A 55,326-nucleotide genomic window follows, 5' to 3' on the forward strand; every position below is an offset into this window, starting at 1 on the left:
TGTCGTTCTCCAGGTACATCACCTGGATCTCGCTCGCGAGGTCCGCCACGAAGAGCTCGCCCTGCCCGGTGCACTGCATCATGTCGACGCCCTCACCGGTGAGCTTCTGCTTCATCCACTTGTCCAGCCCGCCCGAGCCGGTGTTCTGGAAGCGGACGTCGCCCTGGTAGGCGACCATCGAGCCGGTCCGTGCCCAGACGGGGCCGTAGCCCATCTGGATCTTCAGCATCTTCTTGTTCTGCAGGGAGAACGGGTCCTGCGAGGTGTTCTCCTTGTGGTCCGCGAACAGCGAGCCGTGGATAGTCATGGCGACGGATCCCTTTGTCATTCCGCGCGGGCGCAGCGGGTTCGCTCGAACTCTAACGACGCAGGTCACCGCTTTGTAGGCTTTCCGTGCAGCCGGGACACGTCGCCCGTGACGCCCGGTGCACGCACCCGGGAGGAGCACGACGATGGGTCTTCTCGACAAGGCGAAGGCGGCCGCGTCCGACCTGGCCGCCAAGGCCGACTCGGCCATGAGCAACATGAGCAGCACGGCCACGGGCGGGCCCCGCCCGGCGGACCTGGACAAGTACTTCCGCGACCTGGGCGTGCTGACGTACCTCGAGGCGAGCGGCCGTCCCGCCGACGCCGCCGAGCGCGACCGCGTGCTGACGACCCTGCGGGACCTCGACGGCCAGGGCGCGATCCGGTCGTTCGCCCTGCAGACCACGCCTCCCCCGGCCCCGGGCATGGCCGGTGCGCCGGTGACGCCGCCCCCGCCGGGCATGGCCGGCGCCACCCCGCCGCCGCCCGCGCCCGGCATGGCCGGCGTGACGCCTCCGCCGCCGATGGGCGCCCCCGGCGGCATGACCCCGCCGCCGGCCCCGGCCGCGCCAGCGGAGGTGGTCCCGCCGACGCCCGAGCCCCCGACGGAGCCCCCGGCGCAGCCCGCGGCGCCGCCCCCGCCGCCCTCCTGGGCCTGACCGCCCCGGCACGACGACGAACGGCGGGCCCCCGCTCCTCATGGAGGTGGGGGCCCGCCGTTCGTCGTCGGGGTGCGTTCGCCGTCGGGGTGCGTTCGCCGTCGGGGTGCGTTCGCCGTCGGGATGCACCGCGCGCGGGTGTCGGGGGCCGTGGCTAGCGTGGGCCGCCTCGCGGCCGCGGCGGGTGCGGCCGGCAGACGGAGGAGCGGGACATGGCACACGGCGACATCACGCACATCGACATCCCGGTGAGCGACCTGGCCGCGGGGCGCGCGTTCTACGGCGGGCTGTTCGGCTGGCAGATCGACACGATGCCGGGCTTCGAGGACTACCCCATGTGGCGGGCCCCGAACGGCATCAGCGGGGGCGGGCTCGCGCCGCGCAGCGAGGGCTTCACGCAGCCCCGCAGCTACGTCGAGGTGGACTCGATCGACGACGCCCTGCGCCGCGCTGTCGAGCTCGGCGCCACCGTGGCGATGGAGCGGACGCCGATCGACGAGAACAGCGCCTGGGCGGTCTTCACCGACCCCGACGGCAACCAGGTCGGCCTGTACGAGTCCCGCGCCGCGGGCTGAGCCGACGCTCGGTCGACGTCGACTGAGGAGTCGACGTCGACGTCCTCAGTCGACGTCGAAGAAGGAGTGCTGGTCGTAGAAGTGCAGGACGTAGCGGCAGCGCTGGCAGATCATCAGCGTCATCCGGTGCGACGTCCAGCCCCACCGGGAGTCCTGCCGGGCCTCCTCGCGCTGGAAATGGACGCCGTCGCAGAGCGGGCAGCGCAGCTGCCGCGTCTCGGGCTGCGGCGCGGAGCCGGGGGGCACGGTCATCGCGGTTCCTCTCGACGCGCCTCAGCATGCCCGATCAGTTGCCCGCGCGTGGCCGGTCTGTCACGACATGAGCTTCCAGGCATACCTCGACACCATCGAAGAGCGCACCGGCCTGACCCCGCGCCAGGTCCTCGACGTCGCCCGCCAGAAGGGCTTCGACTCCCCCACCACCAAGGCGGCCGACGTCGTCGCGTGGTTCAAGGAGGACTACGACCTGGGCCGCGGCCACGCGATGGCGCTCTGGTACGTGCTCAAGAACGGGCCGGTCGCGCCCGGCAAGCACGTGCGCTCGGGCGGCACCCACTCCGACCCGTCCGAGACGCTGTGGCTGGACGGCAAGGCGACGATGCCCGCAGCCCGCTGACCCTCGCGGACGGTCCCACCCCTGCGCGGCGGATCGCCTGGCGTCGGTCGGGTTCGGTAGCCCGGCGCCGGCCTGTCACCACCGTCACCACCGCGAGCGGGGGAGTCACTTTCCAGAAGTCCTTGCCGCGGCAAGCATCTCCGAGAAGTGTCTCCGCCCCCGCGGGCCATCCCGCGGGCGATCCCGCCGGCACGCAGCGCCGGCCCGGGGCAGCCCGCTTCAGCGGGCGCGCTCGGCGGCGACGAGCTCGCGGACGGCCGGCGCCACCTCGCGGCCGAAGACCTCGTAGGCGTCGGGGTCGTCGCCCGGGAGCACGAACGCGGAGACGCCGTACCCGAGCGCGAGGTCGGCGAGCTGCTCGGCCCACTGCTCGGGAGGGCCCACGAGGAACCGGTCCGTGCGGGCAGCGGTGAGCTCGCCGTCGAGGTTGAGCAGCCGCCGGACGTCCGACGGCGAGCGGCCCGCCTCGGCGGCGGCGTCGTCGATCACGGCGTTGCCCTCCGCGAGCGGCCGCAGCCCGCCCAGGTAGCCGAGCGACGGGAGCCAGCCGTCCCCCGCGCGGCCGATCAGCCGCAGCATCCGCGGCCGCACCGCGCCGACCCAGATCGCGACGTCGTGCGCCGGCGCCGGTCCGCGCTTGGCACCGTCCACGGCGTGGAACCGCCCGGGCACCGCGAACCGCTCGCGGTTACCCGCGTCCCAGACCCCGCGGACGACCTCGAGCGCCTCCTCGAGCGCCTGCACCGCCTCGCCCGGCGCCAGGCGCGGGCCGCCGACCGCGGCGATCGCGTCCCAGAACGCGCCCGCACCCAGGCCCAGCTCGGCCCGGCCGCCGCTGAGCAGGTCGAGGCTCGCGACCGACCGGGCCAGCACCACCGGGTGCCGCAGCGGGAGGTTCGCGACGTTCGCCACCACGCGCAGCCGCTCCGTCCGGGCGGCCACCCAGGTCATCAGGGTCCACGCGTCCAGGAACCGCGGCTGGTACGGGTGGTCCTGGAACGTCGCGAGGTCGAGACCGGCGCGCTCCGTCGCCACGGCGAGGTCCACGGTGCGCCCGGGATCCGCGGCGAGCGGCGTGATGAACGTCCCGAACAGCATGTCGTGGCCGTAGTCCGTCATGCAGGCGACAACCCCCGGCGCCGACGCGCCTGTTCCACCCTCTTCACCCGCCGTTCACCCAGCGAGACACTCATCTGCGGACAGCGAGGTCCGATACCACCGGCGGAGGCCTCGATGCCGATGGGACGCACGCACCCTGCCGCCCGGCGGGCGGTCCCGCGGGCGACCCTCGGCGCAGCCGTCGGCCTCGCCGCGCTCACGCTCGTGCGCTGGCTGCTGGCCGACCGCGCGGTCGGCCTGGTCCTCGACGCCCTGCTCGCCGCGGCCGCGATCATCGGCACGCTCGATGCCGCGCACCGCGCCCGCGCGGGCCGGAGCCGGCTCGGCTGGCGGTGCGACACCGCCGGGCTGACGCTCTGGCTGCTGGCGCCTCTCGCCTGGCTCTCGCCGCTGCCCGAGGCGGCCGCGACGGCGGGCCGGACTGGCTTCGTGCTCTGCACCGGGGCCGCGTGCTGGTTCACCGCGAAGACCCCCGCCATGTCGTCGCGGGTGCGGCTGGTCGTGGACGGCGCGATCGCCGGCGCGGCGCTCTTCATCATCGGCTGGCACCCGCTGTTCGAGGGGACCGTCGACGCGGCCGAGGGCGGCCTCGCAGGCGCCGCGGCCGTGGCGCTGCCGCTCGGCGCCGTCGCCGCGCTCACGCTCTTCGGGACGGTGAGCATCACCGAGATCCCCCGGTGCCGGCGCGCGATGCCGAGGCTCTACATGGCCGGGCTCGCCACGGTGGCGCTGTCCGACGTGCTCTGGGTCCGGACCGGGCACCCGCTGTGGGCCGTGGGGTTCGCCTTCGTGCTCCTCGGGACCCGCGTCTACCGCGGAACGTCGGAGCGCCGGGAGGTCGTGAGCACCCACCCCGGGCTCGTGTACGCGCCCTACGCCGCGCTCGTCCCGGCGATCGCCGTGATCCTCGTGGACTACCTCGGCGACGGGGTGCCCGAGGCGGTCGCCGCGACCGCCGTCGTCACGGGCGTCCTGCTCATCGTGCGGCAGCAGGCGACGCTCGTGGAGAACCGCCACCTCGTCGAACGGCTCGAGGCGACCGAGCGCCGGCTCCGGCACCAGGCGATGCACGACTCCCTGACCGGCCTGGGCGGACGCGCGCTCCTGCACGACCGCCTCGAGACCGCCACGGCGGAGCACCGCGCCGACGGCACTCCGGTCGCGGTGATCTTCCTCGACCTCGACGACTTCAAGCAGATCAACGACGTGCACGGGCACGCCGTCGGCGACCACGTGCTCGTCGCCATCGCCCGCCGCCTCGGGGCGGCGCTCGAGCGCGGGACCCAGTACGCGAGGGCGTTCCGGATGAGCGGCGACGAGTTCGCGGTCCTCCTGCGCGGCGACGCCGCCCGGGACGCCGCGGCCACGGCTCGCACGCTGCTCGCCGAGATCACCGCCCCGGTGGAGGTCGACGGCACGTCCGTGTCGGTGGGCGGCAGCGCGGGCGTCGCCGTCCCCGGACCCGACGTGCCCGCCGAGCCGTCCGCCCTGCTCCGGGCCGCCGACGTCGCCATGTACGGCGTCAAGCACGGCGGCAAGGGCGGGGTCGCGCAGGCGCACGGGTAGGCGTCCGGGCGTCCCTCAGACGCCGAGGTCGCGCCGCAGCGCGGCCGGCCGGACGCCGTCGCCGGCACCGTCCCGGACGTACACCGGCACCAGGTCGCGCGGCACGCCGCGCTCGACGACGCAGCCGCCGTCGTGCGCCCGCCCCGACCACAGGTCGACCCAGCGCCCCTCCGGCAGGTAGGTACGCCACGTCGTCGCGCCGGGCTCGGTGACCGGGTGCACGAGCAGGTCGTCGCCGAGCAGGTACTCCGCGGGCCACGCCCACACCTGCGCGTCGTGGGGCCAGTCGAAGAACAGACCGCGCATGAGCGGGCGCGACGTCGCCACCGTGCGCGACGCCTGCTCGGACAGGTAGGGCACGAGCCGCTCGCGCAGGTGGGCCAGGCGCCGGAACTCCTCGACCACCGCCGCGTCGCCGGTCTGCTCGGCGACGTTCCACGGCGTCCGGTCCCGCAGCGGGGGCCGGTGGTGGTTGAACTCCGAGTGGTACTGCATGAGCGGCATGAAGACCGACGCCGCCGCAGCGCGGACGTAGAGCTCGGCGTCGGGCACGGGACCCGAGAATCCGCCCAGGTCCCAACCCCAGTAGACGATGCCGCACGACGCCGCGGAGATGCCCGCGTTGAGCGTCCAGCGGAACGCGTCCCAGGTGGAGTCCTCGTCGCCCGCCCAGAACAGGCCGTGCGCCTGCGAGCCCGTGAAGCCCGCGCGCGAGAACGTCACCGGCGCCTTGCCCGCCGAGCGCAGGAGGTCGCCGAACGCCCGCGCGTAGTGCACGGGGTTGAGGTTGTTGGCCTCGTCGCCACGCCGGCCGTCGGCGTAGCGCAGCTCGTCGCCCCAGGCGTGCTCACCGCCGTCGGTCTTGAAGCCGTCGACGCCGATCTCCTCCACGAGATAGCGGCGCCGGGCCGTCCACCAGTCGCGCGTGCGCTGCGCGGACAGGTCGGGCATGAGCGCCTTCGGGAACCACCAGCCGCGGTTGCGGTAGGGGGTCCCGTCGGCGTCGAGGACGGCGTGCCCGCCCTCGACCAGCGCCGCGCCGTCGAGCAGCACCTGGGCGTCGTCGGGGGTGTCGGCCGGCAGGTCCTCTCGCGTCTTGAGCAGCGGGATCTGCCAGAGGACCACCTTGACGCCGCGCGCGTGGAGCTCGTCGACCATGGCCTTCGGATCCGGCCACGCCTGCCCCCAGGTGAAGTCGGCCGCCGCGAAGGGGGCGCCGTCGCGGTGCGGCTCGTAGGCGGCGTCGCGCCAGATGACGATGCCGTGCTCGTCGCTCCACGCCTCGATCACCACCACGCCGACGGGGATGTCGAGCTCGGCGTGGGTGTCCATGCGCTCGGTGACGATCGCCTGGGTGTTCCACTCGTTCCCCGAGGCCCACAGGCGCAGCACCCAGTCGGGCAGCACCTCGGGCCGGCCGACCTCCGCGAGGAACGCGTCCAGCACCTCGTGCGGGGCGCCGTCGTACACCCCGACATCGAGCGCCTCGTCGCGCGTGCCGCCCAGGGCGACCTCCACGCGCACCTCGGTGGGCGCCGCTGCGCCGACGTCGTACCAGGAGCGGCGCGACGTGCGGACGTGGAAGCCCCACGGCTCCCCGCCGCTCGCGCCCGGGAGGACGTGCGCGAACGGCATCGGCAGGTAGGTCCGGCGGAAGCGGCCCTGGGACTTGTACTGCTCGAACACGACCGCGTCGAGGCTCAGCCCGCGCTGGTCCACGGCGTCGTACCGCTCGCCGAAGCCCACCACGTGCGCGTCCGCGGCGATCCGCAGCGCGAACCGCACGCGATGCACGCCGTCGGCGGTGGTCAGCCACGCGATCGACCCGGGGACGACGCGCGGGTGGGTCCCGGCGGGCGCGCCGTCGACGGTGAGGCGCCCGCCGTCGGGCCGCCAGGTCGCCGGCGCGACGTCGAACCAGTCGGTCGCGACGGGTGTCCCGTCGGGGCCCGTCCCGGTGAAGCGGTACCGGGCACGCTCGCCGTCCGCCAGGCCGCCGACGTCGACCGCGAGCGCGCCGGTGGCCGCGAGCTGGGCGGCCTGGGCCTCGGCGAGGTGACCCTCGCCACCGGCGAGCGCGGCGGCGTCGGTGCCGTCGGTCACCGCGGGCAGGGCGGGCACCTCGACCGAGCGCACGACGCCGTCCGGCCCGGTGACCTGCCAGGTCAGGCGCACGTCGGTGGCGTCGTCGGCCTCGACGCCGAGGCGGATCGGCTCGCCGACGAGCGGCAGCACGGGGGTCCGCTGGTCGGCGGAGGCGGCGTACGGGTGCCCGATGCCGGCCGGGCGGTGGCGCAGGCTCATCGTTCGTCCTTCGGGGGGAGCAGGCCGAGCTCGTCGGCGAGGACCAGGTACATGCCGTGCGACCAGAGCAGCGGCGTCGCGACGGTGCCCCAGCGCTCGAGCCACTCGGCCCGGGCCTCGGGGTGCAGCAGGTGGTCGGGGACCTGCTCGGGCAGGTGGCCCTCGGGCGTGGCGTGCGCGGCGACCCACTCGAGGCGCGCGCGGGCCGCGGCGACGTCGCCGGTCGCGGCCTCGTTCCAGCCGAGCAGGCAGGTGAGCAGCAGCCACTGGCCGCCGCCGTAGAACACGTCGGCGGCGAAGCGGTGGACGCCGGGGGTCGCGAGGTCGCGGCGGATGGCGTCGAGGGTCCCGACGGCGAGCGGCGACCCGGGGGCGACGAGCCCGTACGGGACCGCGCAGGCGGCGAGCGAGGCGTCGACGGCCGTCGAGCCGACCCACTTCGCGAGGTGACCGTCCGCGACGGCCTCCGCGAGCACCGTCGCGCGGATGCGTTCGGCGGCGGCCGCGGCGGCGTCGGCGCGGGCGGCGTCGAGGGCGCCGGAGCGGGCGGCCGCCGTCAGCCCCGCGAAGATCGCGCCGAACGTGGAGCCGTGGCGGTGGCCGACGTGCTCCTCCCACCAGTCGTAGCAGGGCCGGTCCCAGAACGCGGCGAGGTAGTCGGTGGCCACAGCGATGCCGTCGGCCCACCGCGCGAGGTCCAGGCCGTGCCGCTCGGCGTGCGTGACGACGGACCACAGCCACGTCCCGTAGCCGTCCGTCTGGAAGTCCCACCAGGGGTCGTTGCCGTCGGCGCCATCCAGCGTGAAGCGCGTCGGCAGCATCTCCTCGTTGCCGGGCTCGTCCCCCGCCGCGCGCCTGGCGACGAGCGAGCGCACGACGTCGGCCCGCGCCACGAGCACCCGCGTCGCCCAGTCGTGGAACGCGTCGACGGAGGCGACCGCGCCGTAGCGGGACATGCCCTCGGCCGTGAACGCACCGTCCCGGTACCAGGCGTAGCCGCGGTACGCGGAGAACGTCGGCGAGGCGGGGTACGCGCCCGACGGCGCCTGGTGCTCGGCGATGACGTCGTGGCTGCGGCGCGCGAGCGCCTGCAGGGCGTCGGTGCCGATCGGCTCGGCCGTGGTGGGGTGCATGCGTGGAGCTCCTGGTCGTGCTGGTGCGGTGGCGGCTCGCCGCCGGTGGTTGCTGATGCGGGTGGGGCCCGCCCGGTGATCAGGCGGGCGGGCCCCGGTCTGCAGGCCCTCGTGGGCGCGCCCGGGCAGGTCAGCCGAGGATCGCGTCCACCTGCTCGGCCATCTGGGCGGCGGCGTCGGCGGCGCTCAGGCGGCCGGCGGCCACCTCGGTGAGCATCGAGTTGACGACGTCCTGCACCTCGGCCGCGCGCTCGCCCAGGTCGGGCGTGAGGGCCACGTTCTCGAGCGAGTCGAAGACGGCCTGACGGTTGGCCGGCTTGCCCAGGGTCAGGTACTGCTCGAGGACGGCCTCGTCCGACGTCGGCGGGAGCTCCCAGCCGGCCTCGAGGCGGATCTGCGCGGTGGTGTCGGAGCCCGCGAGGAACTCGGCGAACTTCGTGGCCTCGGCGACGTGCTCCGAGCCCGCCGAGACGGCGACCGCGTTGGAGAACATGGCCGACGCCTGCTGGGTGTTGCCCGGCTCGACGGCGATGTCCCACCCGTCGGCCATGTCGGCGAAGGTGCCGAACATCCAGATGCCGCTGTGGAACATGGCGAGCTTGCCGTCGGCGAACAGGCCGGAGTCGAAGTCCGGGGTGCCCGCGCCCTGCTCCGGCGTCGGCATCACGGTGCCGGACTTGCCGGCCAGCCACTCGATGGCCTCGATGCCGCCGGGGGTGTTGAACGCGGCCTTGCCGTCCTCGCCCAGGAAGCTCTCACCGTTCTGCTCGAGCGCCTTGTAGAACTCGTAGTAGCTGATCGGCTGGTAGTCGCCGAAGACCCCGGCGGCCTGGTCGGTCAGCGCCTCGGCCGCGGCGCGCTCGTCCTCCCACGTCCAGTCGGCGGTCGGGTAGTCGAGACCCGCGGCGTCGAACAGGGCCGTGTTGTAGAAGAGGACGACGTTGCTGAACGACGTCGGGATGGCGAACTGCGCCCCGTCCGTCTGGTACGTCTCGAGCAGGGTCGGGTCGAACGCCGACGGGTCGGCGACCGTGAGCTCGGCGAGGACGCCGTTGGCCTGGTAGGCGTGGTACTGGCCGTACTCGATGTCGAAGACGTCGGCCACGGTGCCCGCGGCGAGGTCGGTCTGCAGCGCGGTGAAGTAGTCCGCGTACGCCATCGTCGTCACGTCGACGGTGATGCCGGGGTTGGCCTCCTCGAAGGCCGCCACGATCGCGTCGAGGTTCTCCTCGTTGCCGTTGTTCGAGATGAAGTTCGTGTAGGTGATGGTGACGGACTCCGGCTCCTCGGCCGGGGCGTCGTCGCCGGCGTCGGCGTCGCCGCCGGAGGAGCACGACGCGAGGGCGAGTGCTGCGGTGATCGCGGCGAGCGCCACGAGGGGTGACCTGCGGTTCATTTCGGGATCTCCTTCGATCGGTGGTGCGGAGAGGGGGCTCGGGCGGCGTGGGGGCGCCGCCCGACGACGGGAGGGCCTACTTCAGGCCCGAGGAGGCGACGCCCTGGACCACGTACTTCTGGGCGAAGACGTAGAGCGCGAGCATCGGCAGGATCGAGACGACCGAGCCGGCCATGACCACGTCCCACTGGGTCGTGTACTGGCCCTGGAGGGTCTGCAGGGCGACCGGGAGCGTCTGCAGCTCCGGGGAGCGCAGGATGATCAGCGGCCACAGGAACGCGTTCCAGCTCGACATGAAGCCGAAGACCGTGAGCGTGGCAATGGCGGGACGGATGTTCGGCAGCACCACCTGGGCGAAGATCCGCAGGTGCCCGGCGCCGTCGATGGTCGCGGCCTCGTCGAGCTCGCGCGGCACCTGGTTGACCGCCTGCCGCAGCAGGAAGACGCCGAACCCGGAGGCGATCGACGGCAGCAGCGCGCCGAGGTAGGTGTCGATCAGGCCGAGCCACTTCATCTCGACGAACAGCGGCACGATGAGCACCTGGAACGGGATCATCATCGTCACGAGGTAGAGCGCGAAGACGACGCCGGAGCCGCGGAACGGCAGCCTGCTGAAGCCGTAGGCGGCCATCGCGCTCGTGACCACCTGGGCCGCCGTCGCCGCGATCGCGAGCGCGAGGCTGTTGACGACCACGCGGCCGAACGGCAGGTCCGCGAAGAGCTGCGAGTACGCCGCGAGCGACGGGTCCTCGGGGATGAGCTGCGGCGTCGCCGAGAGGCCGCTGCCGGGGCTGATCGAGGTGACGACCGCCCAGACGAACGGGAAGAGCATGACCAGCGCGCCGAGCACGACGACGGCGTGCAGCGCGACCGAGCGCGGGGTCAGCAGTCGCTCACGCATAGGTGACCCACCTCTTCTGGCCGCGCACCTGGATCACCGTGACCGCGAGGATCACCGCGAACAGGAGCCAGGACAGAGCCGCCGCGCCGCCCGCCTCGCCGTACCGGAAGGCCAGCGCGTGCACGCGGAGCACGACCGTCTCGGTCGAGGCGTCCGGGCCGCCGCCGGTCATCGCGTAGACCTGGTCGAACACCTGGAACCCGTTGATCAGCGAGATGACGACGACGAAGAACGTCGACGGCGACAGCAGGGGCAGGACGATCGACCGCAGCCGCCGCCACCAGCCGGCGCCGTCCACGCGCGCGGCCTCGATGACGTCCGTCGGGATCGCCTGCAGGCCGGCGAGCAGGATGACCATGACGAATCCGAGGTCCTTCCAGGCCGACGCGAGCACGATCGACGGCATCGCCCATGCGGGGTCGGTCCACCAGCCGGGACCGTCGATCCCCACCAGCCCGAGCGCCCAGTTCACGACGCCGACGCTCGGGTTGAGCAGCCAGCGCCACACGAGCGCGACGACGATCCACGACGACACGACCGGCAGGAAGTAGATGCCGCGGAGGAGCGACCGGCCCTTGAGCCGGGCGTTCAGCGCGAGGGCGAGCGCGAGGCCGCCGACGTAGACGAGCGGCAGGTAGCCGAGGATGTACGCGAGCGTGTTGCCGAACGCGTTGCGCGTCGCCGGGTCGCCCAGCTGGTCGGCGAAGTTGTCCAGCCCCACCCACTGCATGGGCGAGAGCAGGTTCCACTCGTGGAGGCTGATCCACGCGGCGCCGAGCATCGGGCCGATCGTGAAGGCCAGCAGCGGGATCGCGCTGGGCAGCAGGAACAGGCAGATCCAGCCCGCCCGCTTGGCCCGCGCGCCGCGGCGGCCGGCGCCGGGGCGGCCGCTCCCGCGGAGGCGGCCCGGCGCGGCGGGCCGGGCGCCCGCCGTCGTCGGTGCGGTGGTGGCCGTGGTCACGACGCGTCGCCGTCCGTCACGTGCAGGCGGGCGCGCACGAGGTCGCCCTGCTCGCCGCTAACACCCTCGGCGTCTAGCGGGGACGCGAGGACGAGCGCCGCGGCGCCGAGCGCCCACCGGTCGTCGGCCCAGGGCTCGGTGACCACCGGGACGCTGCGGCGGCTCGGCATGAGGTGCGCGCGGAAGGACTCCTCGAACCCGCGGCGCCAGTGCGGCCACGCGTCGATGCCCTCGCCGAGCAGGACCACGATCTCCGGGTCCACCGTGTGCACGACGCCGGCGAGCGTGCGGCCGAGCAGGCGGCCGGCCCGCGTGAAGATGTCGCGCGCCCGGTCGTCGCCGGCGTCGGCGGCCGCGCGCAGGTCGCGCACACCCTGCCCGCCCGAGAGGATGCCCGCGTCACGGCCCTGGCGCAGCAGCGCCGCCTCGCCGACCAGCGCCTCGAGGCAGCCGCGCGAGCCGCAGCGGCAGACCGGACCGTCGTCGGGCTCGACCGGGATGTGCCCGATCTCGCCGGCGCCGCCCGCCGCGCCGCGGAAGACCGAGCCGTCGACGATGATCCCGCAGCCGATGCCGCGCCCGATCGTCACGACGACGTACGTCGAGTGCTCCCGGCCGGCGCCGTACAGGGCCTCGGCCACGGCCAGGGTGTTGACGTCGTTCTCGACGAGGACCGGCACGCCGAGCGCGGCGCGCAGGACGTCGCCGACGCGGGCCTCGGACCAGCCGAGCGTGGGCGCGGTGACGACGCCGGACGCCTGCGCGTCCACGGAGCCGGGGATGCCGACGCCGACGCCGAGCAGGTTGCCGCCGTGGTCCGCGACGGCCTTGCCGATGGCGCCGGCGAGCCGGTCGAGCGCGTCGGGGGCGTCCGGGTCGAACGGCCGGACGGAGGAGGTGGTGACGGTGCCGTCGAGCTTCGCGTCGACGATGGCGAGGTGGTCGGCCGTGACCTTCACGCCGATGGCGCCGCCCGCGGTGTGGACCAGGCCGAGCAGCCGGCCGGGGCGTCCGCCCTGGGACTTCGCCGTCTCGAGCTCGGCGACCAGCCCGCGGGCGATGAGCTCCTTGGTGACCTGCGTGATCGTCGCCGGGCTGACGCCGAGGGCGCGGGCGACGTCGGCGCGTGAGGTCGGGCCGCGCGTCCCGAGCAGGCCGAGGACCGCGGAGGGCACGAGGTCGCCGCGGGAGGCGGGTCGGGTGGCCGGGCGCATCGAGAACTCCTTCGTTCAGCGCTTTGTTCGGAACTAAATAAAGCACTGAACGCCGGGCTGGGCAAGGCCCGTGATCCAACCGTGACCCACACGAGAACGAGGGCTGGCGCCGGTGGTGGCGGGGTGGCGGGGTGGCGGGGTGGCGCCGCTGGTGCGGCCGTGGCCCGCTACAGCGCGCGCGGCTCCTGGGCCGCCGCGTGCCGACCGCCGATGTATCCGAAGGTCAGCGCCGGGCCGATGGTCGCCCCGGGGCCCGGGTACGTGTTCCCCATGACCGACGCCGACGTGTTCCCCGCGGCGTACAGACCCTCGATCACGGACCCGTCCTCGCGCAGTACGCGCGCGTGCTCGTCGGTGAGCAGGCCACCCTTGGTCCCGAGGTCGCCCGGCCAGATCCGCACCGCGTAGAACGGCGGCTTGTCGATGGCGCCCAGGTTCGGGTTGGGCTTCACGCGCGGGTCGGAGTAGACGCGGTCGTAGGCGCTGTCGCCGCGGCCGAAGTCCTCGTCCTTGCCCGCGCGTGCGAACGCCGAGAACCGCTGCGCCGTCGCGACGAGTCCGGCCGCGTCGATGCCCATCGTCGTCGCGAGCTCCTCGAGCGAGTCCGCCTTCGTCATGAAGCCGGACTCGAGCATCTTCTTCGGGGTGATGCCCGGGAGGGCGAACCCGATCGGGTACCAGCGGCGGTGCCGCGAGTCGAGGATGAGGAACGCCGGGATCGCGGGGACCGTGCGGTGCCGCGCGTACTGGTCGTGGCCTGCGTCGACGTACGACTCCGACTCGTTCATGAACCGCGCGCCGGAGGAGTCGACGATCATCCCGTGCGGCAACGACCGCTCGGCGAGGAGGAACCCGGCCGACCCGTCGGGGTTGATGACGGACGGCCCCCACCAGGCGTCGTCCATGAGCGCGACGGCGGCACCCACGGCCATCCCGGCCTGCAGCGGCCCGCCGAGGTCCCCCGGGTTCGCGTTGGTCCACGCCGTGGTGATCGGGTGCTCGTGGTACTGCTGCCGCATCGCGTCGTTCTTCGCGAAGCCGCCCGCGGCGAGCATGACGCCGTGCCGCGCGCCGATCCGCGTGCGCACCCCGTCACGCTCGGCCACCACGCCGACGACGGCGCCGCCGTCGTCCGTGATGAGCTCCACGAGCGGCGTCTGCAGCCGGATCTCGATGCCGCGCGTGCGGGCCGCGTGGAAGAGCTGGCCCATGAGGGCGTTGCCGAGGCCCGCCGGCCTCCGGCCGACGAGCATCGGCGCGATCGTGTGGAACCCGACGACCTTCGCGGCGGTGGCGAACCCGCGCCAGCTGCGGAAGGCGAGGTTGATCCTGCCGACCTCGGTGGTGTGGGCCGCCATCGGCACGTAGCCACGGACGTTCTTGTGCCAGTCGCCGAGCTTCTTCATGTTCCAGCGCTGGCCCTCGACGCCGCGCCCGATCGGCGTCCCGCCCGGCTTCTCGGGGTAGTAGTCGGAGTACCCGCGGGCGTACACGAGCTCGACGCCGAGGCCCTGGAGGAACTCGATCATCCGTGGGCCCTGCGTGAGGAACGCGTGCCGCCGCTCGGGGGAGCTCGCCGGACCGACGTCGCCGATCACCGTGTCCATGTACATGCGGGCCTTCTCGTAGGAGTCCTCGACCCCCGCGGCGCGCATCAGCGGGTTGTTCGGGATCCACGCCCCGCCGCCGGACATGGCGGAGGACCCGCCGGCGAGCTCGGTGCTCTCGAGCACCAGGGGCTGCCTGCCCGACTCCTTGACCGCGAGCGCGGTGGCCATGGCGGCGGAGCCGGAGCCCACCACCACGACGTCGACGACCTCGTCGAAGGTGACCATCGGCGTTGTTCTCCTCGTGTGCGTCGCGACGTCGCGACAAGCGGACACCGTTGTCCACTGTGCGATCAGTCTACGCACGGCACGGACCGGGCCTAGGGCCGAAGGCCCTACCCGTCCGCCCCTCGCCCGTCCTCCTCCAGCACGTGCCGCAGGTACCGCCGCGGATCGTCGAGGTAGCCGCGCCAGTGCTGGACGAGCGCGAGGTCCTCCCAGCCCACGGGCGCGAACCCGTGCTCGCCGAGCTCGAGGATCGTCGCCCCGGGCAGGGCGGTCAGCAGCGGCGAGTGCGTGGCGCACACCACCTGCGCGCCCGCCGTCGCGAGCCGCGCCAGCAGGTCGACCAGCGCCAGGCACGAGGTGAAGGAGAGCGCCGCCTCCGGCTCGTCCATGACGTAGAACCCCGTCTGGTCGAAGCGCTCGGTGAGCACCTCGAGGAACGACTCGCCGTGGCTCATCTCGTGCAGGCGCGGGCCGGTGCCCACGGACTCCAGGTACGTGTACAGGCCGTGCATGGTCTCCGCGCGCAGGAAGTAGCCCCACCGGCGCGCGGAGTGCCCGCGGACGAGCGTCAGCATCGACCCGAGCGGCGACTCCGTCCGCCGCGTCGAGTGCAGCGCGTTCGGGCTGCCTCCCTCCGGGTTCAGCCCGGCCGCCTCCGCGATCGCCTCGACGAGCGTCGACTTGCCGCTCCCGTTCTCGCCCACGAGGAAGGTCACCCCCGGGGCGAGCTCCAGGCCTTCGGCCAGCAGCTGTGCGACCGGCGGGAGCGCGAACGGCCACGCTCCGGGATCCCACGCGGCGTCGCCCGCCGCCTGCACCCGCCGCACCTGGCGCGGGTCGTCCCAGCCGCCCGCGCCGCTCATCCGGCCCGTCGCCCGACGACGTGGGCGAGCCCCTCGACCGGCGTCACCTCCGCGCGCAGCCCGCCGGCGACGAGCGCCGCGCGCGCCCGCTCCCCCGGCCCGGCCGCGTCCCCGCCCGGCGGCGCCTCGAACCACAGGTGCGCGGCGCCGTCGTCGGCCAGGAGCTCGTCGAGGCGGGCCACCGCCGCCTCCGCCACGTGCGCCGGCCCGGCCCAGAACACGTTCACGTTGATCGCCAGCACCACGTCGTACGGGCGGCCGTCGCCGTGGAAGGCGACGAGGTCCCGCTCCGCCACGTCCGCCACGCCCGCGTCCAGCCAGCGCGCCAGCCGCCGCTCCGCGTGCCCGACGGCCGTCGCCGAGCGGTCGAGCGCCGTCACGTGGCCCTCGGGCACGCGCTGGCACAGCAGCTCCGCGGCGACGCCGGTGCCGCAGCCGACCTCGAGCACCCGCGCGTCGGGCCGCAGGTCCAGGGCGTCGACGGCGAGCCGGATGCGGCGGGGCACGGGTGGCATGCCGCGACGCTACCCACGCCCTCCGACACACGACCCCCGCGGTGTCCGGCCTGCGGTTTCACCCGGGCGAACGTGTCCGCGACGGGCTGCGACGCACCCCACCTGCTCTGCCACAGTAACCACCGTGCCCGTGACACCCTCCCGAACCCGCGCGCTCGGCGTGGACGCCTGCAAGGCAGGCTGGGTCGGCATCCTGCTCGCCGACGAGCGGCTGCGCTGCTTCTTCGCGGCGACGATCGCCGCGGTCGTCGCGCAGGCCGAGGCGGACGGGCCGCTGGCCGCCGTCGGCGTGGACATGCCCATCGGCCTGCCCGACGCCGGGCGGCGCACGGCCGACGTGCTCGCCAAGCAGGCCATCGGGCCGCTCCGCGCGTCGGTCTTCATGACGCCGGTGCGCGCGGCCCTGCGGGCCAGCGACCACGCGACCGCCTCCGCGCTGAACTCCGAGCTCGCGGGCGAGGGCGTCTCCCAGCAGGCCTTCGCCCTGCGGCACAAGGTCTTCGAGGTCGAGGAGCTGCTCGCGAGCACGTCGGCGCGGGTCGTCGAGGTGCACCCCGAGGCGTCGTTCGCGCGGATGAACGGCGGCCCGCTGCGCGAGCGCAAGTCGACGTGGGCAGGCGCCGAGGTCCGTCGCCTGCTGCTCGCCGACCAGGGGATCCCCCTGTTCGGCGACCTCGGCACGGCCGGGCGCAGCGCGGGTGTCGACGACGTCCTCGACGCCGCGGCCGCCGCCTGGTCGGCGCGGCGCGTCGCCACCGGCCAGGCCGTCTCGCTGCCCGACCCGCCCGAGGCCTTCTCCGACGGCCGTCCTGCCGCGATCTGGGTCTAGACCTCGGCGACGCGCGGCTCGGGCGGCAGCAGCCACGCCCGCACGACGCGCGCGAACGTCTCGGGCGCGTGCGCCGGCCAGGCGTGCGCGGCGCCCGGGACGAGCAGGCCACGCGCCCCCGGCACGACGCGCGGCAGCACGGTCACGGACTCGCGGATCGCGCCCGACTCGCGGGAGCCGGCCGCGACCAGCACGGGCACCCCGCTCCCGGCGAGGTCCGCGGGCAGCCGCCACGGTGCGACGTCGCGCAGCGCTGCCCGGTACGCCGCCGGCGCCATCGCCCGCACCGAGGCGACCAGCGCCGCCCGCTCGGCGGGCGCGGCGTCCGGGAGGGTGGCGCGCGCGACGCGCTCCGCGTAGCCGGGCCGTCGGGCCAGGGCGGGGAACACCCGGCCCTGCACGCCCGCGAGGGCGCGTCCCGGCATCGGCGCCACGGTGATGCCGGACACCACCACCCGCTGCACGGCGGCGCGGTGCCGGCGCGCGAGCTCGAGCGCCACGTAGCCGCCCAGCGAGAGCCCGACGACGTGCGCCGTGCCGCCCGCCGCGCGCCGGGCCACCACGGCGGCGACGGCGTCGGCGGTGGCCGCCAGGGACCGCCACGGCACGCGCGCACTGTCGCCGTGGCCCGGCAGGTCGAGGGCGAGCACGTGCAGGTCCGCGAGCGCGGGCGCGACCCGCCCCCACATCCACGACCCCGCGCCGATCCCGTGCAGCAGGACGACCGCCGGGGCGCCAGGCGTCCCGGACTCCACGACGGCGAGGTCGTCAGCCACCCGCCCAGCATGGCGCGTCCCGCCGAGCACCGCCGGGAGCGCGGCCACGGGAGCGACACGCCGTTTGACCCGCCGCCGAACGGGTGAAAACGGCCCCGTTCGCCGACACACCAGGCGAGACTTGCCCATCGGCGCGATCGAGGACGAAGACGAGCGAGGTGGGACGTGGACCGGATCCCGGTGCTGGGGCACCGACGAGGCGGCGACGTCGGCGTGCTCGCGCGCCGGGTCGTGGCCCTCGGGATCCTCCCGTGCCTGCCCGTCGTCGCCATCTCCTGGTTCCGCGAGGCCGCCACCGACGTCTGGGTCGCCGTCGGCTACCCCCTGCTCTTCGTCTACCTCCTCCTCTTCTCCTGGGTGCTGCTGCGGCGCCCACGACTCGCGACGGTCTTCGCGCTCACCACGCTCGTGGGGCTCGAGCTGTGGTGGCTGCTCATCATCTGGGGGCGGTCCGCCGAGGCGCCCGACGCCGCCGCGGCGTGGGGCGCGCTGTACCCGACGCCGCTCCTCGGCGTCGTCGTCTGCCTGATCGTCGGGTTCTTGTTCCAGCGCACGCGCGTGGCGTTCGGGCACGGGCTCGCCTACGCCGTCGTCGCGACCACGGTGCTCGCGCTCGCCCTGCAGCGGCGCCCCGGCGGCGGCGACTACGTCTACGAGGCGGTGCGGTTCGGCTACTACTGCGCGGTGTTCCTCGGCCTCGTCGTGGTGCTGTCGGTGGCGAAGGAGCGCATGGTCTGGGCCGTCGACCACGCCAGCCGGGCCAACGCCACGGCCGACGCCATGCGCGGCATGGCCTACCGGGACGAGCTCACGGGTGCCGCGAACCGCCGCCGCCTGCTCGAGGAGCTCGCCCACCAGGCCGAGCGCACCGATCCCGGCAGCCCCGTCAGCGTCGTGTTCTTCGACCTCGACCACTTCAAGCGCGTCAACGACACGCACGGGCACGACGTCGGCGACCGTGTGCTGCGCGTCGTGGCCGACGTCGCCGCGCGCACGGTGCGCGACGGCGACCTGGTCGCCCGCCTGGGCGGCGAGGAGTTCGTCATCGTCGCGCCGGGCATCGGCCAGGAGGACGCCGTCGGGCTCGCCGAGCGCCTGCGCCGCGCCCTGCCCGACGAGGTCGCCGCGGCCGTCGGCATCCGGACGACGGCGAGCTTCGGCGTGACCGTCCTGCGCCCGGGCGACGACGCGATCGACGTCCTGCGCCGGGCCGACGCGCGGATGTACGCGGCCAAGCGCGGCGGACGGGACCGCGTCGAGTGGGTCTCCCCCGCCCGGCACGAGGACGACGCCCGGCTCCCGGGCTCGGCCGACGCGCGGCGGAACGCGTGAGGGACCGCCTGGGGCTCACCCGGCCGGCCGCGGCGGCCGCGCTCGCCCTGGCCGCGACGGCCGCCTGGCACCTGGGCGCCCAGCTGACCGGCGCGTCCGGGGCGGCGAACGTCACGCAGTGGTTCCTCATGCCGCTGCTGGCCCTCACCGTGTGGCTGGCCGCCGGCGCGGCCCGCCGCACGCGCCTGGTGCGGCTGACGGTGCTCGCCCTGGCGCTGTCGTGGCTCGGGGACACCGCCCCCGACGTCGCACCCGACGACCTCGCGTTCCTCACGATGCTCGGGTTCTTCCTGCTCGCGCACGTCACCTACCTGGCGGCGTTCTGGCCGCTGCGGCACGACGGCGTGCTGCGCCGGCCCGCGCTGCTCGTGCCCTACGCGATCGCCTACGTCGTGCTCGTGGCCCTGTGCGCGCCCGGCGCGGACGCGCTGGCCGCCCCGGTCGTCGTCTACGGCGCCGTGCTCACCGCCGTGGCCGTCCTGGCCACGTTCGACCGCCGCGCCGCCGTCGGCGGGGTGCTGTTCATGCTCTCGGACTCGCTCATCGCGATGAACGCGTTCGTGGGCGGCTACGACCTGCCCGCGCACGGCTTCTGGGTGATGTTCACGTACGTCGCGGCGCAAGTCCTCCTCGCCATCGGGGTGCTGCGGGTAGCCTCACGGCCAGTCCCCGTGCCTGGCGATGGCGCGCACGCGGGAACAGGCACCCGTCCCCCCGCATAGGAGTCCTGCCGTGCTGCACGCCACCGTCACCCTCGACCCCGCGTTCACGGTCGCACCGGTGCGCCGACGGACGTTCGGCGCGTTCGTGGAGCACCTCGGCCGGTGCGTCTACACGGGGATCCACGACCCGGGGCACCCGTCGGCCGACGCGGACGGCTTCCGGGAGGACGTCATCGCCCTGGTCCGTGAGCTCGGCGTGAGCACCGTGCGCTACCCCGGTGGGAACTTCGTCTCGGGCTACCGGTGGGAGGACGGCATCGGGCCGGTGGAGCAGCGGCCCGCCCGTCTGGACCTGGCGTGGCACTCGACCGAGCCGAACACGGTGGGCGTCGACGAGTTCATGCGCTGGTGCCACAAGGCCGGGGTGGAGCCGATGATGGCGGTCAACCTCGGCACCCGCGGGGTGCAGGAGGCGCTGGACCTGCTCGAGTACTGCAACATCGCGGGCGGCACGCACTGGTCGGACCTGCGCCGGGCCCACGGCACCGAGCAGCCGCACGACATCCGCATGTGGTGCTTGGGCAACGAGATGGACGGTCCGTGGCAGATCGGCCACAAGACGGCCGAGGAGTACGGGCGGCTGGCCGCGGAGACCGCGAGCGCGATGCGCATGATCGACCCCGGGCTCGAGCTCGTGGTGTGCGGCAGCTCCGGCTCGCAGATGGCCACGTTCGGCGAGTGGGAGCGGACGGTCCTCGCCGCGACCTACGACGACGTCGACCACATCTCCGCGCACAGCTACTACCACGAGGCGGACGGCGACCTCGCGAGCTTCCTGGCCTCCGCCCTCGACATGGACGCGTTCGTGGACGCCGTCGTGGCGACGGCGGACGCCGTGCGGGCCGCCCGGAAGGCGACCAAGCGGATCACCATCTCGTTCGACGAGTGGAACGTCTGGTACATCGACGCGGCCGAGTCGAAGGTGCCCACGGACTGGCCCGTCGCGCCGCGCCTGCTCGAGGACCACTACTCCGTGGCGGACGCCGTCGTCGTCGGCAACCTGCTGATCTCGCTGCTGCGGCACAGCGACCGCGTGGTCTCGGCCAGCCTCGCGCAGCTGGTGAACGTCATCGCGCCGATCATGACCGAGCCGGGCGGACGCGTCTGGCGGCAGACGACGTTCCACCCGTTCGCGCTGACGTCGCGGCACGCGCACGGCGAGGTCCTGCGGGTGGAGGTCGCGTCGCCGACGCACGAGACCGCGAGGTTCGGCGACACCCCCGTGGTCGACGCCGTCGCGACGCACGACGTCGAGGCCGGCGACGTGTCGGTGTTCGTCGTGAACCGGTCCGTCGGGGAGGCGACGACCGTCGAGGTCGACGTCCGCGCGTTCGGCGCCGTGCGCCTGGTGGAGGCCCTCACGCTCGCCGACGCCGACCCGCACGCCAAGGCCACCCCCGACGACGACGGCGCGCTCGCCCCGCGCCCGAACGCGACCGCCGCAGTGACCGACGGGCGCCTGCGCGTCGAGCTGCCGCCGGTGTCGTGGAGCATGCTCCGCCTGTCCACCCGCTGACCCGCGACGCTCGGCAGGCGCTCCGCCGTCAGCGGGTGGCCGTCACCGTCAGCGCCGCCCACGCGACCGGCGGGAGCGTCACCCTGGCCCGCCCCGGGCCGCTCTCGACCTCAAGGGCTCGCAGGCCCACCCGCTCCGGGTCGGCCAGCGTGTTGCGCGCGTGCCGGTCGTCGTCCGCGAGGACGACCGCCTCGCTCACCCGCACGTCGGTACCGAGCCCGGCGAGGTCCAGCTCGAGGGTCGTCGGCTCCGCCGTGGCGCGGTTGAGCACGAACACCGCGCCGGTGCCCGACTCCTCGTCCCAGGTCACCGCCGCGTCGACCACCGGCACGTCCCCGTACACGCTCGTCGAGTACGTGGGCGCGTCGACGTGCACGTCGAGCGCTGCGCCGCGGGCGAGTCGCGACGTGGTCGCGAACGGGAAGAACGTCGTCTGCCGCCACGCGGGGCCGCCGGGCTCGGTCATGATCGGCGCGATGACGTTCACCAGCTGGGCGAGCGACGCGCTGGTCACCCGGTCGGCGTGCTTCAGCAGGGAGATGAGGAGCCCGCCGAAGACGACCGCGTCGGTGACGGAGTAGACGTCCTCGAGCAGCCGTGGGGCCACGGGCCAGGTGTCGATCCCGCGGATCTGATCGACCTGCTCGAACCGGCTCTGGTACCAGACGTTCCACTCGTCGAAGGAGATCTCGATCCGCTTCGTCGAGCCCCGGACGGCGCCGACGTGGTCGGCCGTCGCGACGACGGTCTCGATGAAGTGATCCATGTCGACGCCGGAGGCGAGGAAGCTGCCGACGTCCCCGTCGCGCTCCTCGTAGTACGCGTGGCAGGAGATGTAGTCGACGTCGTCGTACGTGTGCGTCAGGACGACGCGCTCCCACTCGCCGAACGTCGGCATGTAGGAGCCGGACGACCCGCAGGCGACCAGGCGGATGGACGGGTCGAGCATGCGCATGGCCTTGGCCGCCTGCGAGGCGAGGGCCCCGTAGGCGTCGGCCGACCGGTGGCCGACCTGCCACGGGCCGTCCATCTCGTTGCCGAGGCACCACATGTCGACGGCGAAGGGCTCGTCCCGGCCGTTGGTCCGACGCCACTCCGACAGGTCCGAGCCACCCGGGACGTTCGTGTACTCGAGCAGGTCGAGCGCCTCCTGGACGCCGCGCGTGCCGAGGTTGACCGCCAGCATGAGGTCGCTGCCGACGGCGTCCAGCCAGGTCGCGAACTCGTGCAGGCCGACCTCGTTGGTCTCCGTCGAGTGCCACGCCAGGTCGAGGCGGCGCGGCCGCCCGGCCCGAGGACCCACGCTGTCCTCCCAGCGGAACCCGGAGACGAAGTTGCCGCCGGGATAGCGGATCGTGCTCACGCCGAGCTCGCGGACCAGCGCGATGACGTCTCGCCGGAACCCGTCGGGCCCGGCCTCGGGGTGACCCGGCTCGTAGATGCCGTCGTACACGTGGCGGCCCAGGTGCTCGACGAACCCACCGAAGAGGCGTCGACGGACAGGCCCGACGACGGCGCGCCGGTCGAGGGCGAGGTGGGCGGTGGTCATGCGCGTCCTTCGATTGCCGGGGCGGGTCGGGCGTGGTGGCGGAATCGGCCCACGAGCGGCGTCCTCGTGCGAGCGAGCCCGTGTGCGCGCTCCTCGAGCGCGTACAGGCCCATGGGCAGGAGGTGGTCGACCCGGGGCGCCGTACTGGTCCGCCACGTCCACTCGTACATGTCGAACAGCGGCCACCACGTGTACGCGACCACGTCGAGGCCCTCCGCGCGCAGGTCGCGGAGCGCCGCCACCGACGCGTCCAACCAGGCCAGACGCTCGTCGACCGTCCCCGTCACGCAGGTCTCCGTCAGGGCGACCGGAGCGCCGTAGCGGGCGGCCGCCTCGCGCAGCAGCTCCGCGAGCCCGGCCGTGCCGTCGTCGCGCGTCGGCCGGGGATCGGCGAAGCCACCACTGTGCGACTCCCCGGCGCGGAGCAGCTCCGTCGAGTGCCTCGGGTAGTAGTTCACGCCGACGACGTCGGGGCGGACGGCGTTCTCCCGGAACGCTGTGAGGTCCGCGTCGGACACGCCGTGCTCGGCGAGGAACGCGGCGAGAGGGTGTCCGTCGTCGACGCGGCCCGTGGCGAGGTCCTCGACCAGCCAGGTCTGCTCGCGGAGCCGGCCGATCGTTGCCGCGTGCTCCGCGTCCCCGTCGAACCGCATCCCGGCGTCGACGTGCACGAACGTCGCCGCGTCACCGAGCACCTCGGCGATGCCCGCCTGGGCCCGCTGGAATCCACGGGTGAGCTGCGCGCACATCGAGACGAGGCCTGCGGGGCCCGACAGGTAGGGCGGCCAGTACGCGTACTCGCCGGAGAAGAGCGCGTGGATCATCGGCTCGTTGACGGGCGTGTAGTCCGTGACGCGATCGCCGTACCGCTCCGCGACCGCGACGGAGTAGTCGGCGACCCGGGCCGGGTAGTCGCGGTGCGCGAACTGGCCGTCCAGCCAGAGCGGCGTGCCGTAGTGCATCAGGTCCAGCACGGGGCGCAGCCCCAGCTCGACGAAGCGGTCGATCACGCCGTCCAGCCACGACCAGGCGTACCGCCCGGGTTCGGGCTGGAGCCGGTACCAGGGGACCCCCCAGCGGACGAGCTCGGCGCCGGCGTCGCGGGCGAGGCCCAGGTCGGCGTGCCAGTGCTCGTAGTGCTCGGTGAGCGCGTACTCGTCGAGCGCCCGCTCCCCCGCGCGCTCCTGGGGTACGAACGTGTCCTCGATGCCGAGCCCGAAGTGGAGTGCGCCGTCCTCGAACCACCGCGGACCGGGCCCCCGGTCGCCGGACGCGCGGGGACTCGCCGTCATCGCGCTCACCCCTTGAGCCCGGTGGTCGCCACGGACTCGATGAACCGCCGCTGAACGAGCAGGAAAGCGACGACCAGCGGCAGGATCGCGATGAGCGAGCCGGCCATCATCACGCCGTAGGGGATGATGCCGCCCGGCCCGGTGAGCAGGGTGAGGCCGGACGTGATTGTCCCCATCTCCTGCTCGGTCGTGAAGACGAGCGGCCAGAGCAGGTCGTTCCAGTTGTTGACGAAGGTGAAGATGCCGAGCGTGAGCAGCGCCGGCACGACGTTCGGCAGCACGATGCTGCGGAAGATCCGGAACTCGTTCGCCCCGTCGATGCGCGCAGCGCTGTCGAGATCACGTGGCAGGGCGAGGAAGAACTGGCGCAGGAAGAAGATGCCGAAGGCGTCGGCGGCTCTCGGGGCGATGAGCCCGGGGAACGTGTTGACCCAGCCGAGCTCGCTGACCAGCTGGTACACCGGGACCAGGGTGGCCTGGAACGGGATCATGAGGCTCGCGATGATCGCGATGAGCAGCGCGCGCCGTCCCCGGAAGTCGATCCGCGCCAGGGCGTACGCCGCCAAGGAGTCGAACACCAGCGCGAACGCCGTGACCCCGCCGGCGAAGACGAAGCTGTTCAGCACGAGCCGCGAGAAGGGCAGCTCGGTGACGATCCGCCGCATGTTGTCGAGCGTCCACGTGTCCGGCACCAGCGTGGGCGGGTAGGCGTTCACCTCGGCCGTCGGCTTGAACGCGGTGAGCACGATGATCGCGATGGGCAGCAGCACGAACGCGGTGACGGCGAGCATCGCGAGGATCGAGACGAGCGTTCCGGCCCGCATGCGGCGGCGGGGGCGCCGGATCGGCGGATCGGTGACGGCGGGCGCACGGCTCCCCGACGCCGGCGTCGCGGTGGCGCTGCTCACGACAGGTCCTCCTCGCGGCGGCCGAAGAACACGAACTGGAGGATGCTCAGCAGGAGCGTCGCGACGAGGAGCACGTAGGAGAGCGCGGACGCGAACCCGAGCTCGAGCTTTCGGAAGCCGGACTCGTAGATCTCCATGACGATCGTCTGGGTGTGCCCGTAGGGGCCGCCCCCGGTCATCACGTAGATCTGGTCGAACGCCTGGAGCGCGGCGATCATCGCGAAGACACCGACGAACGCGAAGGTGTTGGACAGCAGGGGCAACGTGACGTGGCGGAAGCGGCCGAGGGCACCCGCGCCGTCGACCCGGGCGGCCTCGTAGAGCGAGGCCGGGATGTCCTGCAGGCCGGCGAGGAAGATGACGAAGTAGAAGCCGAAGCTCTTCCAGACGGCGACGAGGGCGACCGCCGGCATCGCGAGCGTGGGGTCCTCGAGGACGTCGCCGAGCTGGATCCCCACGCCGCTGAGCCAGTAGGTGACCAGGCCCACCTGCGGATCGATCAGGTAGCTCCACGCGAACGCCGCGACCGCGAGGGACACCACGAACGGCAGGAAGAGCGACGTGCGGAAGAACCCCCGCCACGGAAGGCGCGGGTTGTTGACGACGAGGGCGAGGACCAGCGCGGCGACGACGGCGGTCGGGGTGAAGATGGCCGCGTACAGCACGGTGTTCACCACCGCGTCGCGGACGCCCGCATCGGTGAAGACCGCCGAGTAGTTCTCGAGGCCGACCCAGTTCTCGGTACCGAAGCCCGCGGCGTCGGTGAACGACAGACGGAGCGCGGAGATCATCGGCCACAGCACGAAGGCGGCGAGCACGACGAGCGCCGGGAGCAGGAACGCGAGGGCCGTGGTGCCGCGACGCGCCTCCCCACGAAGGAGGGACCGACCGGGCGGCCGTCCGCTGCTCCGGCCGCCCAGCGGCGCGGGGGCGCGGTAGGCAGCGCGGCTGCCGGGTGTCTGGGTACTCATGGGTCCGTCCGGTCGCATTGGCTGGGAGGTTCGGGACAGGCATCGGGCCTCAGGCGGTGCGGGGGCGGCCGGGCGCCGCCCCCGCACCGGAGGTCACTGGTCGGCGAGCGCCGCCTCGACCTTGTCCTGGGCCTCGGCGAGGAGCATGGCGATGCCCTCGCCCGCCATCGCCCGCTGCGTGAGCTCGTCGACGGCCGTCAGGACGTCGGTGGTGTTGACGACGCCCGGCAGCAGGGGCCGACCGAACTCCGCCATCGGCGTGAGGGCGGCGACCGTCGCGTTCTCCGCGATGGCGTCCGCCGGGATGTCCGTCCGGAGCGGGGGCCAGCCGGAGCCCAGCGACCACGCCACGGAGTTCTCGTCGTTGAAGAAGTAGGCGAAGAACTGCTCCGCGGCCGCCTGCACCTCGGGGTCGTCCTGGGCGGTGATCGCCATCGAGATGCCGATCGCGGAGGCCGCCTGCGCCTCGGGGCCGGCCGGGATCGCGGCGATGCCCAGGTCGATGCCGTTGTCCGCGGCGATGAAGGTCATCCACGGGCCGCCGACAGTCATGGCGGCCTTGCCACCCGAGAAGAGCTCGTCGGCGCCGATGCCGTCGACGCCTGTCGGCGAGATCGCGGCGCCGGCGATGGCGTCCTGCCAGAACGCGAGGGTCTCGGCGTTCTCGGGTGAGTCGACGACGGCCTCGCCGTCGGCGACGATGTCGCCACCGTTCCCGTAGAACAGCGACGGCCACAGGCCGTTGGCGACGGTGGCGTGGTCCGGAAGGACGACGCCGTACTGCTCGGGGGTGCCGTCGCCGTTCTCGTCGACGGTGAGCGCTGTGGCCGTGTCGACCCAGTCGTCCCACGTGGCGGGTGCCTCGGTCACGCCGGCGGCGTCGAAGAGCGCCTTGTTGTAGTAGAGCGCGAGCGGGACGAAGCCCGCAGGCACCCCGTAGACCGCACCGTCGACGGTCACCATGTCGACAGCACCCGGGTTCAGGTCGGCAGCGTTGTTCGCGGCGTCGGCATAGAAGTCGTCGAGCGCCACGAAGGCGCCCCGCGCGGCGTAGACGGGCAGCCGCTCGGCGGGCATCGCGACGATGTCCGGGCCGTCGCCCGCCGAGAGCGACGGCAGCAGCGTGTCGTCGATGACTGCCCAGGGGTTGATCTCCGTGACGATGTGCACGGCCTCCTGGCTCTCGTTGAAGTCGGCGACGATCTGCTCGAGCACGTCACCGTCCGCCTCGGTGTAGCCGTGCCAGAACGTCAGCTCGACGGTGTCGCCCGAGGTGTCGGGCGCGGTCGTGTCGTCGGGGGTCTCGGGCGAGTCGTCGCCCGAGCATCCGGCGAGGGTCAGTGCGGCGATCGCGAGAAGCGCGCCGGTAGCGAGCGAGGAGCGTGTCATGCGGATTCCTTCCCTTGCGAGACTCCGATGTCTGCATGGGCGGCGACTCGTACGTGGGGCCCACCCGTTACAACGTTGTAACGGCAGTCTCGCGACCGCGGCCGCCGGATGTCAAGTCTCGGTCTGGTAACGGCACCCTCAGGCGCCGACGCGGACCGGGGCACCCGTGGACTCGCGCTGGACGATGCGGAACGGCGAGCGCAGCTCCCGGCGCGGCGCCGGCGCCGAACCACCGATCCGCTCGAGCAGGAGCTCGACCGCGATCCTGGCGATCTCCCGGCGCCCCGGGTCCACGGTCGTCAGGCTCGGCAACGAGTACTTCGCCTCGTCGATGTCGTCGAAGCCGATGATCGCCACGTCCTGCGGCACCCGGAACTCATGCATCCGCAGCACCCGCAGGGCGCCCAGCGCGAGCTCGTCGTTGAGGCCGAAGACGGCGTCGAACGCGACCCCGCGCGCCAGCAGCTGCTGCATCGCCTCGGCTCCGTTCACGCGGTGCCACGGGCCGGCGTCGACGACCAGCGAATCGTCGTAGTCGAGCCCGTGCGCCTCGAGCGCGGCGCGGTACCCGGCGACCCGCAGCCCCGCGGAACCGATCCGCTCGCCCTCGTGGGCGCCGATCACGGCGATCCGCCGGCGCCCGCCCGCGATGAGGTGCTCGGTGGCCGCCCGCGCGGCCTCGACGTTCTCCATCGTCACGTGGTCGACCGGTCCGTCGAAGATGCGCTCACCGAGCAGGACCAGCGGGAAGTCGACCTGGAGGGCCGCGGCGTCGTCGCTGCCGAGCCCGAGCGGGCTGAAGAGCAGGCCGTCCGACATCTGCCGGCGGTCCCCGGACAGCGCCTCGAGCTCCCGACGCCGGTCACCCCCGGTCTGCTCGATGAGCACGACGACGCCGTGCGCGTCGGCGACCGTGATGACCTCGTCCGCGAGCTCGGCGAAGTACGCGAGGCTCAGCTCCGGGACCGCGAGGCCGATCGCCCCCGTGCGGCCCGAGCGCAGGCTACGGGCCGAACGGTTCGCCCGGTAACCGAGCTGGTCGATGGCCGCCATGACCCGCGCGCGGGTCTCCGGCGCGACGTGGGGATGGTTGTGGATGACGTTCGAGACGGTCTTGAACGACACACCGGCGACCTGCGCCACGTCGCGAAGAGTCGCCGCCATGACCACACACCGTAGCCCCAGGCGACCGGGCACCGATCCCTTGACACCCCTCCCCACCCCGCGCGTACCTTGGACTCGCTTGCTCGTTACAACGTTGTAACCGATCAGGGAGGGGCAGCATGTCAGCACACACACGCCCGGCCGGAGACCGACGGCCGAGACGGACCTGGCGGAGCTTCGCGGCGGGCACGGCGGCCGTCGCAGCCGCCCTCGCCGCAGTCGTCGCTCCGGGCGCGGCCTCGGCGGTGACGACCGGGAACGGCGCCCTCGTGTACGCGCCCGCCGCAGGGAGCTCGTTCAACCCGGAGGGCGGCACGCCGGCCGGCACCACCTACGCGAAGATCGTCGTCCTCAAGCACAGCGGCTCGGCGAACGGCACGCAGCTGGTCACCTTCGACCAGCTGGTCCTCCAGAACGGCGTGCAGGTCTACCCGATCTACCGGAGCACGGACAACGGTGCGAGCTGGACCCACGTCACGGACGTCAACCCGAGCGCGACGTTCCCGGCACTCACCCGAACCGCCCAGCCGTTCCTCTTCGAGGTCACCCAGACCACGGGCAACCTGACCGCGGGGACCATCCTGCTCGCCGGTATGGTCATGCCCGAGGATCGGTCGAGCAGCCGTTTGGTCCTCTACAAGAGCACCAACCAGGGCACGAGCTGGAGCTACGTCAGCACCATCGACACCGGCGGCCCCGCCGTCTACGACCCGAGCCCCACGTCGACCACGACGACGGTCTGGGAGCCGTCGCTCGCGATCGACGCGAACGGGGGCCTGGTGGCCTACTTCTCCGACGAGCGACAGAAGGCGAACGGCGTGCTGCAGGCCGTCTCGTACCGCCGCTCGACCGACGGCGGCCAGACCTGGGGATCGCTCGTCAACGTCTCGGCTCCCACGAACTCCAGCGACCGGCCGGGGATGATCACGGTCACCACGCTCCCGGACGGCCGCTACCTCGCGACGTTCGAGGTGGTGAACCGCCCCAGCCAGAGCCAGAACACCGCACCCGTCTACTACAAGACCTCGCCGGACGGGTTGAGCTGGGGATCGACGACGAGCCTCGGCTCGCCGGTCGAGCTGGCCGACGGCCGCGGCATCGGGTCCTCGCCCTTCGTCACCTGGTCGCCGAGCGGCGGGCCCAAGGGCATGGTCGTCATCGCGTCCAAGTGGTCGCTCGACGCCTCGGGCAACATCGACGGCGGTCAGAACCTGTACGTCAACTACAACCTCGGCGAAGGCCCCTGGGAGCGGCTGCCGATGCCGGTGACGTACGACGCCACGGACACGCAGGGCGGCAACTTCAGCGGCTTCGCCCAGGGCATCGACGTGAGCGTCGACGGCCGGACGCTCTACCAGGCGACCAACGTCGAGAACCTGGCGACGCAGCTCAACGACATCCGCGTCGGCTCCGTCCCGCTCGACGCCCAGCAGTACGAGGCGGAGCTGGCGACCATCAACGACGCCTCCGTCGTCAACCACGTGCAGGCGGCGGCCGGCGCGAAGGTGGGCAACATCAACAACAGCGGCAGCTACGTGCAGTTCACCGTGCGCGTCCCGACGGCGGGCAGCTACACGCTCAACGTCCGCTACGCCAACGGCTACGGCTCGACCGCGACCCACGGCGTGAGCGTCAACGGAGGCGGGTCGTCGTCGATCAGCTACCCGCGGACGGTCGACTGGGGCAGGTACCTCTGGGCCCAGAAAACCGTGAGCCTCAACGCCGGGGTGAACACGATCAGGTTCACGAAGGGCTCCAACTACGCCGAGCTCGACCAGATCCAGGTCCACGCGAGCGCGGCGCTCGATCCGCAGTTCCAGGTCGTCAACCGCAACAGCGGCAAGCTCCTGGAGGTGTTCAGCGCGCTCACGACCGACGGTGCCGCCGTCGGGCAGTGGGGTTCGACGGCGCATGCCACGCAACGGTGGACCGTGCGTCCCGCGGCCGGCGCCGTCGAGCTCGTCAACCTCAACAGCGGCAAGCTGCTCGAGATCCCGTCGGCGCAGACGGCCGACGGAGTCGACGCCGTGCAGTGGGCACCGACCGGGCACGCGACGCAGCGTTGGGTGCCCGCCACGAGCGGCGGCTGGTGGACGTTCACCAACGCCAACAGCGGCAAGCTCCTCGAGATCGACGGCTGCTCGACGGCCGACGGCGCGGTCGCGCAGCAGTGGCCCGCCAACGGCTACGCCTGCCAGCAGTGGCGCCTGGTCAAGGAGGGCATCCAGTAGCGGGCGACCGCCGCACCCGGCGGCGGCTCAGCGCTCGGTGACGAGGGCTGGGCCGCCGGCCGGGCGGGCCACCTCCCAGGTGGCGTCGACGCGCAGGTCGCGCGCGAGGTGCTCGTCGTGGGTGACGACCAGCAGCGCACCGCGGTAGTCCTCGAGCGCTTGGACCAGCTGGTCGACGCTGGCCATGTCGAGGTTGTTCGTCGGTTCGTCGAGGACGAGCAGCCGTGGCGCAGGCTCGGCGAACAGGACCCGGGCGAGGGCGACCCGGAACCGCTCGCCGCCGGAGAGCGCGGCGATCGGGCGGGTGGGGGCGTCGCGCCGGAGCAGCAGCCGGGCGAGGATCGCCCGCGCGTCGTGCGGGGTGCGCCCCGGGGCCGCGGAGCGCACGGCCGTGAGAGCGTCGGGGAACCCGTCGAGCTCGAGGGTGCGCTGGGCGAGGTGGCCCACCGGCACCGCGACCGGCGTGACCACCGACAGCGCGTCCCCGAACACCGCGAACCGGTGCGGCACGTCCCGCCCGAGCAGGACCTCCAGCAGCGTCGACTTGCCCGCGCCGTTGTCCCCGGCCAGCCGGACCCGCTCCCCGCCCCACAGGCTGAGCACGCGCCCGGCGGACTCGATCGCCAGCACGCTCTTGCCCGCGGGCACGGCCGTGGCGGGCAGGTCGATGCGGATGACGTCGCCGGCCCGGGCGGCGAGGTCGGCACGGCTGCGCTCGGCGGCGGCCCGGCCCACGCGGTCGGCGTGGACGCCGCGCACCCGGCCGGCGGTCACCTCCGCCGCGCGCTTCTTGGCGCCCGCGACGATCGGCGGGTACCGGCCCGACGCCGCCGCCTTGCGTCCGCCCGCCGCACGTCGGGCGAGCTTGGTCTCCTCCTCGACCGCCTCCCGACGCGCGACGCGCAGCGCGGCCTCGGCGTCGCGCAGGTCCCGCTCGGCCGCCTCCTGGAGCACGGCACGGCGCTGCGCGTAGGCGCTGAACGTGCCGCCGTAGACCGGCGTGCCTGGGCGACCGAGGTCGGCGATCGCGTCGACGTGCTCGAGCAGCTCGCGGTCGTGCGTGACGACGACGAGCGCGCCCGGCCAGGCGTCGACCGCCGCGTACAGCCGGGCGCGGGCCGTGGCGTCGAGGTTGTTCGTCGGCTCGTCGAGCAGGGTGACCGCCGGCCGGGCCAGCCGGATCCCCGTGAGCGCGACCTGCATCGCCTCGCCGCCGGACAGCGCGGTGACCGGGCGGTCGAGCAGCGCCGGGTCGGCATCGAGGCCGAGCAGGGCGAGCTCGGCGAGCGCGCGCTCCTCGACGGCCCAGTCGTCGCCGACGGCGTCGAAGTCCGCGGGATCGAGCGAGCCCGCCTCGATCGCGGCGAGCGCGCGCCGGACCGGGGCGATGCCCAGCAGGTCGGCGACCGTCGAGCCGGGCGCGACGGCGGCGTCCTGCCGCAGGTGGCGGACGTCGCCGCTGACGCGCACCGTGCCGGCGTCTGGCACGAGCTCGCCCGCGACCAGGCGCAGCAGCGTGGACTTGCCCGAGCCGTTCGGGCCGATCAGACCCGTCCGCGCGGCCGCGAACGTGACCGTGACGCCGGAGAGCGCGGGCGTCCCGTCGGGCCAGGCGAAGCGCAGGCCGTCGACGACGACCGCGGGCGCGGGGGCAGCAGGAAGACGTGGAGGCAGAGACATGTGAGATCCCGAGGGTTCGCGGTGGGTGCGGGCACTCGTGGCACCAACCCGGCGCCGGATCTCACAGCTTCACGACGGTCCTCTCTCTGACGGCGGCGCCACCGTAGGCAGTGGCGCCGCCGTCGGTCCAGGGATTTGCGGGCTCTCAGACGTCGAGCGGCACCCGCGCGTCGGCGGACGCGAAGCCGAGCCACGTGTGCCGGTTGCCCGCCCAGCACCAGCCGACCTTGGGCGCGTTGCGGCGCTCCTTGCCGTCACGGCCGGTGCCGTTGCTGATCCACAGCGCCGGCGTGCGCGCGTCGAGGCGACCGTTCGGCTTGCGCAGGCGCGAGCCGATGGTCATGTAGCAGTGGTTGCGGTCCAGGACGTCCGGCACCTGGAGCGCCCAGCCGATGCCCTCGGCGAGGGTCAGCGGCGTCCGGCCGGCGCCCGTGATCGCCGGGAGCGCCTCGTCGGGCGACCAGTTGGCCATCTCGTCGCCGCGCTGCAGGCCGGTGACCAGGAAGAACGCCGACGACGGCGGCTCCGCGCCCGGGATCGGCGCGAACGCGTCGACGTCCGTCATGTCCTCGACCACGAACCCCGGGCGGTCGCCGAGCCGCAGCAGCGGGGCGAGGACCGACGGCGGCAGGCGGTCCGGGTGCGGCACGAGGAGGCCGGCCACCGGGCCGAGCCGGTCGACGGCGTCGCGCAGGCGCTCGGGCGAGACGCCCGCGGCGTCGGCCAGGCCGAGCGCGACCAGGCGCTCCACCTGCTCGGCGAGCGGGGGCAGCGGCGGCACCGGGGCGGGGGTCGAGGTCGTCGGGGTCGGGGACGTCGTCATGAGCACCTCCGTGGCGGGACGCCGACCCGAGAGGCCGGCCAGGGGTCAACGTCCGCGGGAGCCGTCCGGTTCCCGCGACGTCAGGCGCCCGTGCCGCCGGTGTGCGCCGCCGTCAGGGCATGACCTCGGCGGCGATGCGCAGGGCGGCGTCGTGGCGCTCGTCGTCCGTGCCGCCGAGGTCGGCCGAGCCGTGGCCGCCGACCAGCACCGCCATCACCGCGAGCCGCACGCGCAGGCGGCCCTCGACGTCGGCGTCGGGCGGGAGGATCGCGTCCGCGAGCTCCTTCTTGTAGCGCCGGACGATGGACATGGCCCCGGGCATGCCCGCGATGGCGAGCTCGTTCTGCTGCACGCAGCGCATGAGGTCACCGGTGCCGCCGCGCGTGGCGGCACCGAGGCGCTCGAGGAACTCGAGCCGACGCTCGCGCGTCGACGGCTCGGACCGGGCCCAGACGATGAGCTCGTCGAGCGAGGCCGCGACGTCGCGCAGGAGGCTCTCGAGGATGTCGTCCTTGGTCGGGAAGTGGTAGTAGAGCGCGGCCTTGGTCAGGCCGAGGTCCTCGGCGATCTCGCGCAGCGACGTCTTGTCGTACCCCTGGGTGTTGAACAGCCGCAGGGCGGTGCGCTGGATGTCACCCCGGGTGTCCCCGCGTCGTCGCGTCTGGGCAGCCATGGCGTCCATTGTCCTCGGTCCCGTCGCATCCTGAGATTCTTACTTGACGACCGGCTAGGTACCGGCTTAGCGTCCATCGTAACTTACCGGGCGGCTAGCAAGTAGGGCCCTCGGAACCGGCGAGGCTCCCGCCCCGGCCGACGCTCCCGAGCGGTGTCGCTCGTCCTCCCGTCAGGAAGGTTCCGTCATGGACCCTGCACGCCTCGAACCACCCGGCACGGCAGCCGCCGCGACCACCACCAGGGCCGAGACCGCACCCGACCCCCGCCGCTGGTGGGGCCTCGTCGCGATCGCGCTCGCGCAGCTCATGGTCGTGCTCGACATGACCATCGTGAACATCGCGCTCCCCTCGGCCCAGGCCGACCTCGGCATCAGCGACGCCGACCGCCAGTGGGTCATCACGGCCTACACCCTCGCGTTCGGCGGCCTGCTGCTGCTGGGTGGCCGCGTCGGCGACCTCATCGGCCGCAAGCGCGCGCTCATCGTCGGCCTCGCCGGCTTCGCGGCGGCGTCGGCCCTCGGCGGCGCCGCGGCGAACCTCGGGATGCTGCTCGGCGCCCGCGCGCTCCAGGGCATCTTCGCGGCGCTGCTCGCCCCCGCCGCGCTGTCGCTCGTCACCGTGACGTTCACCGAGCCGCACGAGCGTGCCCGCGCCTTCGGCATCTACGGCGCCATCGCGGGCGGCGGCAGCGCCGTCGGGCTCATCGTCGGCGGCCTGCTCACCCAGTACGTCGACTGGCGCTGGACCCTGCTCGTCAACGCACCGATCGCCGCGCTGGCCATCGCGGGCGCCGTCGCCTTCCTGCGCGACCGCCGCGAGCAGCGCGAGACGCGGCTCGACGTCGCCGGCGCCCTGCTCGCCAGCGGCGGGCTCCTCGCCATCGTCTACGGCCTGAGCGAGGCGGAGCAGGAGGGCTGGACCGCGCCGCTCGTCCTCGCCATGTTCGCCGTCGGCCTGGCGCTGCTCGCCGCGTTCGTCGTGGTCGAGCGGCGGACCGAGCACGCCCTGCTGCCGCTGCGCGTCCTGCGCGACCGGAACCGCGGTGGCGCCCTGCTCGCCGTCGGGCTGTCGACCATCGGGATGTTCGGCCTGTTCCTCTTCCTCACCTACTACCTGCAGGTGATCCAGGGGTACTCCCCCGTCCGCACGGGCCTGGCGTTCCTGCCGATGACCGCCGGCATGATGCTCGGCTCGGTCGGCATCGCGGCCCGGCTGCTGCCGCGCGTGGCGCCGCGCCGGATCATGGTGCCCGGCCTGGTCATCGCCGCAAGCGCGCTCGCGTACCTCACCCAGATCGAGGTCGGGTCCTCCTACCTGCTGCACGTGCTGCCGTCGCTGGTCTTCCTCGGCCTGGGCATGGGCATAACCTTCATGCCGGCGATGGCGACGGCGACCCTCGGCGTCGCGCCGCGCGACGCGGGCGTGGCCTCGGCGACGGTCAACACGGCGCAGCAGGTCGGTGGCTCGATCGGCATCGCGCTGCTCAACACGGTCGCGACGTCGGCGACCGCGAGCTACCTCACGACGCACGGCGCCGCGAACGAGGTGGCGGTCGCCATCGGGACGGTGCACGGGTTCTCCGTGGCGATCTGGTACTCGACGGCGTTCCTCGTCGCGGCCGCCGTGGTCGCCGCGCTGATGATCACCGCCCGCCCGCGGGCTGCGCACCCGGACGCCGGCCGGACGCCGGAGCCGGCGGAGGAGGCCCTGGCCGCCGCGCTCGTCTGACCGGCCCACCCGGTCCCGCGAGACCGAGGGTTTGCGCCGAGAACGAGGGGTCGGATCCCTCGTTCTCGCGCCAAACCCTCGGTCTCGGCGCAGGCGGGAGGTCTGGCCGCGGAACTGGCCGAGCCCGCGCTACTGGAGCAGGCTGTCGTCCAGGGCGTCGCCCTTGACCTTCTCGAACTCGGCGAGCAGGCCCTTGGCGGTCATCTTCGACTTCGCCTCGGCGTCGAGGTCCAGGACGATCCGGCCCTCGTGCATCATGATCAGCCGGTTGCCCAGCTTGAGGGCCTGGTCCATGTTGTGCGTGACCATGAGCGTCGTCAGGCCGAAGCGCTCGACGATCTCCGCCGTCAGCCGTGTCACCAAGGCCGCGCGCTGCGGGTCGAGGGCCGCCGTGTGCTCGTCGAGCAGCAGGATCTTGGGCTCGCTGAACGTGGCCATGAGCAGCGACAACGCCTGCCGCTGACCACCCGACAGCAGGCTCACCCAGTCGCCGAGCCGCGTCTCCAGGCCCTGCTCGAGCGCCGTGAGCTCCTGGCGGAACCGCGCGCGCTTGGCGTTCGTGACACCCAGGCGCAGGCCGCGGCGCCTGCCGCGCTCGAGCGCCATCGCGAGGTTCTCCTCGATGGTCATGTGCGGGGCGGTGCCGGCGGCCGGGTTCTGGAAGACCCGCCCGATGTACCGGGCGCGCTGGTGGTCGCTCATCCGCGTCACGTCGCGGCCGTCGATCCGCACGGTCCCGGAGTCGGCGCGCAGCGTGCCCGCCACGACGTTCAGCAGCGTGGACTTGCCCGCGCCGTTGGAGCCGATCACCGTGACGAAGTCGCCGGGCGCGAGCTGCAGGCTCACGTCGTCGAGCGCGACCCGGGCGTTGAGGGTGCCGGGGAAGAACGTCATGCGCACGTTCTCGATGGTCAGCATCGCTCAGCCCTCCTTCTCCACCAGCGGTGTCTCGGCCATCGCCGTCATGCGGCGCCGCATGAAGCCGCCCATCCGCGCGAAGCCCTTCCACTGCGGCACGACGAGCGCGAGCACCACCAGCACGGCGGAGATCAGCTTCATGTCGTTCGGGTTCAGGCCCGCCTTGAGCGCCAGGTAGATGACCACCCGGTAGAGCACGGACCCGAGCACGACGGCGGTCGCGGCGATCGCGACGCTCGACCGGCCGAGGACCGCCTGGCCGATGATGACCGACGCGAGGCCGGCCACGATCATGCCGATGCCCATGCCGATGTCGGCGAAGCCCTGGTACTGGGCGATGATCGCGCCGCAGAGCGCCACCAGGCCGTTCGACAGGGCCAGGCCGAGGAGCTTCTGGTGGTCGGTGTTCACGCCGAACGACCGGATCATGTCGGGGTTGTCGCCGGTCGCCCGCATGGCCAGGCCGATGTCCGTGTGCAGGAACCACACGAGGAGCGCCAGGATCACCACGGCCACGGCCAGGAACATCCCGACGCTGGCCCAGGTGCCGACGAGGTCGGCGTCCTTCAGGGGTGTGATGAGCGTGCTCTCGCGCAGCAGCGGCACGTTCGCCTTGCCCATGATCCGCAGGTTGACCGAGTAGAGCGCGATCTGCGTGAGGATGCCCGCGAGCAGGCCGTTGATGCGCCCGCGCGTGTGCAGGAGACCGGTGACCAGGCCCGCGGCCATGCCGCCGAGCAGCGCGAGCGACGTCGCCAGCGCCGGCGGCATGCCGCTGACGATGCCGACCGCCGCGATCGAGGCGCCCGTCGTGAAGCTGCCGTCGACGGTCAGGTCCGCGAAGTCGAGGATGCGGAAGGTCAGGTACACGCCCAGGGCCATCACCGCGTAGATGAGCCCGAGCTCGACGGCGATCATCATGGTCGGCCTCCGGCGGGGTGAAGGAAGGCGCTGCGCCGTCGTCCCGGACGGGCTCGCACCCGGCCCGGGACGACGGCGAGAACGCTACTCGGTGATGTTCTCCGGGTCGGCCTCGGCGAGGAGGTCGTCGGGGATGGTGACGCCCATGCGCTCGGCGGCGCCGGTGTTCAGGTAGAGCGCGAGCTCGGTCTGCACCTCGACGGGCGTCGTGGCCGGGTCGGCCTCGCCGGACAGGATCCGCACGGCCATCTCGCCGGTCTGGTAGCCGAGCGAGTAGTAGTCGATGCCGATGGTCGCGATGGCGCCACGGGCGACCGAGTCGCCCTCGGACGCGATCACCGGGATCTGCTTGTCCTCGGCGACCTGGATCAGCGTCTCGAGGGCGCTCACCACGGTGTTGTCGGTGATCACGAAGAACGCGTCGACGTCGAGGGAGTCGGCGGCCTGCTGCACGGCACCGGAGGTGTCGGCGGTGGCGAGCTCGATCGTCAGGCCGAGCTCGTCGGCGGCGTCCTGCGCCCACTCGACCTGCGTGACGGCGTTCGGCTCGCCCGCGTTGTAGACGATGCCGACGGTCTCGGCGTCGGGCGCGATGCGCGTCACCAGCTCGAGCAGGTCGGCGACCTCGACGGCGTCCGAGGTGCCCGTGACGTTCGCGCCGGGCGCGTCCATGCTCTCCACGAGCGCGGAGCCGACAGGGTCCGTCACGGCCGTGAACAGCACGGGGATGTCGGTGACGGCCTGCGCGGCGGCGATGGCGGTCGGCGTCGCGATCGCGAGGACCATGTCGAGGTCCGCGGACGCGAACGTGCCCGCGATGGACGCGGCGATCGACTGGTCGCCCTGGGCGTTCTGCTCGTCCCAGTCGACGTCGTAGCCGGCGTCGGCGAGCGCGGCCTTGAAGCCGTCGCGCGCGGCATCGAGCGAGGGGTGGCTGACGATCTGGCTGATGCCAATGGACACGGACTCGCCGGCGGCGTCGCCGCCGTCCTCGGCGGCGGGCGTCGCGTCGTCGGTGGTGTCGTCGTCCGAGCCGGAGCACCCGGCGAGGAGGAGGGCCGGCGCGAGGAGCGCGGCAAGGAGGGTGGTGCGCGTGGCTGACCGGTGGAGCTTCACGGCGGTTCCTTTCGGACGGCGGGGGCGCCCGTCGCGTCGCGTGGACGAGGCGGTGACCGGCACACCGTCGACGAGGCGCACCGGGCCTCGCACCGATGGTAGAGAACTGTCCACGTGTTGGTATGGCGTTTCCACCAGGTAGACAGCGGTGCGGACCGGTCAGGCCTCGCGCGTGAACGGCGGCTGGAGCGCCCGCGCGTCGCCGGCGCGGTAGAGGGCGGCCGGGCGGCCCCGGCCCTCCGCGCGCGTGCGGCCCGTGTCCACGAGCAGCCCGGGCGTGCTGGTCACCTTGCGGTGGAAGTTGCGCGGGTCGAGCGCGGTCCCCCAGACCGCCTCGTAGACGCCGCGCAGGTCGGCGACGGTGAACTCCGGCGGGCAGAAGGCGGTGGCCAGGGACGTGTACTCGAGCTTCGCGCGGGCGCGCTCGACGCCGTCGGCCAGGATCGCCGCGTGGTCGAAGGCGAGCGCCGTGCCCGAGGCGCGGGCCACGGGCACCCACCGCGCGTCGGCGGCGTCGGTGCCGGCGGCGGGCTCGGGCAGGTCGGGGGCGAGCGCGAGGTAGGCGACGGAGACCACGCGCATGCGCGGGTCGCGGGCCGGGTCGCCGTAGGAGCGCAGCTGCTCGAGGTGACCCGGGACGTCGCGCAGACCGGTCTCCTCCGCGAGCTCGCGGGCCGCGGCGTCGTCGAGCGTCTCGTCCGGGCGCACGAACCCGCCCGGCAGCGCGAGCCGGCCGCGGAACGGCTCCTCGCCGCGCTCGACGAGGAGCACGTGCAGCGCGCCGCCGCGCAGCGTGAGGACGACGAGGTCCACGGTCACGGCCACCCGCGGGAAGGCGGTCGGGTCGTACGTCATGCCGGCACCTTATCTCGTCACCTTGACGAGAAACAGAGGTGAGGTTTATCGTCGTAATGACGAAAAACAACGACGAGGAGGTCACCATGGCCACCATCACCCGCTACCCGTTCGTGCGGCACCTGCGGGCCGCGCCCACCGCGCACGTCGTGCAGATGGCCGGCGGCCGGGTGCGCCGGTCCGGCGTCGGGCTCGCGTTCTGGTTCCGGCCGCTGTCGGCGGTGCTCTCGGAGGTGCCGGTCGACGACCGCGAGCTGCCCCTCGTGGCGCACGCCCGCACCGCCGACCTGCAGGAGGTCACCGCGCAGGTCACGGTGAGCTACCGGTTCGCCGATCCCGAGCTGGCGACGCAGCGCCTGGACCTGGGTATCGACCCGGCCACCGGGCGCTGGACCGCCACCCCGCTGGAGCAGGTGGCCCACCTGCTCGGCGAGCTCGCGGCGGGCCACGTCATGGACGCCGTCGCGGAGATGACCCTGCCCGAGGCCGTCGCCACGGCGACCGGCGCGCTGGGCGTCCGCGTGGGCGCGGCGCTGCGCGCGGACGAGCGCGTCACCGCCACCGGCCTCGAGGTGCTCGGCGTGCGGGTCCGCGGCATCCGTGCGGACGCCGACCTCGAGCGCGCGCTCCAGACGCCGGCCCGCGAGGCCGCGCAGTCGGAGGCCGACCGCTCCACCTACGAGCGGCGGGCCCTGGCCGTCGAGCGCGAGCGTGCGATCGCGGAGAACGAGCTCGCCACGCGCATCGAGCTGGCCACGCGCGAGCAGCAGCTCGTCGCCCAGGAGGGCGCCAACGCCCGCGCCCGGGCCGACGAGGCCGCCGCGGCCGCGCTCATCGAGGCCCGCGCGAAGGCCGAGCGGCAGAGGGTCCTCGCGACCGCGGCCGCCGACGCCGTCCGCGTCCAGGGCGAGGCCGAGGGCGCCGCCGAGCGGGCGAGGCTCACCGCGTTCGCCGACGTCCCGACCGAGGTGCTGCGCACGCTCGCCCTGCGCGAGCTGGCCGGGCACCTGCCCGAGGTCGGGCAGCTCACGGTCACCCCCGACGTCCTGACCGGCGTCCTCGCCGGCATGACCGGAAGGTAGGGCGATCCAGATGACGCTCCCGCCCCGCGCCGTGGTGGTCCACCGGGCCAGCGAGCTCGACGAGCTCGTGGACCGCCACGGCACGCGCGGCCAGGTCGAGTTCTTCCTGCGCACGCGCGGTCGCACCCTCGCGGACGTCCAGGCCCGGCACGACGCGCTGCACGACGCCCTGCGCGCCGCGTCGGCGGCCATCCCGGCCGACTGGCGCCGCGGGGGTGTCGAACGGGCGGACCTGCACCGGTTCGCGTTCGGGCCGGAGGACGTCGTGGTCGTCGTCGGGCCGGACGGGCTGGTCGCGAACACGGCGAAGTACCTGGTCGGCCAGCCGGTGGTGGGCGTCGACCCCGAGCCCGGCCGCAACGCCGGCGTCCTGGTCACGTTCGCGAGCGCGCAGCTCGCCGCGGTCCTGGCCGCGGTGGCCGGCGGGACCGCGCGCTGGCAGGACCGCGCGATGGTCCGCGCGACGCTCGACGACGGGACCGGGCTCGACGCGCTCAACGACCTGTACCTGGGCCACCAGAGCCACCAGTCCGCCCGGTACGTGCTCGGCCTGGCCGACGGCCGCACCGAGCGGCAGTCCTCCTCGGGCCTCATCGTCGCCACGGGCACCGGCGCGACCGGCTGGGCCGCCTCGATCGCGCACGACCGCGGCGGCACCACGCTCCCGACGCCGGACTCGGCGGAGCTCGCCTGGTTCGTGCGCGAGGCGTGGCCGTCGCCGACGTCGGGCGTCGCGCTGACGATGGGCGCGCTGCGCCCCGGCGACGCGCTCGAGGTGCTGGTGCAGTCCGACTCGCTCGTGGTGTTCGGCGACGGTCTGGAGTCCGACCGGCTGACCGCCACCTGGGGGCAGACGGTGCGCCTCGCGGTCGCCGAGCGGCGCCTGCGCCTGGTGGTGTGAGCGGCCCGCGACGCCCTGCGCACGACGCCGGTCGCGCACCTATCGTCGTGTCATGACGAGCGTCCTGTGGCTGCGGCGCGACCTGCGGGTCCGCGACCACCCGGCGCTCGTCGCGGCGCACGAGGCCGGCGGCCCGGTGGTGCCGGTCTTCGTGGCGGACCCCGCGCTCCTGGCCTCGGCGGGCGCGCCGCGCCTGGCCGCGCTGCACCAGGCCCTGGCGGACCTGCGGGAGGCGACCGACGACGCGCTCGTGGTCCGGTCCGGCCGGCCCGACGACGTCGTCCCCGCCCTCGCGCGGGAGGTGGGCGCGACGTCGGTGCACGTCAGCGCGGAGACCACGCCGTACGGGCGGGCCCGCGACGAGCGCGTCGCGCGCGCGCTCGTCGACGCCGGCGCCCACCTGGTCGCGACCGGCAGCCCGTACGCGGTGACGCCCGGCCGCGTGCTCACCGCGAGCGGGCAGCCGTACCAGGTGTTCACCCCGTTCTCGCGCGCCTGGCGCGAGCACGGCTGGCGGCGGCCGGCCGACGTCCCGCGCAGGCTGGCGTGGGCGACCGGCGTCGGGGGCGACGACGCCCTGCCCGGAGCCGAGGCGGCCCGCGCGTCGGCGGGGCCCGAGGTGAGCGAACGCGCCGCGCACCCGCGCTGGGAGGCGTTCCTCGCCGACGGGCTGGCGGACTACGCGGAGCGCCGCGACCGGCCCGACCTCGCGGGGACCTCGGGCCTCTCGGCGGACCTCAAGTACGGCACCATCCACCCGCGCACGCTGCTCGCCGACGTCGCCGCCCACCCCGCGGGCCGGTCGACGGGCGCCACGACGTTCGTCTCCGAGCTCGCCTGGCGCGAGTTCTACGCGGACGTGCTGCGGCACCACCCGGCGTCGGCGTGGGCGGACCTGCGGCCCACGATGGCGGCGATGACCTACGACGACCCCGACCGCGACGACGTCGCCGCGGCCCGGCTCGCCGCCTGGCAGGCGGGACGGACCGGCTACCCGTTCGTCGACGCCGGGATGCGGCAGCTGCTGCACGACGGCTGGATGCACAACCGCGTGCGGATGGTCACCGCGAGCTTCCTGGTCAAGGACCTGCACGTGTGGTGGCCGCACGGCGCCCGCTGGTTCCTGGCGCACCTGCGCGACGGCGACCTGGCGTCGAACTCCCACGGCTGGCAGTGGACGGCCGGCACGGGGACCGACGCCGCCCCCTACTTCCGCGTCTTCAACCCGGTCGCCCAGGGGCGCCGCTTCGACCCCGACGGGTCGTACGTGCGTCGCTACGTGCCCGAGCTCGCGCACGTGCCGGGCGCCGCGGCCCACGAGCCGTGGACGGTCGCCGACGGGTACGCCCAGGGCTACCCGGACCGCGTCGTCGACCACGCGGTCGAGCGCAGCGAGGCCCTCGCCCGCTACGGCGCGACGCGCGGCTAGCGGGCGCTCAGAGCTGCGGGCCGACCGTCCGGGTGCGCTTGAGCTCGTAGAACCCGGGCACGCGCGTCATGGCGACGAGCCCGTCGAAGAGGTCCAGCGCGGCCTGGCCGGTGGGCGCCGGCGTGACGACCGGGCCGAAGTAGCCGACGCCGTCGATCGCCACGACCGGCGTGCCGACCTCGTCCCCCACCAGGGCGATCGCCTCCGCGTGCGACGCGCGCAGCAGGTCGTCGACCTCGTCCGTGGCGCCGACGGCGGCGAGCTCCGCCGGCAGGCTCAGCTCCTCGAGCGACTCGGCGATGATCGCGGCCGTGTCCGTGCGGCCCTGCGGGTGCCGGCGCGTGCCCATCGCGGTGTAGAGCGGGGCGAGCACCTTGTCGCCGTGGTCGCGCGCGGCCGCGACGAGCACGCGGACGGCGGCCCAGGAGTCGTCCATGAGGCGGCGGTACTCCTCGGGCAGGTCCCGGCCCTCGTTGAGCACCGACAGGCTCATCACGTGCCAGCGCAGGTCCACGTCCCGGTGCTCGGCCACCTCGGTGATCCAGCGCGACGTCATCCACGCCCACGGGCACGCCGGGTCGAACCAGATGTCGACCACGGGGACTGCGGGTGCTGCGGGCGCGACGGTGGGCGCGGTGGACACGGTGTGGCTCCTCGGCTCGGGTGCGGCGGGCGGGGCGCCGGCGGGCGGCGGCCCCACGGGCCTCAACCGGCGTGGGCCCGGGCCGATTCCCCGGTCACCCCGCGCGCGCGGCGCCGTCAGGCGATCTGCACCCGGAGGCTGCGCCGGCCCCAGTGCCCGACGCCGCTGCCGAACCGCCCCGGCACGACGGCGCCGCAGCCCGGGCATCGACCGTCGGGCGTGATGCGGTAGGCCAGCACGTCGTACCAGTCGCGCTCGACGAGCACCTGGCCGCAGGCCGGGCACGCCGTCGTCTCCCCCGACGGGTCGTGCACGTTGCCCGTGTAGACGAAGTGCAGGCCGACGTCGAGGGCCGTGGCCCGCGCGTCGCGCAGGGCCGCGGGCGGGGTGGGCGGCACGTCGAGCATCCGGAAGTCCGGGTGGAAGGCCGACAGGTGCAGCGGCACGTCCGGGCCGAGCTCGGCGAGGATCCACCGGCACATGCGCTCGACCTCGGCGCGGGAGTCGTTGTGGCCGGGGATGAGCAGGGTGGTGAGCTCGAGCCAGGTGCCGGCGTGCTCGCGCACCCAGACGATCGTGTCGAGGACGTCGCGCAGGTGGGCGCCGGTGAGCTTCCAGTAGAAGTCCTCGGTGAAGGCCTTGAGGTCGATGTTCGCGGCGTCCATGGAAGCGAAGAGCTCCGCGCGCGCGGCCGGGCTGACGTAGCCCGCGGTCACGGCGATGGCGTGCAGGCCGAGCTCGTGGCACGCCTGCGCCGTGTCGATCGCGTACTCCGCGAAGATCACCGGGTCGTTGTAGGTGAACGCCACCGCGTCGCAGCCGGCCGCCTGCGCGGACCGGGCGATGGCGTCGGGCGCGGCGACCGCGGCGAGCGTGTCCCACTCGCGGGACTTCGAGATGTCCCAGTTCTGGCAGAACCGGCAGCCCAGGTTGCAGCCCGCGGTGCCGAAGGACAGCACGGCCGTGCCCGGGTGGAAGTGCGCCAGCGGCTTCTTCTCCACCGGGTCGATGGCGAAGCCCGAGCTGCGGCCGTAGGTGGTGAGCACCAGCCGGTCGCCGTCGCGGGCGCGGACGAAGCAGAAGCCGCGCTGCCCGGGATGCAGGCGGCAGTGCCGCGGACACAGATCGCACTGGAGACGGCCGTCGGGCAGGGCGGTCCACCAGCGGGCGGTGGGCGCGTCCGGCCAGGTCGCTGCGCCGTCTGCCGCCATGCCGCTCACCTCCCCCGCCGGGCGACCGCGCTCACGCGGGCCCGGGCGACTCCCGCCACGAGCGGGCCGTGTAGGTCCGCAGCCGCGTCCCCTCGTGCCAGACGCCGGGCGCCAGGCCCGCCTTGCGCCACAGGTGCTCGAGGAACACCGCCGGCTCCGGCAGCGGTTCCCACATCTTCGGCAGGAAGGTGGCCCGGTTCCACGCGCCCGCCTCGACGATCACGCCGTCCACCCCGGGCCGCAGCGCGGCGTAGGCCTCCGGCAGGCTCGAGGCGGCCAGCGGGCGGGACGCCGACAGGACCGCCACCTCGATGACCACGAGCGGCACCTCGTCCGGTGTCATCGGCGCGAACCGGCGGTCGCGCAGGGCGGTGTTCACGGCGTTGACCTGCACGTCCGCCAGCAGCGGCCGGTGCGCGACGAGCGTCCCGGTGCAGCCGCGCAGCTTCCCCTCCCGGGTGAGCGTGACGTAGCACGCGCCGGGTTCGAGCGCCCAGGCCGGCGGCTCCCCGAGGGCCGGGGCGGGCACACCCAGCGCCTGCCCGATGGCGGCGCGGGCGGCCGGCAGGAGGACGTCGCCGGCGTCGTCGGGCAGGGCCTCGAGCGCGGCCGGTGCGTGCGGCGCCTCAGTCATCGCCGTCGCCCTCCTCGGGCCCGTCGAACGCGAACGAGCAGTACCCGACGACGCGCGACCGGTCCCCCGCGGTGTCGCCGGAGCTGCACGCGCCGAGCAGGATCGGGCGCAGCCCGCGGCGTCGGGCCGCGACGAGCAGGCCGTTGACCGGGGTGGCGCCGCACGCCTGCAGGTGGTCCAGCGGCGCGTCGAGCTCGGTGATCTGCGCGATCGTCCCGGCGTCGACGCGCCGGGCCTCGTCGTAGGTCAGGTAGTGCGACAGGTCGGAGCTGGCGACCACCAGCGTCCGGTCGTCCCACAGCGACTCGAGCACGTCGGCGACCTCCTCGCCGAGCGCGTCGCCCGCGAGCAGGGGGACGACGTCGACGTCGTCGAGCACGCGCTGCAGGAACGGGAGCTGGACCTCGACGGAGTGCTCGTGGCGGTGCACCTGCGGCGCGACGCCGGTCGCGGGCACGTCGGCGAGGCGCTCCTGCGCCCACGCGTGCGGGACGGGCACGTCGCCGAGCGGGGTGCGGAAGACGTCGGCACCCGGCAGGGCGACACCGCGCACCGGGACCCGGTGCGTGGGCCCGACGACGACGACGCGGCGCAGCGTGCCGCGCCCGCGGGCGACGCGGGCGTACGCCAGGGCCGCGGTGGACCCGGAGTAGACGTACCCGGCGTGCGGGACGATCACCGCCCGCGGGACGGGAGCATCGGGCGGCGGCGCGGGCACCTCGTCGAGCAGTGCGTCCACGGTGGCGCGGAGCTCGACGGGGTCGGCGGGGTAGAACCGGCCCGCGACGGCGGGTTCACGGACGACGGGCGTGCGCACGGGGCATCACCTCTACCCGTCCAGCGTAGATCCGTCCGGGGCCGCCGGCGGGCCCCGCGGATCAGGGCCGAGGCGGCCAGAGGCCCGCGAGGCAGATGACGACGTTGACGACCAGGAACGGCGGCATGTTCTCGTGCGGCTGGCCGCCGCCCGCCGGGGCGACGACCGCCGCCGACATGGAGACCGACGAGGCGACCGGGCCGTACAGCTGCGCGCGGGCGCGGCCCCGGCCGGACTGCGCAGGCACCGCCCCGGACGGGTTCGCACTGGTGCCGACGCCATCGACCGCCGGGATCGAGTGGGTGTGCGCTGGCAGCTCGGACTGGACCAGCGTGACGGTCGCGCTCCCGGCGACCTGCCCGCGGTCGATCCACGTCAGCCCCGGCCCGGCGCCGGCGCCGGCACCGACCGGGCTCATGCCCTGGAGGTTCGGCAGCGCGAAGGTCGTCTGGCCGTTCCCTCCGTAGGTGGTGCCCAGGAGCGAGAAGAGCGCGGTGTTCTGCTGGATCGGCACGAGCTGACCGTTGCAGAGGGCCCAGTTTCGGGGCGCGAAGGTCCCGGCGAACATCCGGATCTCGCCGAGGTACGGCTGGTACACGACGTCTCCTCAGTTCCGGCTCGGGAAGACGCCGGCCACGGCGATGATGAACGAGAGGGCGAGGTACGGCGGCATGTTCGGGTGCGCCTGCCCGCCGCCGGTGATGCCCGTCGGCGCAGCGGCGACCTGCGCGGCCGAGGAGTAGGTCGGGCGGTCCGCCACCGCCCAGGTCGCCCCGACGGGCGACGACGACGACGCGGCGGCGGACGTCGCGGTGATGTCGTGGGTGTGCGCCGGCATCTGCGCGGTCGTCAGCGCGACCTGCTCGACGCCGCCGGTCTGCCCGGCGACCCGGCTGCCCCCCACGTGCACGGGGACGCGTCCGCGCAGGTCGGGCAGGCGGAAGTCCCGGATGCCGTCGCCGCCGTAGGTGGTGCCGAGGATGCTGAAGAGCGCCACGTTGTCGGCGATGTCGAGGGTGGCTCCGTCGCACAGCCGCCAGTTGTCGGGTGGGGTCGGGCCGGCCCAGAGCCGGATCTCGCCGATCGTGGTGTCACCGTCGTCGGTGCCCGGATCGGCGTAGTGGCAGATCCCGAAGGCCACGCCGAGAACGGGGGACCGGTTCTCGTGCGCCGCTCCGGTGCCCGCGGTCCGCACGGCCGCGGGCGCGAACGACGCCGAGCCCGCCGCCGGAGCGTACGGCGCGCCGTCAGGTGAGACGCCCCACGTGTTCCCGGCCGGATCGGTCGTCGTGGCCTCGGCCCCGGAGGCCCGGAGGTCGTGCCGGTGGTAGGGCATCTGGGCGGAGGTGAGTGAGACGCGCTCCTGACCGCCGATCTCCCCGGAGGAGCGTGGCGTCAGTCCGGGGCCGTCGCCCACGCCCAGCGGGGTTCGCCCGCGCAGGTCGGGCACCCCGAACAGGCTGGTGCCGTTGCCGCCGTAGGTGAAGCCGATCACCGAGAAGAGGTCCAGGTAACTCGCGACGGGGAGCACGTCTCCCTCACAGGCGACCCAGCCCTGGGGCACGTACGAGCCGCCGAACATCCGCACCTCGCCGACATACCCGGTCACGCCGCGCCCCCTGTCCGGTTCACGACCGCCTCGAGCACGCGCGGGTCCGCCGTGACCGGACCGAGGTAGACGAGCAGGTCGCCGTCGGGGTGGCGGAGGGTGCGGATCGCCTCGGGCAGGTCGTCGGCGGCCAGGAAGAGGAGCGAGAAGCGCTCGGCCGCGACCGTCTCGCCGGCCAGGCCGTCGACGGACTCGAGGGTCAGGTGCGTGCCGGTGGCCGTGTCGACGAACGTCTGGCCGACCATCCCTGCGAGCACCAGTCCGTCGAGCGGTAGCGCGCGGGTGACCAGCTGCACACCGGCCACGACGCCGACCGCCACCACGCCGGCGACGCCGGCGCCGGCGGCGAGGACGGCGCGGCGACTGACGCCCGCGGGCGCCTCCACGGGGCTCTCGATCACGACCTGGGCCTCCCGATGGTTCGTTGCAGGGCAGGGCCGGCGCCCGCTCGGGCGAGCCTAGAGGGCTTCACCCGCAGTCCGATCATGGAGCGCGGGTGAAACCCCCTAACCTTCGCACCATGATCTTTGGCCGACGGGTGCCCGCACGTCCGATCGCCGTCGGCATCGTCCTCGCAGCCGTGACGGCTGGCGCCGTCGTGGCCCCCGCGCAGGCGGCGGCCACGATCACCGTCACGACGACGGCCGACGCCGCCATCGGACCCGACTGCGACGACGGCCTGGCCACGACGTCCCTGCGCGAGGCGCTCTGCCAGGCCGCCGACGCGTCCGGCGGTGCCGTGGTCGCGCTGCCCGCGGGCACGTACGCCCTCGTTCTCGGTGCCCTGGTCATCGACCCCGGCCACCCGTCGATCCTCTCGCTCGTCGGCGCGGGGGCCGCGACCACGACGATCGACGCGCGGGGCGTCTCGCGCGTCCTGGACGTCGACGCGTCCCTGACCGGCGGCGTCGACCTCACGGTCCAGGGCGTCACCCTGCGTGGCGGAGTCGGGACTCCGGGCACGGGCGGCGGCGGCGCGATCATCGCGGGGAGCGTCGATCCCGCGGCGCCGGATTCCCTGACGCTCCTCGACTGCGCGCTCACGGGCAACCGCAACGCGTCCGGCGTGGGCACCCCGACGGACGTCGGCGGCGCCGTGTCGATGACGGGCGGAACGCTGAGCGTCGCGCGCTGCACGTTCTCCCAGAACACGTCCTACGGCGCCGGCGGCAGCGCGATCGGCTACACGGGTGTCGGGGGCACCGACACGGTCGACGTCACCGGCTCGGTGTTCGTGGACAACACGGTGGACGGGACGACGGCGGGCATCGACGTGGGCGGCGCGCTCGACGTCGCCTGGGGCTCGCCCGCGACGACGGTCACCGGCAGCACGTTCCTGCGCAACCTGCTGACGACGGGGACGCGGGCGGCGCGGGGGTCCGCGGTCCGCGTCGCCGCCGGCTCCGCGACGCTGACGGGCGTGGACGTCGCGGGTAACCGGGCCGTCGGGGGCATCGGCTCCACCGCGGCGGTGCACCTGAACGCTGGGGTGGTCAGCGACTCGCGCATCGTCGGCAACGTCACGACGGTCGGCGACATGGACACCCGCGCCGGGGTCGCCGGCGCCAGCAGCGCCGTCCGCACGTGGTGGGGCTGCACGGACCTCGGGCCGGCGTGCGACAGCGCAGGCGGTGCGACGACCGCGCCCCACGCGGTCCCCTCGCTCACGCTGGCACCCGCGACGGCGAGCGTCGGGGACGCCGTCACGGCGACGGCCGACCTGCGCCTCTCCGACGGCGCAGCCGCCACGGCGGCGCTGCGCGGCGCGATGGCCGGGGCCGCGATCAGCTGGCTGCCCGCCAGCCTCGGGTTCACGTCGACGCTGCCGTTCCACGCGGCCGGTCCGGCCACCGCGACCTTCACGGCAGCCGGCGCGGCGACCGTGACGGTGAGCATCGACGGCGTCGCCGTCTCGGCGGACCTGGCCGTCGCCATCCCGCCCGCCGTCACCGACGACCCCGACGACACGGAGGTCGTCGAGGGCTCGGACGCGACGTTCACCGCCGCCGCGAGCGGTGCACCCGCGCCCACCGTCGCCTGGGAGAGCCGAGCCGACGCGTCGTCGTCCTGGGAACCGGTTCCCGGGGCGACGTCGGCCACGCTCACGTTGCCGGACCTGCCGCGCGCCGACGACGGCACGCAGGTCCGCGCCGTCTTCACCAACAGCAGCGGGACCGCGACGAGCGCCGCGGCGACGGTCCGCGTCGCCTGGGGCCCGGAGGACCTGACGGACCCGGCCGACGTGTCCGGCCTGGTCGGCGACGCGGTCACGTTCTCGGTGAGTGCGTCGGGGCGGCCCGTCCCGACGGTGGCCTGGGAGACGTCGACCGACGGCGTGAGCTGGACCGTCGTGGCGGGCGAGACGGACTGGAGCTACACCCGGACGCTGGGCGCCGGCGACGACGGCCTGCGGGTGCGCGCCGTGGCGACGGGCGCCACGGGCGACGTCGAGAGCGCTTCGGCACGGGTGACGCTCCTGTCGGCCCCAGCGATCACGACGCCGCCGGCGGACACCGCCGTCGACCCCGGGCAGGACGGGGTGTTCACGGTCGCCGGCACGGGGGTCCCGACGCCGTCGATCACCTGGCAGTTCCGCGTGAACGGCGGCGGCTGGCTCACGGCCTCGGCGACCACGGGCACGTTCACGTTCGAGGACGTCACGGTGGACGTCGACGGGGTCGAGGTTCGCGCGCTGCTCACCAACGCCCACGGGACGGCGACGAGCGACGTCGCGACGCTGCGCGTCTTCCACGGCCCGACGATCACGACGCAGCCGTCGTCGGTCACGGGCAGCACTGGCGACGCGGTGTCGTTCACCGTCGCCGCGGAGGGGTACCCGGTGCCCGGCGTGGCGTGGCAGACGTCGACCGACGGCCTGACCTGGGACCCCGTCCCGGACGTGACGTCCGCGACGTACACCCGCACGCTGAGCACCTCCGACGACGGCTTGCGCGTGCGCGCACTCGTCACCGGGAGGTCGGGGCAGGTGCCCTCGGGGACCGCCGTGGTGACGGTCCGCGACGTGCCGACGGTCACGAACCCGGCGGCTGCCGACGTCGCCGTCGGGGGTGACGCTGGGTTCACGGTCACCGTGGGCGGGTACCCCGCGGCGACGGTCACGTGGGAGCGCCGCGCGTCGGCGGCGGACCCGTGGACCGAGGCCGGTACCGGCACGTCCCTGCTGCTCGCCGACGTGACGCGGGCCGACGACGGCACGCAGGTGCGGGCGATCGCGACCAACGCGGCAGGCACGGCCACCAGCCAGGTCGCGACGCTGACGGTGCGCTGGGCGCCGTCGTTCCTCCTGGCACCGGTCGACGCAAGCGGGCTGGCGGGCGACGCGGTGACGTTCCGGGCGCTCGCCGAGGCGAACCCTGCGCCGACCATCGCGTGGCAGACCTCGACGGACGGGACGACGTGGACGCCGGTGCCGGGCGAGACCGCGTGGACCTACACCCGGACCCTCGCTGCCGCCGACGACGGCCTGTGGGTGCGCGCCGTCGCGACGAACTCGGAGGGCTCCGCCGAGTCCGGCGCCGCGCGGATCACGATCGACACGTCCCCGACCTTCCCCGTCGGCCCGGGGAATGCGGTCGCGGACCTGGGCACGTCCGCGACGTTCTCGGTGACGGTGGCGGGCCGACCGGCCCCCGACGTGGCGTGGGAGGTCGATGCCGACGCGACCGGTGACTGGGTCGCGGTGCCGGGCGTGAGCGGCACGAGCCTGGTCGTCCCGGCCACGGAGGCGGCGCACGGCTCGCGCTACCGCGCCGTCGCGACGAGCACACGCGGCGCGGCGACCAGCGCCCCCGCGACACTCACGGTGCTGGTGCCGCCGACCGTCACCGACCCGCACGACGTCGCCACGGCGCCGGGACGCGCCGTGACGTTCTCGGTCGACGTGTCCGGCCGCCCGCTGCCGGACGTCGTCTGGCAGTCGTCGTCGGACGGCGGCGTGACGTGGGAGGCCGTCGGCGGCGGCCTGGCGCTGACCCTGACCGCGACGCTCGCCGACGACGGAAGGCTCTTCCGCGCCGTGGCCTCCGCGGAGCTCGTGAGCGGCGTGACCGACGCCGTGAGCGCGCCGGCGGAGCTGGTCGTCGCCGAGGCGCCACAGGTCCTCGACGGACCTGGGCCGCTGACGACGCTCACCGCGGGCGCCCCCAGGACGCTCACGTGGACGGTGCTGGGTGCGGGCACGACGGCGCAGTGGGAGGTCTCCCGCGATGGCGGGGTCACCTGGTCGCCGCTGCCCGCGGGGTGGGCGGCCGGCGCACCGGTGGCCGGCGCGCCGGCGGTCGGTGCCTCGGTGGCCAACGCGCCCCTGCCGTCAGCGCTCGGCTCCGGCCTGGCCGCGCAGGCAGCCGGTCCGGCGGTCCGGACCACGCACTCGGTCACGCTGACCCCGGCCGCGGCCGACGACGGCGCGCATGTGCGCCTGACCGTCACCACGGCAGGTGGCTCGGTGACGGTGAGCACCGCGCTCGACGTCGTCGTCCCACCGGCTGCGTCGGGAGGCGGGACGGGCGGCGGGACGGGCACGCGCCCGGCCCTGTCCGACACGGGCGCCGACCCCCTGCCCCTGGTGGCGCTGAGCGCGCTGCTGGCGGCGGCGGGCGTCGTCGTGCTGGCGGGGGCCGCGCGGCGTCGGGAGCTGCGCGGCTGACGCCTGCGGCCTCAGAGGTCGTCGGAGGCGACGATGGCGTCGCGGAGCACCGCGGCGACGTCGGGGGCCGCGGCCGCGGTGATGGCCTGCGTGATGTCGCGGAGGTGGCGCACCTGGTCGGGTGTGAGGGAGTCGAAGACCAGGCGGCGCGCCTCGCGGACGTGACCGGGTGCCGCCGCCTCGAGGAACGCCATGCCCTCCTCGGTCAGCTCCAGCTCGGTGCACCGCGCCTCGTCGGTGACCACGTGCCGGCGGACGAGTCCGCGCTCCTCGAGCCGGCTCGCCGCGTGCGAGAGCCGGGACAACGAGCCGCCGGTGAGTTGGGCCAGCGGGCTCATCTGCACCCGCCGGCTCGGCGGCGCCGAGAGCTGGGACAGGATCGAGTACTCGAAGAAGTTCAGGCCGCTGTCCCGCTTGAGCTGGGCGTCGACCGCCGGCGGGAGGCTCATGAGCATCGCCATGAGCGACATCCAGGCATGGCGCTCGTCGCGGTCGAGCCAAGGCGTCTCGTCGGGCACGCGCCCATCGTACGGCCCGGCTTGAATGTTCAAGCCCTTCGTGTGACAGTGGGGTTGAACATTCAAGCCGAGGGAGCAGCCATGTCCGTCCTGCGTATCGACGCCAGCATCCAGGGTCCGCACTCCGCGAGCAGCGAGCTCGCCGACCTCGCCGAGGCCGGCTGGACCGCCGCCCAGCCCGGCGCGACGTTCGTCCGGCGCCACCTGGCTGCCGACCCTCTCCCGGCCGACGCGTGGTCGACGGCCGTCCTCGGCGGGTTCATGCCCGAGGACCAGCGCACGCCCGAGCAGCGCGACGCGATCGCGCTCGCCGCGACCCTCGCCGACGAGCTGCGCCACGCCGACGGCGCGATCCTCGCCCTGCCGCTCTACAACTGGGGCGTGTCGCAGCACGTCAAGACGTGGATCGACCTCGCCATCGCCGGCGGCACCAGCGGCGAGCGCCTCCTCGACGGCACGCCGACGGTCGTCCTCACGACGCGCGGCGGCGGCTACGGCCCGGGCGCCCCCCGCGAGGGCTGGGACCACAACACCGCCTACCTGCGCCGGATCGTCGCGGACGTCTGGGGCGCCGACCTCGTGGTGGTCGAGCGCGAGCTGACCCTGGCCGGGGTCAACCCCGCCATGGACGCGTTCATCGAGACCGCGGCGCTCCTGCGGAAGACCGCCCAGGAGGCCGCGTACGAGGCGGGCGGCCGGGCGGCGTCGCGCGTCGGGGTGCGGTAGCGCGGGCGAGGTCGGGCCGTACGCTGGCCCCGCGCGGATCGAGGTCCGCGCGCCGGGCCTCTAGCTCAACTGGCAGAGCAGCGGACTTTTAATCCGCGGGTTGTGGGTTCGATCCCCACGGGGCCCACCGTGGTGTTTGTGCAGGTCAGAGGCTTGCAGGAGCCTCGAAGAGGGCCAGCAGAGGGCGTCCACTTGGGCCGCAAGTCCGCATCCAGTCCGCACTTCGGCCCGCGACTCGATGTTCGACTCGACGACGGCGCCGTCGCCCGTGTCGATGCGGGGTCGTGTCGACCCGGCGCGGGACAATCGCTCCGGACAGAGCCCAGCCACCCCTGTGGCCTAACGCTCAGTCGAGCCGTCTCGACTTCGAGGCGAGGAGGACATGGCCGGAATGGGTAGAGAGCCTCGATCGTGCCGGCGCTTGGCCGGGCAGGTCAGGCGGCGACGGTGACCACCGTCCCGCCGGACCTTGGTGCGCTGTACCTCCGTCATCGGGATGCGATGCACAGGGTCGCTGCCTCCGTGCTGCGAGAGGCGGGTCGGGCTTCTGAGGCGTCGGACGCGGTGAGTGACGCGATGGTCTCGATCATGGCGTCTCCGCGAGACGTGCGGAACTGGGAAGCGTTCCTCGTGACCGCTGCGAAGCGGAAGGCGCTCGATCGAGTTCGCTCTGCGGAGGTCCGGCACGGCGGACCCGAGCTCGTCACGTCCGCACATGATCGCGCTGAGACAACAGACATCGCGGAAGACGTCGCCGATGCTCACGACCGAGGTAGACGAGCGGCGCTGGCCAGGGCCAGTCTCTCGGTCTTGGACGAGCGTCATCGAACGGCCGTATGGCAGACCGTGGCACTCGAGCGACCGCGCGCAGACGTGGCCATCGAGCTGGGCGTGAGCCCGGCCCGCGTCAGCCAGATGATCACCCGAGCGCTGGCACTCCTTCGAGACGAGATGGGTAGAAGGGAGGGAAGAGATGGATGAGGACGAGCGCGACCGGCTTCTGTCGGAGCTGATCGAGAGGCCTGAGGAGCGCGAACGGATTCTGCGGACCGCCGAACTGAGCGGTCCGGACCGAGACGAGTTGGCCAGCTTGCTCCAAACGGCGAGCGCGCTCTGGTTGTCGGCCTGGAGTGCACCCAGACTCGAGGATGACGCGGTGGCGGCAATGCTTGGACTTGTCCCCGATCGCGAATGCAGGCTCGACTCGCCGGCGTTGTCACGTGCAAGAAAGCGCGCGCGCCTAAGTGTGAGTGACGTCGCGGCACGGCTGCGAGAGCGCGGCTGGGACTTCGAGAGGAGCGACGTCTTCAGGTGGGAGACGCGTACCGCCATCGATGTGCCCCCCGCTGTCGTGCAAGCAATCGCGGAGATCCTTGTCACGCCGGTGGACCGACTGATCTCACCCGCTATTTCTCAGTCACTGCCTGAACCGATTTCCGTCGCACGTGAACACCCGAAGTTCGAGCAGCTCGTGAACCGCTGGGCGGAGGCCAGACAGGTCTCGCGTGCCGTGGCCGCCGCGACGCTCGAAAGCCGGATGCTTGCGACCGTGCACCGCGGCGAACGGCCCGACTCGGAACAGCTTCTGCGATCGCTAGACGCTCTCGTCGCGTCTGTTGAAGGGGCCGATGAGGAGTGAGGCTCGAATGAACCTGGAAGTTTGCGTCGAACGGGCCCTCTCCCTGCTGACCGATGACGTGCGAGCACGCTTCACGGAGAGCCCGATGGCGGTT

At 73.9% G+C, this 55,326-nt stretch carries 52 protein-coding genes and 1 tRNA gene (2 of these 53 running past the window's edge); 19 read left to right on the forward strand and 34 right to left on the reverse strand.

Going from position 1 to position 55,326, the window contains the following annotated elements; translation table 11 throughout:
* On the reverse strand, positions 1 to 307 hold the beginning of the coding sequence (locus AFE02nite_RS09585; RefSeq protein WP_034249041.1) for an AIM24 family protein. It extends 419 nt beyond the left edge of the window; 307 of the gene's 726 nt are visible here — the first part of the coding sequence; its start codon is at positions 305 to 307; the stop codon falls past the left edge of the window.
* A 145-nt stretch (positions 308 to 452) separates the two neighbouring features.
* On the opposite strand from AFE02nite_RS09585, the gene AFE02nite_RS17395 reads away from it, so the two are divergent.
* Both AFE02nite_RS17395 and AFE02nite_RS09595 read left to right on the forward strand, forming a co-directional pair.
* Positions 453 to 965, forward strand: a complete 513-nt coding sequence (locus AFE02nite_RS17395; RefSeq protein ID WP_186814519.1) for a hypothetical protein — start codon at positions 453 to 455, stop codon at positions 963 to 965.
* 212 nt (positions 966 to 1,177) lie between these two features.
* Positions 1,178 to 1,540 carry a VOC family protein gene (locus tag AFE02nite_RS09595; protein WP_034248385.1) on the forward strand — a complete coding sequence of 121 codons (363 nt, stop codon included), beginning with the start codon at positions 1,178 to 1,180 and terminating at the stop codon, positions 1,538 to 1,540.
* Positions 1,541 to 1,585: 45 nt separating this feature from the next.
* Here AFE02nite_RS09595 and AFE02nite_RS09600 read toward each other — a convergent pair whose 3' ends face one another.
* Entirely contained in the window at positions 1,586 to 1,792 is a 207-nt protein-coding gene (locus AFE02nite_RS09600) for a hypothetical protein (RefSeq protein WP_034248387.1), read from the reverse strand.
* A 67-nt stretch (positions 1,793 to 1,859) separates the two neighbouring features.
* On the opposite strand from AFE02nite_RS09600, the gene AFE02nite_RS09605 reads away from it, so the two are divergent.
* Positions 1,860 to 2,156: a DUF4287 domain-containing protein gene (locus AFE02nite_RS09605; RefSeq protein ID WP_034248388.1), complete on the forward strand. Its 297-nt coding sequence runs from the start codon at positions 1,860 to 1,862 to the stop codon at positions 2,154 to 2,156.
* A gap of 219 nt (positions 2,157 to 2,375) precedes the next feature.
* Here AFE02nite_RS09605 and AFE02nite_RS09610 read toward each other — a convergent pair whose 3' ends face one another.
* Entirely contained in the window at positions 2,376 to 3,275 is a 900-nt protein-coding gene (locus tag AFE02nite_RS09610) for an LLM class flavin-dependent oxidoreductase (RefSeq protein ID WP_034248389.1), read from the reverse strand.
* A gap of 114 nt (positions 3,276 to 3,389) precedes the next feature.
* On the opposite strand from AFE02nite_RS09610, the gene AFE02nite_RS09615 reads away from it, so the two are divergent.
* Positions 3,390 to 4,841, forward strand: coding sequence for a GGDEF domain-containing protein (locus tag AFE02nite_RS09615; protein ID WP_146819542.1), 1,452 nt, complete (start codon positions 3,390 to 3,392; stop codon positions 4,839 to 4,841).
* Between the two features lie 15 nt (positions 4,842 to 4,856).
* Here AFE02nite_RS09615 and AFE02nite_RS09620 read toward each other — a convergent pair whose 3' ends face one another.
* The 9 genes from AFE02nite_RS09620 to AFE02nite_RS09660 form a co-directional block, all read right to left on the reverse strand.
* The gene (locus AFE02nite_RS09620) at positions 4,857 to 7,145 is read right to left on the reverse strand and encodes a glycoside hydrolase family 31 protein (protein ID WP_146819543.1); all 2,289 of its coding nucleotides are present in this window, start codon (positions 7,143 to 7,145) and stop codon (positions 4,857 to 4,859) included.
* The gene (locus AFE02nite_RS09625) at positions 7,142 to 8,278 is read right to left on the reverse strand and encodes a glycoside hydrolase family 15 protein (protein WP_052114026.1); all 1,137 of its coding nucleotides are present in this window, start codon (positions 8,276 to 8,278) and stop codon (positions 7,142 to 7,144) included. Before AFE02nite_RS09625 ends, AFE02nite_RS09620 begins: the two co-directional genes overlap by 4 nt.
* Positions 8,279 to 8,408: 130 nt before the next feature.
* Positions 8,409 to 9,674, reverse strand: a complete 1,266-nt coding sequence (locus AFE02nite_RS09630; RefSeq protein ID WP_034248741.1) for an ABC transporter substrate-binding protein — start codon at positions 9,672 to 9,674, stop codon at positions 8,409 to 8,411.
* Positions 9,675 to 9,750: 76 nt separating this feature from the next.
* Positions 9,751 to 10,575 carry a carbohydrate ABC transporter permease gene (locus AFE02nite_RS09635; RefSeq protein WP_034248743.1) on the reverse strand — a complete coding sequence of 275 codons (825 nt, stop codon included), beginning with the start codon at positions 10,573 to 10,575 and terminating at the stop codon, positions 9,751 to 9,753.
* The gene (locus AFE02nite_RS09640; RefSeq protein ID WP_222594378.1) at positions 10,568 to 11,536 is read right to left on the reverse strand and encodes a carbohydrate ABC transporter permease; all 969 of its coding nucleotides are present in this window, start codon (positions 11,534 to 11,536) and stop codon (positions 10,568 to 10,570) included. The genes AFE02nite_RS09635 and AFE02nite_RS09640 overlap by 8 nt, the downstream gene beginning before the upstream one ends.
* Positions 11,533 to 12,750: an ROK family transcriptional regulator gene (locus tag AFE02nite_RS09645; RefSeq protein WP_034248935.1), complete on the reverse strand. Its 1,218-nt coding sequence runs from the start codon at positions 12,748 to 12,750 to the stop codon at positions 11,533 to 11,535. The genes AFE02nite_RS09640 and AFE02nite_RS09645 overlap by 4 nt, the downstream gene beginning before the upstream one ends.
* Before the next feature lie 167 nt (positions 12,751 to 12,917).
* Complete coding sequence (locus AFE02nite_RS09650; protein ID WP_034248934.1) at positions 12,918 to 14,585, reverse strand: FAD-binding protein; 1,668 nt, start codon at positions 14,583 to 14,585, stop codon at positions 12,918 to 12,920.
* Between the two features lie 107 nt (positions 14,586 to 14,692).
* Positions 14,693 to 15,448, reverse strand: coding sequence for an AAA family ATPase (locus AFE02nite_RS09655; RefSeq protein WP_146819544.1), 756 nt, complete (start codon positions 15,446 to 15,448; stop codon positions 14,693 to 14,695).
* Positions 15,445 to 15,963 (reverse strand): SAM-dependent methyltransferase, encoded by a 519-nt coding sequence (locus AFE02nite_RS09660; RefSeq protein ID WP_146819545.1) that lies wholly within the window; start codon positions 15,961 to 15,963, stop codon positions 15,445 to 15,447. The genes AFE02nite_RS09655 and AFE02nite_RS09660 overlap by 4 nt, the downstream gene beginning before the upstream one ends.
* A 124-nt stretch (positions 15,964 to 16,087) precedes the next feature.
* Between AFE02nite_RS09660 and AFE02nite_RS09665 the strand changes: the two genes are divergently transcribed.
* Positions 16,088 to 16,792: a DUF429 domain-containing protein gene (locus tag AFE02nite_RS09665; RefSeq protein ID WP_186814520.1), complete on the forward strand. Its 705-nt coding sequence runs from the start codon at positions 16,088 to 16,090 to the stop codon at positions 16,790 to 16,792.
* Here the strand turns inward: AFE02nite_RS09665 and AFE02nite_RS09670 are convergent.
* The gene (locus tag AFE02nite_RS09670; RefSeq protein ID WP_186814521.1) at positions 16,789 to 17,568 is read right to left on the reverse strand and encodes an alpha/beta fold hydrolase; all 780 of its coding nucleotides are present in this window, start codon (positions 17,566 to 17,568) and stop codon (positions 16,789 to 16,791) included. The two genes, AFE02nite_RS09665 and AFE02nite_RS09670, sit on opposite strands and share 4 nt — an antisense overlap.
* A gap of 165 nt (positions 17,569 to 17,733) precedes the next feature.
* On the opposite strand from AFE02nite_RS09670, the gene AFE02nite_RS09675 reads away from it, so the two are divergent.
* The 3 genes from AFE02nite_RS09675 to arfA (AFE02nite_RS09685) are packed head-to-tail and all read left to right on the forward strand — an operon-like array spanning position 17,734 to position 21,138.
* Positions 17,734 to 18,900 carry a GGDEF domain-containing protein gene (locus tag AFE02nite_RS09675; protein ID WP_052114143.1) on the forward strand — a complete coding sequence of 389 codons (1,167 nt, stop codon included), beginning with the start codon at positions 17,734 to 17,736 and terminating at the stop codon, positions 18,898 to 18,900.
* The gene (locus AFE02nite_RS09680) at positions 18,897 to 19,622 is read left to right on the forward strand and encodes a lysoplasmalogenase (RefSeq protein ID WP_146819548.1); all 726 of its coding nucleotides are present in this window, start codon (positions 18,897 to 18,899) and stop codon (positions 19,620 to 19,622) included. The genes AFE02nite_RS09675 and AFE02nite_RS09680 overlap by 4 nt, the downstream gene beginning before the upstream one ends.
* Before the next feature lie 10 nt (positions 19,623 to 19,632).
* Positions 19,633 to 21,138 carry an arabinosylfuranosidase ArfA gene (gene arfA / locus AFE02nite_RS09685; RefSeq protein WP_034246705.1) on the forward strand — a complete coding sequence of 502 codons (1,506 nt, stop codon included), beginning with the start codon at positions 19,633 to 19,635 and terminating at the stop codon, positions 21,136 to 21,138.
* Positions 21,139 to 21,166: 28 nt separating this feature from the next.
* Here arfA (AFE02nite_RS09685) and arfA (AFE02nite_RS09690) read toward each other — a convergent pair whose 3' ends face one another.
* The 6 genes from arfA (AFE02nite_RS09690) to AFE02nite_RS09715 all read right to left on the reverse strand — a co-directional run bounded on the left by arfA (AFE02nite_RS09690) (position 21,167) and on the right by AFE02nite_RS09715 (position 28,411).
* Positions 21,167 to 22,687, reverse strand: coding sequence for an arabinosylfuranosidase ArfA (gene arfA, locus AFE02nite_RS09690; protein WP_034246703.1), 1,521 nt, complete (start codon positions 22,685 to 22,687; stop codon positions 21,167 to 21,169).
* Positions 22,684 to 23,979, reverse strand: a complete 1,296-nt coding sequence (locus AFE02nite_RS09695; RefSeq protein ID WP_052113730.1) for a family 1 glycosylhydrolase — start codon at positions 23,977 to 23,979, stop codon at positions 22,684 to 22,686. Before AFE02nite_RS09695 ends, arfA (AFE02nite_RS09690) begins: the two co-directional genes overlap by 4 nt.
* A 5-nt stretch (positions 23,980 to 23,984) precedes the next feature.
* A complete protein-coding gene (locus AFE02nite_RS09700) occupies positions 23,985 to 24,887 on the reverse strand; it encodes a carbohydrate ABC transporter permease (protein ID WP_034246701.1) in 903 nt (300 codons plus the stop codon).
* Positions 24,884 to 25,858, reverse strand: coding sequence for a carbohydrate ABC transporter permease (locus AFE02nite_RS09705; RefSeq protein WP_034246699.1), 975 nt, complete (start codon positions 25,856 to 25,858; stop codon positions 24,884 to 24,886). The genes AFE02nite_RS09700 and AFE02nite_RS09705 overlap by 4 nt, the downstream gene beginning before the upstream one ends.
* Positions 25,859 to 25,951: 93 nt before the next feature.
* Positions 25,952 to 27,247, reverse strand: a complete 1,296-nt coding sequence (locus AFE02nite_RS09710) for an ABC transporter substrate-binding protein (RefSeq protein ID WP_034246697.1) — start codon at positions 27,245 to 27,247, stop codon at positions 25,952 to 25,954.
* A gap of 138 nt (positions 27,248 to 27,385) precedes the next feature.
* Positions 27,386 to 28,411, reverse strand: coding sequence for a LacI family DNA-binding transcriptional regulator (locus tag AFE02nite_RS09715; RefSeq protein WP_034246695.1), 1,026 nt, complete (start codon positions 28,409 to 28,411; stop codon positions 27,386 to 27,388).
* A 119-nt stretch (positions 28,412 to 28,530) separates the two neighbouring features.
* On the opposite strand from AFE02nite_RS09715, the gene AFE02nite_RS09720 reads away from it, so the two are divergent.
* Positions 28,531 to 30,642: an RICIN domain-containing protein gene (locus AFE02nite_RS09720; RefSeq protein WP_146819549.1), complete on the forward strand. Its 2,112-nt coding sequence runs from the start codon at positions 28,531 to 28,533 to the stop codon at positions 30,640 to 30,642.
* Positions 30,643 to 30,669: 27 nt separating this feature from the next.
* Here the strand turns inward: AFE02nite_RS09720 and AFE02nite_RS09725 are convergent, their stop codons facing one another.
* The 3 genes from AFE02nite_RS09725 to AFE02nite_RS09735 all read right to left on the reverse strand — a co-directional run bounded on the left by AFE02nite_RS09725 (position 30,670) and on the right by AFE02nite_RS09735 (position 33,818).
* Complete coding sequence (locus tag AFE02nite_RS09725; RefSeq protein ID WP_146819550.1) at positions 30,670 to 32,322, reverse strand: ABC-F family ATP-binding cassette domain-containing protein; 1,653 nt, start codon at positions 32,320 to 32,322, stop codon at positions 30,670 to 30,672.
* Between the two features lie 145 nt (positions 32,323 to 32,467).
* Positions 32,468 to 33,145, reverse strand: coding sequence for a DUF5701 family protein (locus AFE02nite_RS09730; RefSeq protein ID WP_052113815.1), 678 nt, complete (start codon positions 33,143 to 33,145; stop codon positions 32,468 to 32,470).
* A 112-nt stretch (positions 33,146 to 33,257) separates the two neighbouring features.
* On the reverse strand, positions 33,258 to 33,818 hold the full coding sequence (locus AFE02nite_RS09735) for a TetR/AcrR family transcriptional regulator (protein WP_052113818.1): 561 nt from the start codon (positions 33,816 to 33,818) through the stop codon (positions 33,258 to 33,260).
* A gap of 187 nt (positions 33,819 to 34,005) precedes the next feature.
* Between AFE02nite_RS09735 and AFE02nite_RS09740 the strand changes: the two genes are divergently transcribed.
* The gene (locus tag AFE02nite_RS09740; protein ID WP_146819551.1) at positions 34,006 to 35,547 is read left to right on the forward strand and encodes an MFS transporter; all 1,542 of its coding nucleotides are present in this window, start codon (positions 34,006 to 34,008) and stop codon (positions 35,545 to 35,547) included.
* A gap of 129 nt (positions 35,548 to 35,676) precedes the next feature.
* On the opposite strand, the gene AFE02nite_RS09745 is transcribed toward AFE02nite_RS09740, so the two are convergent.
* The 4 genes from AFE02nite_RS09745 to AFE02nite_RS09760 all read right to left on the reverse strand — a co-directional run bounded on the left by AFE02nite_RS09745 (position 35,677) and on the right by AFE02nite_RS09760 (position 39,357).
* A complete protein-coding gene (locus AFE02nite_RS09745; protein WP_034247320.1) occupies positions 35,677 to 36,465 on the reverse strand; it encodes an ABC transporter ATP-binding protein in 789 nt (262 codons plus the stop codon).
* Positions 36,466 to 36,468: 3 nt separating this feature from the next.
* Positions 36,469 to 37,386 carry an ABC transporter permease gene (locus AFE02nite_RS09750; protein ID WP_034247322.1) on the reverse strand — a complete coding sequence of 306 codons (918 nt, stop codon included), beginning with the start codon at positions 37,384 to 37,386 and terminating at the stop codon, positions 36,469 to 36,471.
* Between the two features lie 84 nt (positions 37,387 to 37,470).
* On the reverse strand, positions 37,471 to 38,502 hold the full coding sequence (locus AFE02nite_RS09755; protein ID WP_034247324.1) for an ABC transporter substrate-binding protein: 1,032 nt from the start codon (positions 38,500 to 38,502) through the stop codon (positions 37,471 to 37,473).
* 159 nt (positions 38,503 to 38,661) lie between these two features.
* Positions 38,662 to 39,357 carry an NUDIX hydrolase gene (locus AFE02nite_RS09760; protein ID WP_034247325.1) on the reverse strand — a complete coding sequence of 232 codons (696 nt, stop codon included), beginning with the start codon at positions 39,355 to 39,357 and terminating at the stop codon, positions 38,662 to 38,664.
* 86 nt (positions 39,358 to 39,443) lie between these two features.
* On the opposite strand from AFE02nite_RS09760, the gene AFE02nite_RS09765 reads away from it, so the two are divergent.
* Genes AFE02nite_RS09765 through AFE02nite_RS09775 form a run of 3 tightly spaced genes read left to right on the forward strand, consistent with a single transcriptional unit; the run spans position 39,444 to position 42,769 of the window.
* Positions 39,444 to 40,439 (forward strand): SPFH domain-containing protein, encoded by a 996-nt coding sequence (locus AFE02nite_RS09765; protein ID WP_146819552.1) that lies wholly within the window; start codon positions 39,444 to 39,446, stop codon positions 40,437 to 40,439.
* Between the two features lie 10 nt (positions 40,440 to 40,449).
* Positions 40,450 to 41,340: an NAD(+)/NADH kinase gene (locus AFE02nite_RS09770; protein ID WP_034247334.1), complete on the forward strand. Its 891-nt coding sequence runs from the start codon at positions 40,450 to 40,452 to the stop codon at positions 41,338 to 41,340.
* Positions 41,341 to 41,392: 52 nt separating this feature from the next.
* Complete coding sequence (locus tag AFE02nite_RS09775) at positions 41,393 to 42,769, forward strand: cryptochrome/photolyase family protein (protein ID WP_146819553.1); 1,377 nt, start codon at positions 41,393 to 41,395, stop codon at positions 42,767 to 42,769.
* A gap of 7 nt (positions 42,770 to 42,776) precedes the next feature.
* Here the strand turns inward: AFE02nite_RS09775 and AFE02nite_RS09780 are convergent, their stop codons facing one another.
* The 7 genes from AFE02nite_RS09780 to AFE02nite_RS09810 form a co-directional block, all read right to left on the reverse strand.
* Positions 42,777 to 43,412, reverse strand: coding sequence for a DsbA family protein (locus AFE02nite_RS09780; RefSeq protein ID WP_261765566.1), 636 nt, complete (start codon positions 43,410 to 43,412; stop codon positions 42,777 to 42,779).
* Between the two features lie 116 nt (positions 43,413 to 43,528).
* A complete protein-coding gene (gene amrS, locus AFE02nite_RS09785; protein ID WP_034243156.1) occupies positions 43,529 to 44,623 on the reverse strand; it encodes an AmmeMemoRadiSam system radical SAM enzyme in 1,095 nt (364 codons plus the stop codon).
* Positions 44,624 to 44,654: 31 nt separating this feature from the next.
* A complete protein-coding gene (gene amrA, locus AFE02nite_RS09790) occupies positions 44,655 to 45,257 on the reverse strand; it encodes an AmmeMemoRadiSam system protein A (RefSeq protein WP_052113351.1) in 603 nt (200 codons plus the stop codon).
* Complete coding sequence (amrB, locus tag AFE02nite_RS09795; RefSeq protein ID WP_034243158.1) at positions 45,250 to 46,074, reverse strand: AmmeMemoRadiSam system protein B; 825 nt, start codon at positions 46,072 to 46,074, stop codon at positions 45,250 to 45,252. The genes amrA and amrB overlap by 8 nt, the downstream gene beginning before the upstream one ends.
* 61 nt (positions 46,075 to 46,135) lie before the next feature.
* Positions 46,136 to 46,672: a phage tail protein gene (locus AFE02nite_RS09800; protein WP_222594379.1), complete on the reverse strand. Its 537-nt coding sequence runs from the start codon at positions 46,670 to 46,672 to the stop codon at positions 46,136 to 46,138.
* A gap of 9 nt (positions 46,673 to 46,681) precedes the next feature.
* Positions 46,682 to 47,683 (reverse strand): phage tail protein, encoded by a 1,002-nt coding sequence (locus AFE02nite_RS09805; protein ID WP_052113352.1) that lies wholly within the window; start codon positions 47,681 to 47,683, stop codon positions 46,682 to 46,684.
* Positions 47,680 to 48,084 carry a DUF6916 family protein gene (locus AFE02nite_RS09810; protein ID WP_034243160.1) on the reverse strand — a complete coding sequence of 135 codons (405 nt, stop codon included), beginning with the start codon at positions 48,082 to 48,084 and terminating at the stop codon, positions 47,680 to 47,682. The genes AFE02nite_RS09805 and AFE02nite_RS09810 overlap by 4 nt, the downstream gene beginning before the upstream one ends.
* A gap of 119 nt (positions 48,085 to 48,203) precedes the next feature.
* Between AFE02nite_RS09810 and AFE02nite_RS09815 the strand changes: the two genes are divergently transcribed.
* A complete protein-coding gene (locus tag AFE02nite_RS09815; RefSeq protein WP_146819554.1) occupies positions 48,204 to 52,349 on the forward strand; it encodes a beta strand repeat-containing protein in 4,146 nt (1,381 codons plus the stop codon).
* 11 nt (positions 52,350 to 52,360) lie between these two features.
* Here AFE02nite_RS09815 and AFE02nite_RS09820 read toward each other — a convergent pair whose 3' ends face one another.
* The gene (locus tag AFE02nite_RS09820) at positions 52,361 to 52,867 is read right to left on the reverse strand and encodes a MarR family winged helix-turn-helix transcriptional regulator (RefSeq protein WP_186814523.1); all 507 of its coding nucleotides are present in this window, start codon (positions 52,865 to 52,867) and stop codon (positions 52,361 to 52,363) included.
* 81 nt (positions 52,868 to 52,948) lie between these two features.
* On the opposite strand from AFE02nite_RS09820, the gene AFE02nite_RS09825 reads away from it, so the two are divergent.
* The 5 genes from AFE02nite_RS09825 to AFE02nite_RS09845 form a co-directional block, all read left to right on the forward strand.
* On the forward strand, positions 52,949 to 53,593 hold the full coding sequence (locus AFE02nite_RS09825; protein WP_034243172.1) for an FMN-dependent NADH-azoreductase: 645 nt from the start codon (positions 52,949 to 52,951) through the stop codon (positions 53,591 to 53,593).
* 54 nt (positions 53,594 to 53,647) lie between these two features.
* Positions 53,648 to 53,720: transfer RNA gene (locus AFE02nite_RS09830), tRNA-Lys, on the forward strand.
* A gap of 320 nt (positions 53,721 to 54,040) precedes the next feature.
* Complete coding sequence (locus tag AFE02nite_RS09835) at positions 54,041 to 54,574, forward strand: sigma-70 family RNA polymerase sigma factor (RefSeq protein ID WP_261765567.1); 534 nt, start codon at positions 54,041 to 54,043, stop codon at positions 54,572 to 54,574.
* A complete protein-coding gene (locus tag AFE02nite_RS09840) occupies positions 54,567 to 55,232 on the forward strand; it encodes a hypothetical protein (protein WP_034243174.1) in 666 nt (221 codons plus the stop codon). Before AFE02nite_RS09835 ends, AFE02nite_RS09840 begins: the two co-directional genes overlap by 8 nt.
* A gap of 7 nt (positions 55,233 to 55,239) precedes the next feature.
* On the forward strand, positions 55,240 to 55,326 hold the beginning of the coding sequence (locus AFE02nite_RS09845) for an ImmA/IrrE family metallo-endopeptidase (protein ID WP_034243177.1). 930 nt of this gene lie beyond the right edge of the window; only the first 87 of its 1,017 coding nucleotides appear in the window; its start codon is at positions 55,240 to 55,242; the stop codon falls past the right edge of the window.

This window comes from Actinotalea fermentans (assembly GCF_007991475.1).
GTDB classification, from domain to species: domain Bacteria; phylum Actinomycetota; class Actinomycetes; order Actinomycetales; family Cellulomonadaceae; genus Actinotalea; species Actinotalea fermentans.

Bases quoted from the DNA above. Each gene is read 5' to 3' on its own strand.
- AFE02nite_RS17395 (WP_186814519.1), top strand. From the start codon at position 453: ATGGGTCTTCTCGACAAGGCGAAGGCGGCCGCGTCCGACCTGGCCGCC.
- AFE02nite_RS09595 (WP_034248385.1), top strand. From the start codon at position 1,178: ATGGCACACGGCGACATCACGCACATCGACATCCCGGTGAGCGACCTG.
- AFE02nite_RS09600 (WP_034248387.1), bottom strand. From the start codon at position 1,792: ATGACCGTGCCCCCCGGCTCCGCGCCGCAGCCCGAGACGCGGCAGCTG.
- AFE02nite_RS09605 (WP_034248388.1), top strand. From the start codon at position 1,860: ATGAGCTTCCAGGCATACCTCGACACCATCGAAGAGCGCACCGGCCTG.
- AFE02nite_RS09610 (WP_034248389.1), bottom strand. From the start codon at position 3,275: ATGACGGACTACGGCCACGACATGCTGTTCGGGACGTTCATCACGCCG.
- AFE02nite_RS09615 (WP_146819542.1), top strand. From the start codon at position 3,390: ATGCCGATGGGACGCACGCACCCTGCCGCCCGGCGGGCGGTCCCGCGG.
- AFE02nite_RS09620 (WP_146819543.1), bottom strand. From the start codon at position 7,145: ATGAGCCTGCGCCACCGCCCGGCCGGCATCGGGCACCCGTACGCCGCC.
- AFE02nite_RS09625 (WP_052114026.1), bottom strand. From the start codon at position 8,278: ATGCACCCCACCACGGCCGAGCCGATCGGCACCGACGCCCTGCAGGCG.
- AFE02nite_RS09630 (WP_034248741.1), bottom strand. From the start codon at position 9,674: ATGAACCGCAGGTCACCCCTCGTGGCGCTCGCCGCGATCACCGCAGCA.
- AFE02nite_RS09635 (WP_034248743.1), bottom strand. From the start codon at position 10,575: ATGCGTGAGCGACTGCTGACCCCGCGCTCGGTCGCGCTGCACGCCGTC.
- AFE02nite_RS09645 (WP_034248935.1), bottom strand. From the start codon at position 12,750: ATGCGCCCGGCCACCCGACCCGCCTCCCGCGGCGACCTCGTGCCCTCC.
- AFE02nite_RS09650 (WP_034248934.1), bottom strand. From the start codon at position 14,585: ATGGTCACCTTCGACGAGGTCGTCGACGTCGTGGTGGTGGGCTCCGGC.
- AFE02nite_RS09655 (WP_146819544.1), bottom strand. From the start codon at position 15,448: ATGAGCGGCGCGGGCGGCTGGGACGACCCGCGCCAGGTGCGGCGGGTG.
- AFE02nite_RS09660 (WP_146819545.1), bottom strand. From the start codon at position 15,963: ATGCCACCCGTGCCCCGCCGCATCCGGCTCGCCGTCGACGCCCTGGAC.
- arfA (WP_034246703.1), bottom strand. From the start codon at position 22,687: ATGACCACCGCCCACCTCGCCCTCGACCGGCGCGCCGTCGTCGGGCCT.
- AFE02nite_RS09695 (WP_052113730.1), bottom strand. From the start codon at position 23,979: ATGACGGCGAGTCCCCGCGCGTCCGGCGACCGGGGGCCCGGTCCGCGG.
- AFE02nite_RS09705 (WP_034246699.1), bottom strand. From the start codon at position 25,858: ATGAGTACCCAGACACCCGGCAGCCGCGCTGCCTACCGCGCCCCCGCG.
- AFE02nite_RS09710 (WP_034246697.1), bottom strand. From the start codon at position 27,247: ATGACACGCTCCTCGCTCGCTACCGGCGCGCTTCTCGCGATCGCCGCA.
- AFE02nite_RS09715 (WP_034246695.1), bottom strand. From the start codon at position 28,411: ATGGCGGCGACTCTTCGCGACGTGGCGCAGGTCGCCGGTGTGTCGTTC.
- AFE02nite_RS09720 (WP_146819549.1), top strand. From the start codon at position 28,531: ATGTCAGCACACACACGCCCGGCCGGAGACCGACGGCCGAGACGGACC.
- AFE02nite_RS09725 (WP_146819550.1), bottom strand. From the start codon at position 32,322: ATGTCTCTGCCTCCACGTCTTCCTGCTGCCCCCGCGCCCGCGGTCGTC.
- AFE02nite_RS09730 (WP_052113815.1), bottom strand. From the start codon at position 33,145: ATGACGACGTCCCCGACCCCGACGACCTCGACCCCCGCCCCGGTGCCG.
- AFE02nite_RS09735 (WP_052113818.1), bottom strand. From the start codon at position 33,818: ATGGCTGCCCAGACGCGACGACGCGGGGACACCCGGGGTGACATCCAG.
- AFE02nite_RS09740 (WP_146819551.1), top strand. From the start codon at position 34,006: ATGGACCCTGCACGCCTCGAACCACCCGGCACGGCAGCCGCCGCGACC.
- AFE02nite_RS09745 (WP_034247320.1), bottom strand. From the start codon at position 36,465: ATGCTGACCATCGAGAACGTGCGCATGACGTTCTTCCCCGGCACCCTC.
- AFE02nite_RS09750 (WP_034247322.1), bottom strand. From the start codon at position 37,386: ATGATGATCGCCGTCGAGCTCGGGCTCATCTACGCGGTGATGGCCCTG.
- AFE02nite_RS09760 (WP_034247325.1), bottom strand. From the start codon at position 39,357: ATGACGTACGACCCGACCGCCTTCCCGCGGGTGGCCGTGACCGTGGAC.
- AFE02nite_RS09765 (WP_146819552.1), top strand. From the start codon at position 39,444: ATGGCCACCATCACCCGCTACCCGTTCGTGCGGCACCTGCGGGCCGCG.
- AFE02nite_RS09770 (WP_034247334.1), top strand. From the start codon at position 40,450: ATGACGCTCCCGCCCCGCGCCGTGGTGGTCCACCGGGCCAGCGAGCTC.
- AFE02nite_RS09775 (WP_146819553.1), top strand. From the start codon at position 41,393: ATGACGAGCGTCCTGTGGCTGCGGCGCGACCTGCGGGTCCGCGACCAC.
- amrS (WP_034243156.1), bottom strand. From the start codon at position 44,623: ATGGCGGCAGACGGCGCAGCGACCTGGCCGGACGCGCCCACCGCCCGC.
- amrA (WP_052113351.1), bottom strand. From the start codon at position 45,257: ATGACTGAGGCGCCGCACGCACCGGCCGCGCTCGAGGCCCTGCCCGAC.
- AFE02nite_RS09815 (WP_146819554.1), top strand. From the start codon at position 48,204: ATGATCTTTGGCCGACGGGTGCCCGCACGTCCGATCGCCGTCGGCATC.
- AFE02nite_RS09825 (WP_034243172.1), top strand. From the start codon at position 52,949: ATGTCCGTCCTGCGTATCGACGCCAGCATCCAGGGTCCGCACTCCGCG.
- AFE02nite_RS09840 (WP_034243174.1), top strand. From the start codon at position 54,567: ATGGATGAGGACGAGCGCGACCGGCTTCTGTCGGAGCTGATCGAGAGG.